Origin of the sequence: Flavobacterium profundi (genome assembly GCF_006491645.1) — a bacterium.
Taxonomy (GTDB): Bacteria; Bacteroidota; Bacteroidia; order Flavobacteriales; family Flavobacteriaceae; genus Flavobacterium; species Flavobacterium profundi.
In genome coordinates this window covers 1-57,039 of the sequence record NZ_VDCZ01000014.1, presented here as the reverse complement: position 1 = coordinate 57,039, position 57,039 = coordinate 1, and the positions used below count along the sequence as shown (strand labels likewise).

At 30.3% G+C, this 57,039-nt stretch carries 61 protein-coding genes (1 of these 61 only partly in view); 22 read left to right on the top strand and 39 right to left on the bottom strand.

All coding sequences use genetic code 11. From position 1 onward, the window contains the following. The 4 genes in view from coaD to FHG05_RS15980 are tightly spaced (at most 20 nt apart) and all read right to left on the bottom strand, a layout consistent with a single transcriptional unit that may run on beyond the window. Positions 1-367 carry the 5' portion of a pantetheine-phosphate adenylyltransferase gene (coaD, locus tag FHG05_RS15995; RefSeq protein ID WP_130736234.1) on the bottom strand. Its footprint begins 92 nt before the window's first position, so only the first 367 of its 459 coding nucleotides appear in the window; its start codon is at positions 365-367; its stop codon lies beyond the left edge, outside the window. Continuing rightward, positions 364-834, bottom strand: a complete 471-nt coding sequence (locus tag FHG05_RS15990; RefSeq protein ID WP_140999117.1) for a hypothetical protein — start codon at positions 832-834, stop codon at positions 364-366. Before FHG05_RS15990 ends, coaD begins: the two co-directional genes overlap by 4 nt. A gap of 7 nt (positions 835-841) precedes the next feature. Further along, positions 842-1,450: a zinc ribbon domain-containing protein gene (locus tag FHG05_RS15985; protein ID WP_140999116.1), complete on the bottom strand. Its 609-nt coding sequence runs from the start codon at positions 1,448-1,450 to the stop codon at positions 842-844. Between the two features lie 20 nt (positions 1,451-1,470). Then, positions 1,471-2,442: a D-alanine--D-alanine ligase gene (locus FHG05_RS15980; RefSeq protein ID WP_140999115.1), complete on the bottom strand. Its 972-nt coding sequence runs from the start codon at positions 2,440-2,442 to the stop codon at positions 1,471-1,473. An 89-nt stretch (positions 2,443-2,531) separates the two neighbouring features. On the opposite strand from FHG05_RS15980, the gene FHG05_RS15975 reads away from it, so the two are divergent. The 3 genes from FHG05_RS15975 to FHG05_RS15965 are packed head-to-tail and all read left to right on the top strand — an operon-like array spanning position 2,532 to position 4,966. Continuing rightward, positions 2,532-3,155 carry a PASTA domain-containing protein gene (locus FHG05_RS15975; RefSeq protein WP_140999114.1) on the top strand — a complete coding sequence of 208 codons (624 nt, stop codon included), beginning with the start codon at positions 2,532-2,534 and terminating at the stop codon, positions 3,153-3,155. After that, positions 3,156-4,199: an RluA family pseudouridine synthase gene (locus tag FHG05_RS15970; protein WP_140999113.1), complete on the top strand. Its 1,044-nt coding sequence runs from the start codon at positions 3,156-3,158 to the stop codon at positions 4,197-4,199. Positions 4,200-4,228: 29 nt separating this feature from the next. Further along, a complete protein-coding gene (locus FHG05_RS15965; protein ID WP_140999112.1) occupies positions 4,229-4,966 on the top strand; it encodes a hypothetical protein in 738 nt (245 codons plus the stop codon). Here FHG05_RS15965 and FHG05_RS15960 read toward each other — a convergent pair. Continuing rightward, entirely contained in the window at positions 4,963-5,403 is a 441-nt protein-coding gene (locus FHG05_RS15960; protein ID WP_140999111.1) for a type II secretion system protein GspG, read from the bottom strand. The two genes, FHG05_RS15965 and FHG05_RS15960, sit on opposite strands and share 4 nt — an antisense overlap. Before the next feature lie 131 nt (positions 5,404-5,534). On the opposite strand from FHG05_RS15960, the gene yaaA reads away from it, so the two are divergent. Continuing rightward, positions 5,535-6,293 (top strand): peroxide stress protein YaaA, encoded by a 759-nt coding sequence (gene yaaA, locus FHG05_RS15955; RefSeq protein WP_140999110.1) that lies wholly within the window; start codon positions 5,535-5,537, stop codon positions 6,291-6,293. Here the strand turns inward: yaaA and FHG05_RS15950 are convergent. The 17 genes from FHG05_RS15950 to FHG05_RS15870 all read right to left on the bottom strand — a co-directional run bounded on the left by FHG05_RS15950 (position 6,276) and on the right by FHG05_RS15870 (position 21,962). After that, positions 6,276-6,653 (bottom strand): ribosomal maturation YjgA family protein, encoded by a 378-nt coding sequence (locus tag FHG05_RS15950; RefSeq protein ID WP_140999109.1) that lies wholly within the window; start codon positions 6,651-6,653, stop codon positions 6,276-6,278. The two genes, yaaA and FHG05_RS15950, sit on opposite strands and share 18 nt — an antisense overlap. A gap of 97 nt (positions 6,654-6,750) precedes the next feature. Continuing rightward, entirely contained in the window at positions 6,751-8,346 is a 1,596-nt protein-coding gene (locus FHG05_RS15945; protein WP_140999108.1) for an MDR family MFS transporter, read from the bottom strand. A gap of 2 nt (positions 8,347-8,348) precedes the next feature. Next, a complete protein-coding gene (locus tag FHG05_RS15940) occupies positions 8,349-9,428 on the bottom strand; it encodes an HlyD family secretion protein (protein ID WP_140999107.1) in 1,080 nt (359 codons plus the stop codon). Between the two features lie 9 nt (positions 9,429-9,437). Continuing rightward, a complete protein-coding gene (locus FHG05_RS15935; RefSeq protein ID WP_140999106.1) occupies positions 9,438-10,739 on the bottom strand; it encodes a TolC family protein in 1,302 nt (433 codons plus the stop codon). A 2-nt stretch (positions 10,740-10,741) separates the two neighbouring features. Further along, complete coding sequence (locus FHG05_RS15930) at positions 10,742-11,359, bottom strand: TetR/AcrR family transcriptional regulator (RefSeq protein ID WP_140999105.1); 618 nt, start codon at positions 11,357-11,359, stop codon at positions 10,742-10,744. A 268-nt stretch (positions 11,360-11,627) separates the two neighbouring features. Further along, positions 11,628-12,293, bottom strand: a complete 666-nt coding sequence (locus tag FHG05_RS15925) for a hypothetical protein (protein WP_140999104.1) — start codon at positions 12,291-12,293, stop codon at positions 11,628-11,630. Positions 12,294-12,343: 50 nt separating this feature from the next. Further along, on the bottom strand, positions 12,344-13,159 hold the full coding sequence (locus FHG05_RS15920) for a hypothetical protein (RefSeq protein ID WP_140999103.1): 816 nt from the start codon (positions 13,157-13,159) through the stop codon (positions 12,344-12,346). 217 nt (positions 13,160-13,376) lie between these two features. Further along, positions 13,377-14,141 carry a tryptophan synthase subunit alpha gene (gene trpA / locus FHG05_RS15915; protein ID WP_140999102.1) on the bottom strand — a complete coding sequence of 255 codons (765 nt, stop codon included), beginning with the start codon at positions 14,139-14,141 and terminating at the stop codon, positions 13,377-13,379. Between the two features lie 55 nt (positions 14,142-14,196). Then, positions 14,197-15,390, bottom strand: a complete 1,194-nt coding sequence (gene trpB / locus FHG05_RS15910) for a tryptophan synthase subunit beta (protein WP_140999101.1) — start codon at positions 15,388-15,390, stop codon at positions 14,197-14,199. After that, on the bottom strand, positions 15,374-15,985 hold the full coding sequence (locus FHG05_RS15905) for a phosphoribosylanthranilate isomerase (protein WP_232338105.1): 612 nt from the start codon (positions 15,983-15,985) through the stop codon (positions 15,374-15,376). Before FHG05_RS15905 ends, trpB begins: the two co-directional genes overlap by 17 nt. 16 nt (positions 15,986-16,001) lie before the next feature. Further along, on the bottom strand, positions 16,002-16,796 hold the full coding sequence (gene trpC / locus FHG05_RS15900) for an indole-3-glycerol phosphate synthase TrpC (RefSeq protein WP_140999100.1): 795 nt from the start codon (positions 16,794-16,796) through the stop codon (positions 16,002-16,004). Between the two features lie 4 nt (positions 16,797-16,800). Continuing rightward, a complete protein-coding gene (gene trpD, locus FHG05_RS15895) occupies positions 16,801-17,793 on the bottom strand; it encodes an anthranilate phosphoribosyltransferase (RefSeq protein WP_140999099.1) in 993 nt (330 codons plus the stop codon). A gap of 48 nt (positions 17,794-17,841) precedes the next feature. Beyond that, positions 17,842-18,405, bottom strand: a complete 564-nt coding sequence (locus FHG05_RS15890; protein WP_140999098.1) for an anthranilate synthase component II — start codon at positions 18,403-18,405, stop codon at positions 17,842-17,844. A 92-nt stretch (positions 18,406-18,497) separates the two neighbouring features. After that, positions 18,498-19,898, bottom strand: a complete 1,401-nt coding sequence (locus FHG05_RS15885; RefSeq protein WP_140999097.1) for an anthranilate synthase component I family protein — start codon at positions 19,896-19,898, stop codon at positions 18,498-18,500. Positions 19,899-20,280: 382 nt separating this feature from the next. Then, positions 20,281-20,847: a YceI family protein gene (locus tag FHG05_RS15880; protein ID WP_140999096.1), complete on the bottom strand. Its 567-nt coding sequence runs from the start codon at positions 20,845-20,847 to the stop codon at positions 20,281-20,283. Between the two features lie 25 nt (positions 20,848-20,872). Continuing rightward, positions 20,873-21,505: an NAD(P)H-dependent oxidoreductase gene (locus FHG05_RS15875; RefSeq protein WP_140999095.1), complete on the bottom strand. Its 633-nt coding sequence runs from the start codon at positions 21,503-21,505 to the stop codon at positions 20,873-20,875. Position 21,506: 1 nt separating this feature from the next. Beyond that, on the bottom strand, positions 21,507-21,962 hold the full coding sequence (locus FHG05_RS15870) for a MarR family winged helix-turn-helix transcriptional regulator (RefSeq protein WP_140999094.1): 456 nt from the start codon (positions 21,960-21,962) through the stop codon (positions 21,507-21,509). Between the two features lie 122 nt (positions 21,963-22,084). On the opposite strand from FHG05_RS15870, the gene FHG05_RS15865 reads away from it, so the two are divergent. From FHG05_RS15865 to FHG05_RS15855, 3 genes are read left to right on the top strand one after another with little or no spacing between them, the layout of a single operon-like run. Continuing rightward, the gene (locus tag FHG05_RS15865) at positions 22,085-22,603 is read left to right on the top strand and encodes a TlpA family protein disulfide reductase (RefSeq protein WP_140999093.1); all 519 of its coding nucleotides are present in this window, start codon (positions 22,085-22,087) and stop codon (positions 22,601-22,603) included. A 2-nt stretch (positions 22,604-22,605) separates the two neighbouring features. Beyond that, positions 22,606-23,220 carry a thioredoxin family protein gene (locus tag FHG05_RS15860; protein WP_140999092.1) on the top strand — a complete coding sequence of 205 codons (615 nt, stop codon included), beginning with the start codon at positions 22,606-22,608 and terminating at the stop codon, positions 23,218-23,220. Between the two features lie 24 nt (positions 23,221-23,244). After that, positions 23,245-23,556: a rhodanese-like domain-containing protein gene (locus FHG05_RS15855; protein WP_140999091.1), complete on the top strand. Its 312-nt coding sequence runs from the start codon at positions 23,245-23,247 to the stop codon at positions 23,554-23,556. Between the two features lie 55 nt (positions 23,557-23,611). Here FHG05_RS15855 and FHG05_RS15850 read toward each other — a convergent pair whose 3' ends face one another. After that, on the bottom strand, positions 23,612-24,730 hold the full coding sequence (locus FHG05_RS15850) for a GTP cyclohydrolase (protein WP_140999090.1): 1,119 nt from the start codon (positions 24,728-24,730) through the stop codon (positions 23,612-23,614). A gap of 1 nt (position 24,731) precedes the next feature. Further along, complete coding sequence (locus tag FHG05_RS15845; protein WP_140999089.1) at positions 24,732-25,700, bottom strand: transporter; 969 nt, start codon at positions 25,698-25,700, stop codon at positions 24,732-24,734. Positions 25,701-25,806: 106 nt separating this feature from the next. Here FHG05_RS15845 and FHG05_RS15840 point away from each other — a divergent pair, with 106 nt between their 5' ends. From FHG05_RS15840 to FHG05_RS15825, 4 genes are all read left to right on the top strand, one after another. Further along, a complete protein-coding gene (locus FHG05_RS15840; RefSeq protein WP_140999088.1) occupies positions 25,807-26,085 on the top strand; it encodes a DUF4834 family protein in 279 nt (92 codons plus the stop codon). A gap of 95 nt (positions 26,086-26,180) precedes the next feature. Next, positions 26,181-28,655, top strand: coding sequence for a YfhO family protein (locus tag FHG05_RS15835; RefSeq protein ID WP_140999087.1), 2,475 nt, complete (start codon positions 26,181-26,183; stop codon positions 28,653-28,655). Continuing rightward, a complete protein-coding gene (locus FHG05_RS15830) occupies positions 28,636-29,952 on the top strand; it encodes a glycosyltransferase family 4 protein (protein ID WP_157504286.1) in 1,317 nt (438 codons plus the stop codon). Before FHG05_RS15835 ends, FHG05_RS15830 begins: the two co-directional genes overlap by 20 nt. Before the next feature lie 8 nt (positions 29,953-29,960). Further along, positions 29,961-31,427: a lipopolysaccharide biosynthesis protein gene (locus tag FHG05_RS15825; protein WP_140999086.1), complete on the top strand. Its 1,467-nt coding sequence runs from the start codon at positions 29,961-29,963 to the stop codon at positions 31,425-31,427. 78 nt (positions 31,428-31,505) lie between these two features. Here the strand turns inward: FHG05_RS15825 and FHG05_RS15820 are convergent, their stop codons facing one another. The 3 genes from FHG05_RS15820 to FHG05_RS15810 form a co-directional block, all read right to left on the bottom strand. Beyond that, on the bottom strand, positions 31,506-32,198 hold the full coding sequence (locus FHG05_RS15820) for a hypothetical protein (protein WP_140999085.1): 693 nt from the start codon (positions 32,196-32,198) through the stop codon (positions 31,506-31,508). 195 nt (positions 32,199-32,393) lie between these two features. Then, complete coding sequence (locus tag FHG05_RS15815; RefSeq protein ID WP_140999084.1) at positions 32,394-32,720, bottom strand: CCC motif membrane protein; 327 nt, start codon at positions 32,718-32,720, stop codon at positions 32,394-32,396. Between the two features lie 37 nt (positions 32,721-32,757). Beyond that, on the bottom strand, positions 32,758-33,033 hold the full coding sequence (locus tag FHG05_RS15810) for a DUF2752 domain-containing protein (protein WP_157504284.1): 276 nt from the start codon (positions 33,031-33,033) through the stop codon (positions 32,758-32,760). Between the two features lie 93 nt (positions 33,034-33,126). On the opposite strand from FHG05_RS15810, the gene FHG05_RS15805 reads away from it, so the two are divergent. Next, positions 33,127-33,315: a hypothetical protein gene (locus FHG05_RS15805; protein WP_140999082.1), complete on the top strand. Its 189-nt coding sequence runs from the start codon at positions 33,127-33,129 to the stop codon at positions 33,313-33,315. Beyond that, complete coding sequence (locus tag FHG05_RS15800; protein ID WP_140999081.1) at positions 33,305-33,862, top strand: Smr/MutS family protein; 558 nt, start codon at positions 33,305-33,307, stop codon at positions 33,860-33,862. The genes FHG05_RS15805 and FHG05_RS15800 overlap by 11 nt, the downstream gene beginning before the upstream one ends. Here FHG05_RS15800 and FHG05_RS15795 read toward each other — a convergent pair. Continuing rightward, on the bottom strand, positions 33,859-34,374 hold the full coding sequence (locus FHG05_RS15795; protein WP_140999080.1) for a hypothetical protein: 516 nt from the start codon (positions 34,372-34,374) through the stop codon (positions 33,859-33,861). The genes FHG05_RS15800 and FHG05_RS15795 overlap by 4 nt on opposite strands. Before the next feature lie 393 nt (positions 34,375-34,767). On the opposite strand from FHG05_RS15795, the gene FHG05_RS15790 reads away from it, so the two are divergent. Beyond that, positions 34,768-36,207 (top strand): MFS transporter, encoded by a 1,440-nt coding sequence (locus FHG05_RS15790; RefSeq protein WP_140999079.1) that lies wholly within the window; start codon positions 34,768-34,770, stop codon positions 36,205-36,207. Between the two features lie 61 nt (positions 36,208-36,268). Here FHG05_RS15790 and FHG05_RS15785 read toward each other — a convergent pair whose 3' ends face one another. From FHG05_RS15785 to truA, 4 genes are all read right to left on the bottom strand, one after another. Beyond that, the gene (locus tag FHG05_RS15785; RefSeq protein ID WP_140999078.1) at positions 36,269-36,934 is read right to left on the bottom strand and encodes a hypothetical protein; all 666 of its coding nucleotides are present in this window, start codon (positions 36,932-36,934) and stop codon (positions 36,269-36,271) included. Between the two features lie 62 nt (positions 36,935-36,996). Next, entirely contained in the window at positions 36,997-38,385 is a 1,389-nt protein-coding gene (lpdA, locus tag FHG05_RS15780; protein ID WP_140999077.1) for a dihydrolipoyl dehydrogenase, read from the bottom strand. A gap of 125 nt (positions 38,386-38,510) precedes the next feature. Continuing rightward, complete coding sequence (locus tag FHG05_RS15775) at positions 38,511-40,259, bottom strand: ABC transporter ATP-binding protein (RefSeq protein WP_140999076.1); 1,749 nt, start codon at positions 40,257-40,259, stop codon at positions 38,511-38,513. Positions 40,260-40,284: 25 nt separating this feature from the next. Next, entirely contained in the window at positions 40,285-41,037 is a 753-nt protein-coding gene (gene truA, locus FHG05_RS15770; protein ID WP_140999075.1) for a tRNA pseudouridine(38-40) synthase TruA, read from the bottom strand. Between the two features lie 131 nt (positions 41,038-41,168). Between truA and FHG05_RS15765 the strand changes: the two genes are divergently transcribed. Both FHG05_RS15765 and FHG05_RS15760 read left to right on the top strand, forming a co-directional pair. Next, positions 41,169-41,663, top strand: a complete 495-nt coding sequence (locus tag FHG05_RS15765) for a metallophosphoesterase family protein (protein ID WP_140999074.1) — start codon at positions 41,169-41,171, stop codon at positions 41,661-41,663. 121 nt (positions 41,664-41,784) lie between these two features. Beyond that, positions 41,785-42,249 (top strand): PepSY-like domain-containing protein, encoded by a 465-nt coding sequence (locus FHG05_RS15760; protein ID WP_140999073.1) that lies wholly within the window; start codon positions 41,785-41,787, stop codon positions 42,247-42,249. A gap of 80 nt (positions 42,250-42,329) precedes the next feature. On the opposite strand, the gene FHG05_RS15755 is transcribed toward FHG05_RS15760, so the two are convergent. Further along, the gene (locus tag FHG05_RS15755; RefSeq protein ID WP_140999072.1) at positions 42,330-42,743 is read right to left on the bottom strand and encodes a DUF4293 domain-containing protein; all 414 of its coding nucleotides are present in this window, start codon (positions 42,741-42,743) and stop codon (positions 42,330-42,332) included. A gap of 186 nt (positions 42,744-42,929) precedes the next feature. On the opposite strand from FHG05_RS15755, the gene rho reads away from it, so the two are divergent. Then, the gene (rho, locus tag FHG05_RS15750) at positions 42,930-44,660 is read left to right on the top strand and encodes a transcription termination factor Rho (protein ID WP_140999071.1); all 1,731 of its coding nucleotides are present in this window, start codon (positions 42,930-42,932) and stop codon (positions 44,658-44,660) included. A gap of 91 nt (positions 44,661-44,751) precedes the next feature. Here rho and FHG05_RS15745 read toward each other — a convergent pair whose 3' ends face one another. After that, positions 44,752-46,107 carry a hypothetical protein gene (locus tag FHG05_RS15745; protein ID WP_140999070.1) on the bottom strand — a complete coding sequence of 452 codons (1,356 nt, stop codon included), beginning with the start codon at positions 46,105-46,107 and terminating at the stop codon, positions 44,752-44,754. A gap of 4 nt (positions 46,108-46,111) precedes the next feature. Beyond that, entirely contained in the window at positions 46,112-46,600 is a 489-nt protein-coding gene (locus FHG05_RS15740) for a T9SS type A sorting domain-containing protein (protein WP_140999069.1), read from the bottom strand. Between the two features lie 366 nt (positions 46,601-46,966). Between FHG05_RS15740 and FHG05_RS15735 the strand changes: the two genes are divergently transcribed. Continuing rightward, the gene (locus tag FHG05_RS15735) at positions 46,967-47,521 is read left to right on the top strand and encodes a biliverdin-producing heme oxygenase (RefSeq protein WP_181369187.1); all 555 of its coding nucleotides are present in this window, start codon (positions 46,967-46,969) and stop codon (positions 47,519-47,521) included. Here the strand turns inward: FHG05_RS15735 and FHG05_RS15730 are convergent. The 3 genes from FHG05_RS15730 to FHG05_RS15720 all read right to left on the bottom strand — a co-directional run bounded on the left by FHG05_RS15730 (position 47,518) and on the right by FHG05_RS15720 (position 50,919). After that, positions 47,518-49,776 carry an ATP-binding protein gene (locus FHG05_RS15730; RefSeq protein WP_140999067.1) on the bottom strand — a complete coding sequence of 753 codons (2,259 nt, stop codon included), beginning with the start codon at positions 49,774-49,776 and terminating at the stop codon, positions 47,518-47,520. The genes FHG05_RS15735 and FHG05_RS15730 overlap by 4 nt on opposite strands. 25 nt (positions 49,777-49,801) lie before the next feature. Continuing rightward, complete coding sequence (locus FHG05_RS15725; protein ID WP_140999066.1) at positions 49,802-50,254, bottom strand: response regulator; 453 nt, start codon at positions 50,252-50,254, stop codon at positions 49,802-49,804. An 83-nt stretch (positions 50,255-50,337) separates the two neighbouring features. Then, positions 50,338-50,919, bottom strand: coding sequence for a helix-turn-helix domain-containing protein (locus FHG05_RS15720; protein ID WP_140999065.1), 582 nt, complete (start codon positions 50,917-50,919; stop codon positions 50,338-50,340). A gap of 213 nt (positions 50,920-51,132) precedes the next feature. On the opposite strand from FHG05_RS15720, the gene FHG05_RS15715 reads away from it, so the two are divergent. Continuing rightward, positions 51,133-51,447 (top strand): HPF/RaiA family ribosome-associated protein, encoded by a 315-nt coding sequence (locus tag FHG05_RS15715; RefSeq protein ID WP_140999064.1) that lies wholly within the window; start codon positions 51,133-51,135, stop codon positions 51,445-51,447. Positions 51,448-51,590: 143 nt separating this feature from the next. Here FHG05_RS15715 and clpB read toward each other — a convergent pair whose 3' ends face one another. Next, positions 51,591-54,179 (bottom strand): ATP-dependent chaperone ClpB, encoded by a 2,589-nt coding sequence (gene clpB, locus FHG05_RS15710; protein WP_140999063.1) that lies wholly within the window; start codon positions 54,177-54,179, stop codon positions 51,591-51,593. A 170-nt stretch (positions 54,180-54,349) separates the two neighbouring features. On the opposite strand from clpB, the gene FHG05_RS15705 reads away from it, so the two are divergent. The 3 genes from FHG05_RS15705 to FHG05_RS15695 all read left to right on the top strand — a co-directional run bounded on the left by FHG05_RS15705 (position 54,350) and on the right by FHG05_RS15695 (position 56,896). Continuing rightward, positions 54,350-55,273 (top strand): archaemetzincin, encoded by a 924-nt coding sequence (locus FHG05_RS15705; protein WP_140999062.1) that lies wholly within the window; start codon positions 54,350-54,352, stop codon positions 55,271-55,273. Between the two features lie 70 nt (positions 55,274-55,343). Beyond that, entirely contained in the window at positions 55,344-55,742 is a 399-nt protein-coding gene (gene ytxJ / locus FHG05_RS15700; protein ID WP_140999061.1) for a bacillithiol system redox-active protein YtxJ, read from the top strand. Further along, a complete protein-coding gene (locus FHG05_RS15695) occupies positions 55,739-56,896 on the top strand; it encodes a lactonase family protein (RefSeq protein WP_140999060.1) in 1,158 nt (385 codons plus the stop codon). The genes ytxJ and FHG05_RS15695 overlap by 4 nt, the downstream gene beginning before the upstream one ends. Positions 56,897-57,039: the final 143 nt, after the last annotated feature.

Below are 57,039 nucleotides of genomic sequence, written 5' to 3'. Positions count from 1 at the left end.
AAGTACGTGCAGCAGTTAATAAGAATACGGTTTCAATTCTGGACAAACTTCTATTGGTATGTGCAATTGCCTTTTCAAATTCGAAATCGGCTGGATTGCGAAGTCCTCTCAAAATGAAATCGGCTTTTTCTTTTTTACATAAATCGATAGTCAATCCTTGATAGGTAATTACTTTTACTTTAGGCTCGTCTTTGAAGGTTTCTTCAATAAATTTTTTACGTTCTTCTAGAGTGAACATGTATTTTTTTTCAGCATTTACACCAATGGCAACAATCACTTCATCAAATAAAGAAACACCTCTTTTAATAATGTCATAATGACCATTAGTTATAGGATCAAATGATCCTGGGAAAATAGCTCTTTTCATTCTTTTATTTTTAATGCTTCCGTAATATTGATAATATCTTTACTGGAATAATCACCAATGATGTATTTATAAGCTCCTTGACTATTAATAATGAGTAAGCCAATACAATTGCCTTTTTTATCAAAAAAGTTTTTTAAAAAATAATGCCCTACATCATCATAATGCGTTGTAAAATCAAGGATAGGTTTTGCGGCTAATTTATCTTCGTAAACGTAAATATTTCTGATGTTTGAAAGATCAATTTTACCATATACTTTATCAGTTAGCCAAGCATAGGTTTTATCCAATTCTTCGTAATTTTCGTATGGACAATAGTCTTGTGGATACCGATAATTAATAATTAGAAACGTTTCGTCTTTCCAATTGTATTCATAACGAATGGAATTCATTTGGTCTTTTGGAATGATGGCGTCTTGAGCAAAACCGAGGTGCACAAAAAACATCAGAAATACTACTATTTTTTTCATGATTTATTTATTTTCTTTCGATATCGAAAATTTCTTTTTCATCAAACATTCTTTGAATGTCTTGTTTTGTAAAACCATACACATCAATATAATTTTCTTCTTTATCTATATTATCTAAATCCGATTTTTTGTTGGTTTGTAATTGGTTTACAAAAACATAAATACTGTCTTGGGTTACTTTTTCAATTTTAAGAGTAGAATAGTAGCCTGCATCTCCATTTACATGATACACATCACCTTTAGTTGGATTGACAATAAACTCGGCATTGTCTGTGTCATTTTGGTAGGAAAAATACATTCCCATTAGAGTTAAAGCAGCAATTATAAAAACACCACTAAAGAACCAAACCGGAGTTTTTACACCTGCTTTTTCTTTTTCATTTTCATATTTGTTTTGAATCGCTTCTGGTAATTCTTTCACCTCAAAGGTGCGTTTACAAGTATTGCATTCTGCTACGCCAATTTTACGAATTGGAAAGAAAGGAATCCAATACACATGAGCATATTTACCAAATACGCTGTAAGTCATGGAAGTTTCGTTTTCACAGTTAGGACATTTTACATTTTTGATTTGTCCGTTGTGGATGTTTTTGGCTCTGGTTCCGTAAAAAATCATATAAAATAATTAAGTTGGTTCTATTGTACTACTTCTTCAATGGCATTCTCAAAAAGTTCTGCAAGCGATATTCCTGCTTCACGAGCTTGTTGAGGTAAAATACTTTCATTGGTTAAACCCGGCACCGTATTCATTTCTAACATATGAGGTTCTCCATTAACTAAGATAAATTCGCTACGAGAAAAACCTTTCATTTTTAATACTTCATATGCTTTTTTTGCAACTGCTTCAACTTTTTCTTGTACTTCTTTGGATAATCGGGCTGGCGTAATTTCTTGAGATTTACCTAAATATTTGGCTTCGTAATCAAAAAAGTCATTTTCAGAAACAATTTCGGTAATGGGTAATACTTTTGTTTCTCCTTTATAACTAATCACACCTACAGAAACTTCAATTCCGTCTAAGAAACTTTCAATAATCACTTCATTGTCTTCTTTAAAAGCTGTTTCTATAGCGGGTAAAAAATCCGTTTTAGCATGTACTTTGGTAATACCAAAACTAGATCCCGATTTATTTGGTTTTACAAAACAAGGCAAACCTACTTTTTCTAAAATGGTATCTACTGGAATATCATCCCCTAAATTTAGATAATGAGAAGTAGCTGTTTTAATACCATAAGGTTTTAAAACGGATAGTGTGTCTCTTTTGTTAAAAGTTAATGCTGCTTGATAATAATCACAAGATGTTTGTGGAAGCTGTAATAATTCAAAATAGGCTTGTAATAAACCATCTTCTCCAGGTGTACCATGAATGGCATTGAATACCACATCAAAAATCACTTTGGAACCTTTAACTGTAACCGAAAAATCACTTTTGTCTATTGGATATTCACTTGCATCATCAGCAACATACACCCATTTATCCTTTAAAATATGAACGCGATATCCTTTATATTTTGATGGATTTAAATTTTGGTAAACGACATTACCGCTAGTAAGAGAGATTTTATATTCGCTTGAATAACCGCCCATGATGATGGCAACATTTTTCATATAATTCCGTTAATAAGTAAACAAAATTACATTATTTATTTATAACTCTAAATCTTTTCTATTTTATATCTTTGTCAAAATTCAAATTTATGAGCATTAAAAAATTCTTAACCAGTAAAACATTTTTTATTCAGTTAGCGATTGCCTTTGGTATTATTATCGTTTTAGGTTTTGCATTACTTACATTTTTAGATTTTAAAACCAATCATGGAGAGGAAATACCTGTACCAGATTTATCTAAAATGCAAGTGACTATTGCAGATGAGAAATTAAAAGAAATGGGTTTAGAATTGTTATTATTAGACACGGTTGATTTTAGAAAAGATATGCCTCCTTTCTCGATTGTAGAACAAAGCCCGAAAGCAGGAACTACAGTAAAAGATGGTAGAAAAATTTATGTTAAATTGAATTCAGGAGGTTTTACCGATATTAAATTACCCGATTTTTATGAGAAAACCTACCGTCAAATTAGTGCTAATTTAAAATCATTAGGATTAAAAGAAGGAAAAAATACCTACAAGAAAAACATGGCTAAGGATGTGGTTTTAGGATTAACTCAAAATGGTAAAACACTAAAAGTAGGAGATAAAGTAAAGAAAAATTCTGTTGTAGATTTTATTTTAGGAGATGGGAAAGAGGTTTTTGATGCTTCCGATATCATTTTAGAATCAGAAGAAAATCAGTTACCAGAAGAATTTAAAGAAGGAGAATAAATGACAGATTATACCGTTTCAAACGATGATTTGGAAGACGATTTACACGAGCATCATCGGTTCGTAATTGCTAAAGGGCAACAAGCCTTACGTATTGATAAGTTCTTAATGAATGCACTTGAAAATACGACAAGAAGCAAAATCCAAAAAGCAGCCGATTCGGGTGCTATTTTTGTGAATGATAGTCCCGTTAAATCCAATTATAAAGTAAAACCAGATGATGTAGTGCGTGTGATGCTTGAACATCCACCTTACGAACACCTTTTAAAAGGTGAAAATATTCCTTTAGATATAGTTTATGAAGACGATCAGTTGATTGTAATCAACAAACCTGCTGGAATGGTGGTGCATCCTGGTCATGGCAATTATTCCGGAACGTTAGTGAATGCTTTGGCCTATCATTTTGATAATTTGCCCATGAACAGTTCAGAACGTCCTGGTTTGGTACACCGAATTGATAAAGATACTTCGGGCTTATTAGTGGTTGCCAAAACCGAATTGGCTATGGATTATTTAACCAAACAATTTGCGGCCAAAACATCAGAAAGAGAATATGTAGCCTTAGTTTGGGGAGACATTCAAGAGGAAGAAGGTACTATTGAAGGAAATATCGATAGACACGTTTCCAATAGAATGCAAATGGCAGTATATCCTGATGGAGAAAGAGGAAAACCAGCCGTAACGCACTTTAAAGTTTTGGAACGTTTTGGTTATGTCACTTTAATTTCATGCCGATTAGAAACAGGAAGAACGCACCAAATAAGAGTGCACATGAAACACATTGGACACACCTTATTTAACGACGAACGTTATGGAGGTGATGTGATTTTAAAAGGAACTACATTTACAAAATACAAACAATTTGTAGACAATTGTTTTAAAGTATTACCAAGACAAGCTTTACATGCTAAAACCTTAGGCTTTGAACATCCTATTACGAAAGATTTTTTACGTTTTAATACAGCTATTCCGCAAGATATGGTAGATTGTATTGAAAAATGGAGAGTGTATAGTAAAGCACAAAGTTATACGGAAGAAGAGTAAGGTTATATAAATAAAAGTTCTTCAATTGTATGAAAGTACTTCAACTAATTTTCATTTTGATTTTAGGTGTCTCATGTAGAGAAAATTTACGTGATAATTTGAATGTCAAGAAAGAATCAAATGACACTATTTCTTTAGTTAAAAAGAAAAGTGAAGATTCAATTAATCAAAAGATTGCGTTAGATTTTAATAAGCATAAAGACTTATTGGATATTATTTTATTATTGCCAGATTCTTCTTTTTCAAGTTGGGAATGGAAATTGGAAGATAGAAAAAAATGGTATAATGAAATTAAAAGCAATAATTTTTATATTGATAATGATCCTCTATATTTTAATCAAAAATTTTTTGAATCTACTAAGGCAGGTTTTTCAATTGTAGATGGGTTTTGGACCATAACTTTATTCAAGGCTGATGATGATTCGTATGTAGTTGTACTAAATGACAAAGTAGGAGATGGAAATAACGTAACCTTCTATGAAGTTAAAAATAATGCAATAGAAGAAAGTATTTCAAATAAAGCTATTTTTACAAACTTTACTGATGCGTTCAAAAGTACAAAAAAGGGCAATGGTAACTGTATAGATTTATTTGAAGAAATGAATTACCCAGTTTATGATTTTACTATTGGAGAAACAATTCAAATTATCATTTTAGATTCATTTATTGAAGAATATGGTAAGGATTGTTTACTTGGAAATACCCAAATTTATTATTTTAATTCTAGTACGAAGCAATTTGAATTACAAAAAATAGATTGGAACTAAAAAGTAATATGAATATCATCATCCGTATTTAGAAGACCGTCTTTCCCTTTAGATAGGAGTTGGTAAGAAGTAGCATTATTGGAAGTTTGATAAAAATACTCATTTCCCCAATAATCTAAAGTGATATCTTTTTTCAAAGGATTATTTCGGATAATTGCATTTAAATTTTCAGGATATTTACCAAAACTTTCTTTTTCTTTATTTAATGCGATTTCAACACCATGCATTTTTTCCAAAGCCTCTTTTTTTGAACCAATAATCATTTGATAAATAAAATAACCTGTTATAAAAAATAGCGCAATGCTTATTGTTGCGATATAAATTTTTGTGCTTGGTAGTACTGGAAGCCCTGCCTTTTTTTTCTTTTTAAATTCTCTTAAAAATTTAATATCTAAAAAGAGAAGTATACAGTCTATAATTAGTTCTAATAAAAACATAAAGTTGAGTATTATTCAAATATAGTAAAGACTTTATCCATAAAACTAATATAATTATAATTATTTTTGATAGCAATTGTAAACCAAAGCTTACTCTTTTTCGTACATTTGAAAAACAATAAAAACGTACTATGAAAATTGTTATTTCACCTGCAAAATCATTAGATTTTGAAACCCAATTACCTACCAATCAATTTACACAATCTGATTTTTTATCCAAATCGGAAACCATTCATAAAACCTTAAAAAAGAAAAAACCTAAACAATTGATGGATTTAATGTCTATCTCTGAAAAGTTAGCTGAATTAAATTGGCAACGCAATCAAGATTGGCAAACTCCTTTTACAGCTGAAAATGCACGCCCAGCAGTGTATGCTTTTAACGGTGACGTATATGTAGGTTTGGATGCCTATACCATTCCAGTAGATCAATTAGAGGTTTTACAAGATAAATTGCGTATTCTTTCTGGATTATATGGTGTTTTAAAACCCTTGGATTTAATACAACCGTATCGTTTAGAAATGGGGACTTCTTTACCAATTGGAAGCAAGAAAAATCTGTACGAATTTTGGAAAAAAACAATTACAGATGCTTTAAATAAAGAATTGAGTAAAGGTGAATTGTTTTTAAATTTAGCCAGCAATGAATATTTTAATGCTGTGGATACCAAAGCCTTAAAGGTGCCTGTAATTACTCCTGAATTTAAGGATTACAAAGATGGTAAATTAAAAATGATTAGTTTTTTTGCTAAAAAAGCGAGAGGTTTAATGGTGCGTTATATTATTGATGACAAAGCAGAAACCATTGATGATTTGAAAAAATTTAATTATGAGGGTTATGCTTTTGATGCCAATTTAAGCAAAGGAAATAAATTAGTTTTTACGAGATAACTTTCTTTTTTCAATTAATACTATAAAGATAACACCTATAGTATAACAAAGTAAATCAATCCAAGAGAAAGAAGTTCCCAAAACCGTTCGTGCTATTGCATACTTTTGTAGGCCTAATTTCTCAACTATGTGGATATACTGGAAGAATTCTACAGTAAAAGAAAACAATAATACAACTACAGCTGTTGCTTTTACAGAGAATGTAAAAAAGGATTGAATGCAACAATAAAGTAATAGTACTACGAGTACATCTCCCATATAAGGACGAATGAAGTCATCGTGTATATAAAGCGCAATACCAACTTCAATTAAAAAGAGTAGGATAGTTGCTATAAAGTAGTGTTTTTTAAACTGAAACATACTAGCGATTGGAAAATACAATCAAAGATACAGAATACAAACCGTTAGAAATAAAAAAGTCCAAGAAACACTTGGACTTTTTTAAATTTAAAAGTGATTAATGTAGGGCTTCACTAATATCTACTTTATTTTTATTGTTTTTAATTAAAAGAATAATGGGTACGCAAATTAAGAATAGTATACCTAAATATAGGAAGATATCCATATACGATAAAACGGTACTTTGCTTCATCACACTCATATTTAAAACCTGATGTGCTTTAGCCAAAGCTTCGTTACTACTAAAACCTTTCGACATAAATCCCATTTGTAATTGATGAATTCGATCTTGTACCTGAACTTTAGTAACATCTATATTAGAAATTAAATTTACTCTATGTTCCTGACTAAAACGGGCAATAAATGTAGTTATAATGGCAATACCAAATGAACCTCCTAATTGGCGAAGCATTCCAGTAAATGCGGCTCCTTCACCAATACTTTTTCCTTTAAGAGTGGATAATGATAGTGTAGTAATAGGAACAAAGAGTAATCCTAAACCTAAACCTCTCACAATTAAAGGCCAATACATATAATTTTCAGCTGTGTCTGGTGTCATGATGGTATACATCCAAAAAGTAAACACAAAGAACATTAGAAAGCCCAAAGCGACTAAATATTTTTGAGGAACCCCTTTTTGTAATAATTGGCCAATAATCGGCATCATAAAAGCAGTCATCAAGGAGCTAGGAATTAAAAGTAATCCTGCATCTGTAGCAGTCCAACCTAATATGGATTGCGTATATATAGGTATAATAAAGGTAGAACCATATAAACCAAATCCCATGATAAAGCTAAGAATGGTACCAACTTTTAAATTGGTGTCCTTTAAAACTTTCAGGTTAACAATAGGATATTCATAGGTTAGTTCGCGCCAAATAAAGAAAAATAAACTTAAGAAACTAACTAAACTTAAAGTAATTATAGTAGTGTTATTAAACCAATCATCTTGCTGTCCATGTTCTAAAACATATTGCAACGAGCCTATAAAACCAGCTAATGTGAGTATGCCATACCAATCCACCTGTTTGCTACTTAATTTTTCACCATATTTAGGACTCTTCACATAGGTCAAAGTTAATAAGGTAGCTATAATCCCTATTGGAATATTAATATAGAAAATATAAGGCCAAGAATAAGTGTCAACCAAGTAACCTCCTAAAGGCGGTCCTAAAGTAGGTCCAACAATTACACCCATTCCATAAATAGCCTGAGCCATTCCTCTTTTAGCAACCGGATAACTTTCTGTAATAATAGTTTGAGAAGTTACTAGTAATGCACCACCACCAAGACCTTGTATAAATCGGAAAGCAATTAATTCCCAAATTCCTGTGGCATTTCCACATAAAAAGGAAGCTGTGGTAAAAATAATAATAGAAGCAGCAAAATAGTTTCTACGTCCAAATTGTTGTGACAACCAGCTCGTCATTGGAATTACAATAACATTGGCAATTGCATAAGCAGTAATTACCCATGCTACGTCTGTTAATGTAGCTCCTAAACTTCCACGCATGTCATTTAAGGCTACGTTTACAATAGTAGTATCTACAATTTCTAAAAGTGCACATAATACTGCTGTTATGGTAATAATCACACGATTAAAACCATATTCAACGAGACTATCTTCGTGTGTATTTGTTGTGCTTGTACTCATGATTATTTAAGATGTACATCAACTTCTACATTCATGCCAGAACGAAGTGATTTTACTTTCTCTTTATTATTAGCTTCAGTTAATGATATTTTTACGGGTAATCTTTGTACCGTTTTTACGAAATTTCCTGTCGCATTATCAGGAGGTAATAATGAAAAACGAGATCCTGTTGCAGGAGAAAACGAAGTTACGGTCCCTTCAAATTCTTCATTTGGATAAGCATCCACTTTAATACCTACTTTTTGTCCTAAAGCCATTTTATTGAGTTGAGTTTCTTTAAAATTGGCTACTACCCAAACATCTTCTGTATTAATAATATAGAATAAAGATTGTCCAGGTTGCACTAATTGACCGTTTTGAATGCTAACGGAAGAAAGTTGTCCGTCGATAGGTGCAATTACATAACAGTATGAAAGGTTCAATTGAGCAGCTTCATAAACCGCTTTGGCTTTCATAATATTAGCAGCAGCTACTTCCACTTGTTTGTTAGACACATTAGAACGAGAGATAGCCGCATTTTTTAAATAATTGCTTGCATTTCTTTGCTCTTGAGCCACTTTTAAATTTGTTTCAGCTTCTTGTTTTGCAGCTAAAGCTTGTTCGTATTGTTGTTTGGTAATCGATTTGTTGTTATATAAATTTTCATAACGCTCAAAATCACTAGTTGCTCTCCATAATCTGGTTTTGGCAGCTTCGATTGCATTTTCAGTAGATTTTGAATTGGCACTAGAAACCGAAACATTAGCTAAAGCACCACCTGTATCTGCCTTGGAAACTTCAAGACTGTTTTGCGCTATAAGTAAAGCGGCTTGAGCTTCTTTCTCTTTTACTAAATAATCTTGAGTATCAATGACAAAAAGGGTATCTCCTTTTTTTACAAATTGGTTATCCGTAACATTTACTTTTTTAATATAACCTGAAACTCTTGGAATTACCGGATTCATATTTTGTTGAATTTGGGCATCATCTGTCGTTTCGTGTGCTAAGGAATGGATGTATTTGTAACCACCATAGCTAAGACCTAATATCACAATTACAATTAATATTAGGGTGAATTTCTTATTTGTCTTCTTTTTTTCCATCAGTATCTCTTAGTTTACGTTGAATGATTGGGTTAATTTTCCTTGTTGGTATAATAATTCATAATATTTTTCTTGAATATCCGAAGTAGCAATAGCATAATTTATTTTAGCTTGAATTTGATCTACATCGGCTTCTAATAAATCATTAGTGGTAGATAAGCCATTATCATATTTATCTTTTACAATACGATAATTTTCTGTTGCTTGCTCTTGTGCTTTTAAATACACCTCTTTTTGTTGGAGCGCTAATTCATAATTAGCATTAGCTTCTTGAACTTCTTCCTTAATTTTATCGGAAAGAATGGCAATTTGTTGGGTAGCTTCTAGGGTCTTACTTTTTGCTTTTTCAACTTCCTTTTTATTTTTAAATAGAGAAGAGAAATCATAGGAAATACCCGCTCCAAAATTCATTGCATTGGTAATTGTAAAAGCATTTTTAACATCAAGTGCAATATAACCTCCAATCAAGTTGATAGATGGTAAATAATTGCCTTTTGCAATTTTAATATTACTTTTTAAGGCTTCTTCTTGATATTGCAAGGCTTCTAAATCTTTTCTTTCTGTTGCAGTTTCGGTAACGATTTCAGTTGTTTTTTCAACACTGTTTTCAGGAATTTCGATAACAGTTCCTTCAGGTAATTGTAGAAGATTAGCCAATTGATAGTTTAAAACTGAATAATTTTTTTTGGCTGTAGCCAATGACAATTGAATATTTGATTCTTGTAATTGTGCTTTTAATAAATCATTATGAGCCAGTAAGCCATTGTCTTCCATTGCTTGAAAATCAAGTACACGTTGGTGTGCCGTTTTTAAAAAATCTTCGGTTAATTGAATCATTTGATTGGTTTTGTACAAACCAAAATACAATTGGGTAACCGCTAAAGCCACTTGTTCTTTTGTATGTTGGGCATGACTAATTTCTGCTTTGTTGATGCTTTTTGCAGCTTTAATACCATTTTGAATTTTAAAGCCATTAAAGACAGGTATAGTAGCTGTAGCTTGACCAATCATCAATTGGTTGATATCTAAACCATTCCCACCCGATTCGGGTGCTAAATTGCCTTTAATTTTAGCTTGTGTTAATCTGAAATATTGTCCAGAAACAGATAAATTCGGCAATTGATTGTTTTTTACGGTTTTCAATTCCCATTCCGAAGTTTTTACTTTAGTATCTGCCAAAATAGCTTGGTTACTTTGGGAAACACCAATATGGATAGCTTCTTCTAAGGAAAGTGATTTCGCATTTTGTGCTTGTAGAAAAGAGGTCAATAAGAGCACAAAATAGAGTATAAGTACATTTTTATTATTCATATTTATTGAATTAACATTCCTAAAATTACGTTTGATATATCATTGGTAAACTCATTTAAGATATAATTCTCAAAGGAAATTTCATCTTGTAAACCAATTAATTCTTGATAAAACTTTTTATTATTATAAATCTGAAAGAAAGCACCTATTGCAATTGGTGGAATTAAAACCGATTTACAATTTTGCTTGAAAACACCTTCCTTTTGTCCTTCTTGAATAATCTCTTCTAAAAGTTTTAAATTGTTTTTTTTGATTTCTGAAAAAGCAGGAAAGTTGCTCGTTCTGTTTTGATTTACAATTTCGTAATGCAGTATTTGATAAATATCTCTATTTTCATAAATACGCTTAATGTAAATAGCTACAAACTTGCTCACCTTTTCTTTTGCGGTTATGTTTTCAGCTTGTAAGTTTTCCAGCATTAATCGAAAGGAGGAAAGACGATATAAAATAATAGCATCCAATAATTTTTCTTTAGAACCAAAATAATAAGAAACCATTGCCACATTAATATCAGCAGCTTTGGCAATTTCTCTTATAGAAGTACCATCAAATCCTTTTTCAGCAAATAACTTTTCAGTGATGGAAATGATTTCTATTTGCTTTGGATTGTATTCTGTCATTGTATAAAGTTTTAAATCCGATACAAAATTAAACAATTGTTTAAATTAAACGTTTGTTTAATTTTTTTTAACATATTTTTAACTTTTATGAAACTGTTTTTAAAACTTATACAATCTAGTGTAGTTACTAAAAATATATTCTAATAGTGAATATCTATTAGTATATATATTAAAATGATTTTAAAAAGATATAGTGCTATAAATCAGATTACCTATTTTTATATTTAATGCTACTAAAAAAAAAAAATTTTGAATTTACAGTATAGATTTAATGTGATTGAGATTCTGATTTTGCAAAAAGTTTGGCGTACTCATTTAAAACAAATTCATATTCCGTTTTATATTGTATTGCTTTGTTTTTATCGGTAATTACAAATCTTAAATAGGTAAAGATTAACATTAATTCTTCGGGGGTTTTAAAGCTTTTTAAGGCAATCGATTTAATATCCTCAGAATTAAACTTTTCTTCAATCAGTTTTTTTAAATTTTCTTCTTGTTGATTTTTAACAGCAACGGGTAACCATTCTGGTAAGGCATTTAAACCCGTTATAGCACCTATTGCTTTTCTTTGAATAATTTCTTCTAAACTAGGTTCGGTATTTTTAAATCGAGACCATATATAAATAGCTCCAAATAGCGTTCCATATAAAGCAGGAGAATACATTATAGAATGGCTTATTTCATGTCTACCAAATAAAGAAAAGCCAAAAAGGCCTATTGTTGCGATGAAGGTAAAAAATCGAATATAACCATGTAAAACACTTTTTCCATTCATAGCGATAGAAAAACCTTGACGTCTATTAAACTCAGAGTTTGTAACAAACATAGTTTCTAATGGAATTAAAGGTGCCATTATCATTAAATAGCTTGTCTCGATCCATTGATTATCAACTTTATGGACTTTTCCACCAAATATTTTACCGAATATTATCATTTATATATTTTTTAGTAGGTTTCTAATGTAATTAAGTTTCAAACAGAAAATTATTGATTTTCAGCATCGTATAAGCTTACTATTGCTTTTGTACCATTTGTTTTTAAATTTCGCTCTAAAATACTATTGGTTAAACCACTGTTATTGCCAAAAGTGAATGTAGGAATATTTTCACTGTTTTCGGCATATACATAGCTGTCATGAAGTTTGTCTCCTGATTCTAAATCATATATTTCATAATAAATAGCAATAATCCCACTCTCAAAGTTTTTACTACTGATTACTTTGGGTTTATATACAATAGCCTCTTTTGCAATTACAATATACTGGATTGATTGACACTTGGTTAATGATTCTTTTAAGAAATTAGAATTTAAATCAGTTTGAGAATTTAACTTGTTTTTAAATTCATAATTACCATTTAAGGCTCCTTCAAAATTATTTAAAAGATTAAATTTCTCGTCTACTTCAATTTCATCTTTAAAAACAACAAGTGTATTTTTTTTAGTTAGTTTATTTAAAATGAAATTATCTTTATCATTTACTGCCTCTGTAGAATCTAAGCTTTTAGCAATTATAACTTCTAAAAAATAATTGGATAAACTATCGATATCTTTATTTTCAAAAGTTTTTAGTTCTATTTTTTTAAATTGATCCAAATATGAATTTACTTTTGAATCGATATTTTCTATTTTTTTTGTATTTGCTTGGAGTAAATTATTAATTTCATTTTTTTTATCATTTTCTTCTTTTAAATAATTTTCATGCGCTTCTATAGAATTAGCAATCATAGTTCTTTCTCTTGCAAAAAGTAAAGAACCAATTATAAATAAAATTATAAATGCTATTTTGTAATCTTTGTTCATATTTTAAGTATTAGTAGGATGTATTTTGTTGAATTATACTAGGGCTTTTTAAGATTTTATTGAAATCTTTTTTGCCAAATATAAAATAAATTCTGTACCCTATTTATTTTGAATTAAAAAAAGAGACAATCTCTAGTTAAAAAAACAATAAGCATATTTATGTTTAAAATTCTAGATGACTTTAAACCCTACTAAAAAGATATAATACTACTACTATTTAATTTCTTATTTTTTCAATAAATTCACGTATGTGGCTTATTGGATTTTGAGCCAAAAATTTTATAAACGCACTACCTATAATAGCTCCTTTTTGATGCGCAGTTGCTTGTGTAAAAGAAGCATTATCTTTTATACCAAAACCAACAATTTGGGGGTTATTTAACTGCAAACTTTCAATATGTTTAAAATAATGGATTTGTTCTTCTCCAAATCCACTTTGACTTCCAGTTACCGAAGCAGAACTAACCATATAAATGAAACTATCGGAAATAGTGTCAATTTGAGTAATTCGTTCCTTTGAAGTTTGTGGCGTTATTAAAAAGATATTTTTTAGGTTGTATTTTTCGAATAAACTTTTATACTCATTTTCATATACATATAAAGGTAAATCTGGAATAATGAAACCATCGATTCCTATTTCGTGACATTTTTGACAAAATTTTTCCATGCCAAATTGCATCATAGGATTAAAATAACCCATGATAATTAATGGAATTTGGACCGTTTTACGAATGTCTTTTAATTGTTCAAAAAGTAGGGAAGTGGTCATTCCATTTGCAATGGCCTGTGTAGAACTTTCTTGAATGGTTGGTCCGTCAGCTAATGGATCGGAAAATGGTAAACCAATTTCGATCATATCAACACCATTTTGTTCTAATTCTTGAATAATGGAAACGGTATCATTTATATTGGGATAACCAGCTGTAAAATAGATAGAAAGCAATTTTTTATTTTGTTCTAAACTTTGGTTTATTCTGTTCATCTTATTTTGGGTTTAAAATTGTAAGGTTTAATTGTTTAAAAGGTTTAGCCAACAATTAATCACTTAAATTAAAATAATCGATATAGGTATTCAAATCTTTGTCTCCTCTTCCAGAAAGGTTAATTACCACAATGTCATTAGGTTGAAAGGTTTTTTTATCTAATACAGCAAAAGCATGCGCCGATTCAATGGCAGGAATAATGCCTTCTGTTTTTGATAAATCCAATCCCGCTTGCATGGCATCAGCATCAGTTATGGCTATAAACTCTGCTCTGTTAGAGTCATGTAAATGCGCATGTAACGGACCAACACCTGGGTAATCTAATCCAGCTGAAATAGAATAAGGCTCGGTGATTTGACCATCTTCTGTTTGCATTAAAAGTGTTTTACTTCCATGAATAATCCCAATTTTTCCTAATACAGAAGTAGCTGCACTTTCTCCAGAATCAACTCCATGTCCAGCCGCTTCAACAGCTATTAATTGTACGGATTCATTCTCTAAGAATTCAAAAAAAGCTCCGGCAGCATTACTACCACCACCTACACAGGCAATCACATAATCTGGATTTTCTTTGCCCTCTTGAACTTGAAGTTGGTTTTGAATTTCTTTTGAAATCACACTTTGAAAACGAGCCACCATATCTGGGTAAGGATGCGGACCAACTACAGATCCAATAATGTAAAATGTATCTACAGGGTTGTTAATCCAGTCTCTAATCGCTTCATTAGTTGCGTCTTTTAATGTTTTTGATCCAGATGTTGCTGGTCGAACTGTAGCACCTAACATTTTCATACGGGCTACATTGGGAGCTTGTCTTTGAATATCAATTTCTCCCATGTAAACGATACATTCCAATCCCATAAGTGCACATACTGTTGCAGTAGCCACTCCATGTTGGCCAGCACCTGTTTCAGCAATAATTCTTTTCTTACCTAATCTTTTGGCCATTAAGATTTGACCAATGGTATTGTTTACTTTATGAGCACCAGTATGGCATAAATCTTCTCTTTTTAAGTAAATTTTTGTTTGGTATTTTTCAGAGAGTCTTTTTGCAAAATAAAGTGGAGTAGGTCTTCCTACATATTGTTGTAACAAATGGTTGAATTCTTCTTGAAAAGAAGGTTCTGCCATTATTTTTAAATAGTTTTCTTTCAGTTCTTCCACGTTTGGATACAACATTTCAGGAATAAATGCACCGCCAAATTTTCCATAAAAGCCCAATTCATCTACATTATATTTCGTTTTCATATAATCTTCTTTTTAATCGTTTTAGTTTTGAATAATTTTTAAATCCTTTCTTTTTTTCGAAGCGACTGTTTACATCTATTCCATGACAATATTTTGCATTTTCTGTGCTTAGAAAAGATTTTATAGCATCGACGCTGGTTAGGCCAATTCCACCACTTAGAAAAAAAGGTTTTTCTAAGGTATATTGCGAAAGTAAATCCCAATCAAATGAAATACCATTGCCACCTGGAAGTTTTCCTTTGGTATCAAAAAGAAAGTAATCTACATAAGGTTCGTAAGCAGTAAGTTGTCCAAAATCAAAATTTTCATCAATTGAAAAAGACTTGATCACTTCAACTGAAAAAGATTGAATTATTTCACAGTATTCCGGAGTTTCCGAACCATGCAATTGAACTACATCAAAATTGAATTGATCAATAATATATTTAATTTTTTCGGGCTCTTCATCTACAAATACAGCTACTTTTTTAATGGAGCTAGGAACTTCTAAAATTTCATTGGTATCAAATTTTCGTTGGGATTTTTCCCAAAAAATAAAACCTAAATAGTCTGGGTTTAAAGTACTAATATCTTGAATGTTCTCAGGATATTTCATGCCACATATTTTTAATTTAATGTCTACCATTTGTAATTGTATTTATAAATTCTTTTGCTGTTGCTCCAGGATTGTTGGTTTTCATAAAATGTTCACCCATTAAAAAGCCTTGATAACCATATTTTTGTAACTCTTTAACAGCTTCAATAGTACTAATGCCACTTTCTGAAACTTTTACAAAATTATCTGGAATTAAGGTAGCCAATTCTTTACTGTAGTCTAAACTAACTTCAAATGTTTTTAAGTTTCGATTATTTACACCTATCATATCTAAACTAGGCATAATTGCTTTTTCTAATTCTTCACGATTGTGTACTTCTAGTAATACTTCTAAGGCTAAACTTTGTGCCAATTCCGATAATTGCTTTATTTCTTCTCTTGTTAAAACGGCAGCAATTAATAAAATGGTATCAGCTCCATGTGCTTTTGCTTCAATGATTTGATATTCGTCGACAATAAATTCCTTTCGTAATAAAGGAATTGTTACGGAAGATTTTGCTAATAACAAATCATCTAAACTTCCACCAAAATACTTACCATCAGTTAAGACAGAAATTCCACAAGCACCAGCATTTTGATATCCAACAACAACTTCTTCAACTGTATGAGCATTATTAATTTCTAGTTTTGATGGAGAACGACGCTTGTGTTCTGATATTATTCCTGACAGACTGTTTTTAAGTAATTTGGACATCGAATAGGTACGTTCGTTAAACAGAACAGATGTTTCCAATTGAGTTGTAGGAATGATGCTTTTTTTCAGTGCAACTTCTCTTTTTTTATCTAGGATTATTTTATCTAGCATGTTCATGGTTTTATCTACTTATTTCAATTAGTCTTTTTAATTTTTCAAATGCTTTACCACTATCTAAACTTTCTTGCGCTTGCGAAAATGCTTCAGCAAAACTATTTTTGTTAACCGTTTGTATGGCAATTGCTGCATTTACGCAAACGACATTATTTTGTTCTTCTGAACCTTTTCCAGAAATTACGTTATAAAATATTTGTGCTGCTTCATCTGTAGTATTTCCTCCTTTTATTTTTTCTAATTCAATGGTAGACAATTGAAAATCTTTTGGTTTTAAAATATTTTCTGAAGTATTGGTTATAATCTTAACTTCATCCGTTAAAGAAACTTCATCAAAACCACTTAATCCATGAAGAATGCTATAATTAGTAGTGGTGTTTTGGTACAAATAAGCATACATTCGAGCTAATTCTAAACTAAAAACGCCTACCATTTGATTTTTTGGAAAGGATGGGTTTACCATTGGCCCCAACATGTTAAAGAAGGTTTTTACTCCCAATTCTTTACGAATAGGTCCTACATTTTTCATGGCTGGATGAAATAAAGGGGCGTGAAGTATAGCGATGTTGGTTTCTTCAATAGATTGGGTTAAAAAAGCAATATCATTTGTAAATTTTACACCCATTTTTTCCATAACGTTACTTGAACCAGAAATAGAAGAAACACCATAGTTTCCGTGTTTGGCAACCTTAATTCCTGCACCCGCAACAATAAAAGAGGCTAAAGTTGAAATATTGAACGTATCTTTACCATCACCACCTGTTCCACATAAGTCAATCGTGTTGTAAGCAGAAAAATCAACAGGAATACACAATTCCAATAAAGCTTCTCTAAACCCTGATAATTCTTCAATAGTAATGCTACGCATCATGTAGACAGTTAAAAAGGAAGCAATTTGACTGCCATTATAATTACCAGCAGATATGTTAACTAATACTTCTTTTGCTTCTGCTTTTGAAAGTATTTCATGATTGATTAATCGATTTAATATTGTTTTCATAGTTGGTTTTGTGAGAGATACTTGAATAAATTTTATAATAGTGTATTTTTAATTCTTCAACCAATTTTCAAGAATTTTTTTACCATTTGGAGTTAATACGCTTTCAGGATGATATTGAACACCTCTTACATCATACGTTTTATGTTTCATAGACATAATTTGCCCGTTTTCATCTATGGAAGTGATAATCAACTCTTCGGGTAAATTTTCATTGGCCACAACCCAAGAATGATAACGACCTACTTCAGTAATTTTGGGTAAATCTTGAAATATAAAATCTTCTTCTATTTGTGTAACTTGAGTAGCTACACCATGATATACTTTGTCTAAATTAATCAGTTTGCCTCCGAAGACTTCACCAATCGCTTGTAAACCTAAGCAAACACCAAAAATACTTTTCGTTGGCGCGTATTTTTTAATGACTGCTTTTAAAAGTCCGGCTTCTTCTGGAATACCAGGACCTGGAGACAATACAATTTTATCGAATGCTTCGAGTTCATCTAATTCAAATTCATCGTTTCTAAATACGGTAACTTCCGCATCTAAGTCTTCCAAATAATGTACTAAATTATAAGTGAAGCTATCATAATTGTCGATTACTACTATTTTCATTTTTTTCAATTTCAAAGCCAAATTCAATTTCAAAAATTAAGTTTTGACTAGTTATTTTATTTCTTATTTTATTTTTTTTGCCATTACCATTGTTAAATATTTTCGGCTACGTCTAATGCTTTTTGTAAGGCATTTAATTTATTATAGACTTCTTGAGTTTCATTTTCTTCCGAAGAATCGGAAACAATGCCAGCACCGGCTTGAAAATAAAGTGAATGGTTTTTACTTAAGAAGCTTCGTATCATAATAGCATGATTGAAATTGCCTTTAAAATCCATGAAGCCAATGGCTCCTCCATAAAAACTTCTGTTTGTTTTTTCTATAGATTCAATTAATTCCATTGCTTTGTATTTTGGGGCGCCACTTAAAGTTCCTGCTGGAAATGTTTTTGCCACTAGTTCCATAAATGGATGATTGGGTTTTAGTTTTCCAGTTACTTTGGAAACCAAATGAATCACGTGCGAAAAGAATTGTACTTCTTTGTATTTTTCTACGGTAACTTCTTCACAACTTCTACTCAAATCATTACGAGCTAAGTCTACTAACATCACATGTTCGCTATTTTCTTTAGTATCTTCAGTTAGTTTTTTGGCTAATTGCGCATCTTTTTCATCATCTCCAGTACGTTTAAATGTACCTGCAATAGGATGAATTTCAGCTAAATCATTTTTAATAACCAATTGTGCTTCAGGTGAGGATCCGAAAATTTTAAAATTTCCATAATCGAAATAGAAGAGGTAAGGAGATGGGTTAATACTTCTCAAAGCGCGATACACATTAAATTCGTCTCCTTTGAATGCCTGTGAGAATCTTCTGGATAAAACCAATTGAAATACATCACCTCGTTGACAATGTTTTTTTGCTTTAGCTACATATTCTTTAAAATCAGTATCGGTTAAATTTGAGATTACGTTTCCAGATTTAGTAAAGGAAAAAGATGCAAAATTTTTAGCTTGTAACAACTGTTCGATTTCAGCAATGTTACTAACATCATTATAAGAATGACAAAATAGATACGCTTCATTTTTAAAATGATTAATTGCAATGATATTTTGGTAAACCGCGTAATAAATTTCTGGAATTTTGTTTTCTAAAGATTTACTTTTGATTTTGATACTTTCAAAATAAGGAATGGCATCGTAAGCAATATACCCAAATAAACCTTGAGTGATGAATTTAAAATTGGTTTCTTCAGTAATAAATCGTTTCGAAAATTGTTCTATTTCATCAGCCACTTTTACAGAATCGTCTATAGGAATAATTTCAGAATAGCCATCAGGGAATTGAGTTTCAATTTTTTGATTTTCTACTTTTATAGAAGCTATTGGATTAAAACATATATAGGAAAAACTATTGTCATTTCCATGATAATCACTACTTTCAAGTAAGATGCTATTTGGAAATTTATCTCTTATTTTCAAATACACACTTACTGGTGTTATGGTGTCTGCCAGAATTTGTTTAAAATGTGTTTTAAGTGGGTACGTTTTCATGGTTTATATTCGTTTAAAATGTGATAATAAAAAAAGGCTTGTCGTGATTGACAAGCCTTTTCTATGTATTTTGGTTTAAATTATACTATAGGAGGATTCTCTCACGACGTCTGACGTAAGTTGTTCCACCACCAAGTATTATTTAAAATTGTTTGCATTTTTTTATTGATTGGTACAAATGTATTAAAATATTTTTTTTAAAACCAAATAATATTTTAGAAATTATATTTTTTAGACCGTTTTTTTTATTATTAATAAATGCAAGCCTATGAATAATAAGAGTTTATAAAATGTTTTATAAGATGAAGTATTCCTGTTTAAAGTTTTAAAAAGAAAAAGCCCAAAACTAATTTTGGGCTTTTTCTTTTTCATAGTTTGTGAATTAGAAACTTAAAGTTACATTTAATTCAAACTCGTCATAAATGGTTTTGTCACCTAAATTGTCAAAGAATGAACCTGAACCATATTTGATATCATATTTTGCTCTATCTACGATTAATTTAGCTGAAGCAGTATCTTTATTAACTGTCATATCAAAAACAATAGGATTTGTTTTTCCTTTGATTTCTAAATCTGCAGTAACGGTGTATACATTGTCTCCTTTATCAGCGATAGTTTTGAAAACCAAAGTAGATGTTGGGTGACTTTCAACACCAAAGAAATCTTCAGATTTTAAATGTCCGTCTAATTTACCTTTCATTCCACCTTCTAAATCGGTTGTATTGATAGAAGTCATGTCTACTGTGAAATTACCACCCGCTAATTTTTTTCCTTTAAATACTAAAGCACCATCTTTTAAGTTAATTGTACCATTGTGTTGACCTGTTACTTTTTTACCAATCCACTCAATCTTACTTTTCTCTACATTAACTTTTTTTGTAGTTTGTGCATTCACAGCAAATGAAACTAAAGTTAGGAATGCAACTGCAATTGTTTTTAAATTTTTCATTGTTTTTTTTAATTTAATTTAATAATTATAGTGTAATAAATAATTCTTCATTTGGTTTACGCACTTTTGCATAATGTTGTGTAGCGTCTTCTTCATGACGATACCCTAAAGTAGCTACTAAAGAAGCGTTCAGTCCCAAAGTATTTAAACCTAAAATTTCATTGTATTTTTCTGGTTCAAATCCTTCCATTGGAGTGACATCAATTTTCAATTCAGCAGCTGCATTAAGAAGATTACCAAGCGCTAAATAGGTTTGTTTTGAAGTCCAAATGGCTTTAGCTTCTTTTGGTAAATTAACTAATTTTGATTTCATGAAATCACTGTAAGGTTTTAAATCTTCAATTTGTAAACCTCTAGTATTTGCCATATTAGCCATATAATTATCGATTTCATTTTCAGTAACATCTACACTATTTGCAAATACTAATAGGTGAGAAGCGTCAACAATTTGCGTTTGCCCCCAAGAAGCAGGTTGTAGTTTTGCTCTTAGTTCAGGATTTTCAATAATTAAAACCTTATAGGGTTGTAATCCATAAGAAGAAGTGCTCAATTGAATGGCTTCTTTTAGTGTTTCTAAATCTTTAGTTGCGATTTTTTTGGTAGCATCAAATTTTTTTGTTGCATATCTCCATTTTTGATTTTCTATAAATGTACTCATATTAATTTTCTCTTATTTTCTCTAATAAATTATTTAATTGTTCTAGTTCGGTATTTGTGAGATTACTCGTTATTCCATTTTCATGATTTTCAATTAAAGGGTCTAGCTCTGCTAAGGTGTTTAATCCAATTTGAGTAATCAGTATTTCTATTTTTCTTCTGTTTTCTGGGCAAACATTTCGTTCTACCATTTTTTTTAATAATAATTTATCAATCAATCGTGTGGTATTACTATTTTTAGTAACCATACGATCTTGAATGTCTTGCATGTTTATAGGTTTTCCTTTCTGTCCTCTTAAAATTCGTAACACATTATATTGTTCTCCAGAAATTTCAAAAGGTTTCAAAATTTCATTAAATTTATCACCTACATAATTTTTGGTAAAGGCTAAATTTAAGATTACTTTTTTTGCAATACTTAATGCAACTGTACTTTTTATTTCGTCTTCTATTTTCATTTGTAATTACAAAATTTGTAGGTACAAATGTATATATTTTTATTATTTGTATATACAAATGTGTGTTAAATTTTTATTAAATTTATTTTACCATCTACTTTAATGATTACTTTTAACTAGTTATGAAGAAATTAATGTATTTAGCAAGTTGTTTTTGTGGTGTATTCTTATTTGGACAAACTCCAAGCGAACCTATTACAATTTACAATCAGGAGGATATTAAGGTAGCGTCTTACAATTATGAAGGATTGGAAGCTTTTTTGAAAAAGAAAAATGATACCATTTATGTGATTAATTTTTGGGCAACTTGGTGTGCTCCATGTATTAAGGAGTTACCTCATTTTGAAAATATTGGAAAGCAATATGCTAACAATAAAGTAAAAGTCATCTTAGTCAGTTTAGATTTCCCTAAAAAAGTGGAGTCTAATTTAATTCCTTACATTAAAAGAAAGCAATTACAATCTGAAGTCATACATTTAGATGATCCAGATGCAAATTCGTGGATTGAGAAGGTGAATGAAAAATGGAGTGGAGCTATCCCAGCAACGATTATCTATAAAAACGATTCGTATAGTTTTTATGAACAATCCTTTACCTTTGAAGAACTCGAAAAAGAAGTGTTAATTAAAATAAATGAATAAATATGAAAGTTTTTAAAATTGTTTTGGGTGTTTCCCTATTTGTACTAATTAGTGCATTTACCCTTACTAAAAGTGAAATGTCTGGATATGAAATAGGTGATAAAGCAACAGATTTTAAGTTGAAAAACGTAGATGATAAAATGGTATCTTTAAGTGATTACAAAGATGTAAAAGGCTATATTGTAATTTTTACGTGCAATCATTGTCCGTATGCAGTAGCTTATGAAGATAGGATTATTGCGTTAGACAAAAAATATAAAAAATTAGGTTATCCAGTACTAGCGATTAATCCTAACAATCCTGAAGTTCAAGAGAAAGATAGTTTTGAATTAATGAAGGTTAGAGCTAAAGAAAAAGGGTTTACTTTTCCCTATTTGTTTGATGAAGGACAAAAAATATATCCTCAATATGGAGCAACAAAAACGCCTCATGTATATGTTTTACAAAAAACTAAGGAAGGAAATATTGTAAAATATATTGGAGCAATTGATGATAATCATGCTGATGAAGAGGCTGTTAAAGTAAAATATGTTGAAAATGCGGTTGATGCCTTATTAAAAAACAAAGAAGTTTCAGTAAAAGTTACCAAAGCTATTGGATGTTCTATAAAAGCATAGTATTTTTGGAACAAATTATGATATATGAATTTAGAGCAACAACAGTGGTGGAGTCAGTTTTTAACTGATGAAAAAGGAATCATTCTCGATGTTAGAACAGAAGATGAGTTTAACAGAGGAAAAATTGCAAATGCAATTAATATTGATATTTTCAAAGGTCAAGGTTTTATTTATGCTTTAGAAGAATTGGATAAAACTAAAAACTATTATGTGTATTGTGCTGCTGGATCAAGAAGTGCCAATGCTTGTAATATAATGAGAGAGTTGGGTTTTGCTAATGCTTACAATTTAGTTGGAGGTATAACTGAGTGGGAAGGCCCAATAGATACTGAATAATTTCAATATAACCTTAAACAAAAAGAGTTATCTATTTAGATAACTCTTTTTGTTTTTATAATTTTTTACTGTATGTTCTTCTTCGTTTCGTTATTTTAGAATTGAAATGTTTCCAAAGATTGTGTATGGCATTATTTTCTTCTAATTCGGGTGTTCTTACACAAGTGTTAATATCTTTGGCTTTGAAAATTTTATAATATTCTTCAAAAATAATCGCTGTAATTCCTTTGCTCTGATACTCTGGTGTAACTCCAATTAAATAAAAAACAGCTTCTTTAGAATGTTTTCTTGCTTGAAGTAAATGATAAAAACCAAAAGGGAATAATTTTCCTTTGGCTTTTTTTAGTGCATCGCTAAAACCAGGCATAACAATAGCAAATGCCACCATTTTATCGTCTTTATCCAATATAAATTTTATATATTCAGGATTAATAAAACTAATATATTTTTTCTTGAAATATTCTTTTTGAACTTGATTTATAGCAACAAAGGATTGTAACTTAGCATAAGTTTCATTAAACAAATCAAACATTTCATCCACATAAGGCATGATGTCTTTTGTTTTAGTAAAATTAATCGCTCTTAATTGGTATCTTTCTTGTATTAATTTACTGATTTTCATGAATGGAGCAGGATCAATATTGGTAAAGGAAAAACTGCTTTCTACATATTCCTTTTCTTTAACTAAACCTAATTGTTCAAAATGATCTTTATAATAAGGCATACTATACCAAGTAACCATATTTCCCATTTCTTCAAAACCTTCCACTAATACACCCACTTTATCTAAATTGGAAAAACCAATTGGGCCTTCCACCATTTCTAAATGATGCTGTCTTCCTAATTCATATACTTTTTCTAGTAAAGCTTTGGTAACTTCAATGTCGTCTATTACATCAAACCACCCAAAACGAACCTTACTCTTTTTTAAGATTTTTACTTCATCCCAATTAATTATTGCGGCAAGTTTACCAACAATTTTACCCTCTTTATAAGCCAAATAAAAATGAGCTTCAGCTGAATGGAATGCTGGATTTTTTGTTTTATCAAAAGTTTCTAATTCTTCAGCTATAATAGGAGGTATCCAATTGGGATTGTCTTTAAATAACTCAAAAGAAAATAAAACATATTCTTTTAGTTCTTTTTTTGAACTTACTTTTTTTACTGTAATCATTTTATTCTATTTCTACCTCGTCTTTACGTTTTTTCTTCTCTTTTTCTGCTTTCTTCTTCATTTTCTGATCCATTTTACTGCCTTTGTCTTTTTCAATTTTTACTTCTTCATAATTGGCATCAAATCGCCAAGAAAAACCAACACCCGCATTAAATAAAGACGGACTATCTTTTATGTTTTTACCTACAGATGCATCCACTTGCATTCTATTGTTAATTAAATAAGCAGCACCTAATCGGAATACGCCATCTGAATAATAATCTCCATTATAACCTTGATTTTCAATAAAACCTGACCATTTTTCGTTAAAACCTCTTGTCAATGTAATCACATAGTTAATAGAAGCAAATTTGGATGCAATTTTATCATACATAATATTAGTTACAAAAACCCAACGTGAACCAAAATGGTTTTGAGCAATTAACATCACTTTTGGACTAATTGTATTTTCGGTTACATAGGATGGAGCATAATTAAATGGATTGTCTGAAAAATTAATGTTTACACCCGCATAAGCAGCAACAGCAGGTACAAATTGTCTCCAGTTGAATTTATGATTGGCTTTCCAACTATACAAATTTGGTTTGACTTCGTAATTTTTAAAAGGATCATAAATTAAATATTTCGCTCCCACCAAGGTTTTCTTTAAAGCAGATCTATTTTTGCTTTCAAAAAGTGACGTGTATTTGTCATTTTGATATTGTAGTTCTGCTACGAATTCTAATTCTTCAAAAAATAAGCCCCATCTAAAATCTAATTCGGCTATAAAACCATTCGCATCGTATTTTAAACCTGCATGATCCTCATTTTGATAATTTAATCCGGTTTCTACTTGAATAATAGATTTTCCAACTGAAAATGCCATCATGGATTTTCCAGGACGGTTGGAATTAATCTCATCGGTAAATTGGGCATAATGAACTTGAAAAACAAAGAAAAAGAATACGAATAGTCCTTTAGTATATTTCATGGTGCTAATATTTAGGTCAAAAATAGTATTTTATAATAATTTTAAGAAACATTCCTATGCTTTTATCTACTAATAAACGTAAATTTGAATTTTAAATTGAATTAAAATGGAAACAGCATCTTTCACAGGTTTTATAAAAACGTTAGCTTACATAGTTTTATTTTGGTACTTGTTTAAATTTTTGTTTCGCATATTTGCGCCTATATTGATGCGTACCGCAGTGAGTAAATTGCAACAAAAAATGCAAGATCAAATGAATCAACAGTTTGGACAACAAGGTTCTTACTCGAATCAAAATACATCTTCTCAAAAAACAGATACGAAGCAAATGCCAAGAGAAAAAAAGAAAGTAGGTGAGTATGTCGATTTTGAAGAAATAGATTAAAAAGAAATTAAAAGCAAATGAGTTGCTAGAAAGGATATTGTTGCAATATCCTTTTTTTATTTACCTTAGCGTTTTATTTAGATATAATTTTACCAATGAAAAAACTACAACCTTTCATTCCTCATTTTTTAGCCTTAGTTGGTTTTATTTTAGTAGCTGTAATCTATTTTTATCCTGTTTTAGAAGGTAAAAAAATATACCAGTCTGATATTGTTCAATATACAGGTATGGCCAAAGAGCAAAATGATTTTAGAAAGGAAAACAATGAAGAACCGTATTGGACGAATAGTGCTTTTGGCGGTATGCCTACCTATCAGTTAGGGGCCAATTATCCTCATAATTATATTAAAAAACTAGATTCAGTTTTACGATTTTTACCTCGTCCAGCTGATTATTTATTCTTGTATTTTATTGGGTTTTATATATTGCTATCCGTTTTAAAAATTGATCCTTTAAAAGCTTTTTTTGGTGCTTTAGCTTTTGGTTTTTCAACCTATTTGATTATAATCCTTGGTGTAGGACATAATGCAAAAGCACATGCGATTGCGTATATGCCACTAGTTTTAGCTGGTGTACTATTGGTATACCAAAAAAAATATATTGTTGGTGGTTTATTAACACTATTTGCTGCAGCTTTGGAGATTCAAGCGAATCACTTTCAGATGACCTATTATTTATTGTTACTTCTTTTAGTGGTAAGTATTTTTTATGTGTACCATTTTATAAAAGACAAAGCTTTTAAAGAATTAGGAAAAGTATTTGGCGTTTTTGTTATCGCTGGATTATTGGCTGTGGGTGCAAATGCTAGTAATCTTTTAGCAACATCTGAATTTACTGACTATAGCATAAGAGGTAAAAGTGAGTTATCTTTTAATGATGATGGTTCTATAAATGAGACTAATTCATCTATGAAATACGACTATATAACTGAATATAGCTATGGAATTGGAGAAAGTTTAAATTTAGTTGCACCGAGATTATTTGGTGGTGGAAATAGTGAAACTTTAGATGAAAAATCTTCTCTATATCGATTTTTAATAAATTATGGTGCTTCAAATGAAGAAGCAATTCAAACAGTTAAATATTATGGCAAAACATATTGGGGTGAACAACCAATAGTTGCAGCTCCTGCTTATATTGGAGCTATTATTTTCTTTTTAGCTGTTTTAGCATTATTTAATGACAAACGAAAGATAAAATATGTTTTTTTAACAGGAGCTATACTCTCTTTGTTGCTATCTTGGGGTAAAAATTTTGATTTTTTAACTCGTTTTTTTGTGGATTATGTGCCGTTGTATGATAAGTTTAGAGCAGTTTCATCTATTCAGGTTATTTTGGAATTATGTTTACCTGTTTTAGCCTTAATGGGGTTGCAATCATTTTTTACAACAGAAAATAAAGAACAATTACAAAATTTATTAAAATCTGTTGGTGTAAGTTTAGGATTGTTAATTATATTGTTGCTATTTAAAGGAATTTTATTCGATTTTTCAGGATCAATTGATGGACAATTATTACAAATGTTTTCTGAAGGACAAGACCCATCTTTCGGTAACGGGTTTATTGATGCTTTAAGAGAAGATAGAAAATCAATGTATGTAAATGATATTTTGCGTTCTGGAGGATTTATTTTAGCCGCGACAATTGCTTTATGGATGTTTATAAAAGATAAAATATCAATAATTACAACTGTTATAATTGTTGGTGGGTTAATGGTTTTAGATTTGTTTGTAATTGATAAAAATTATGTTAATAGTAAAGATTTTGTAAGTGCAAGAGAGGTTGATTATCCATTTGAAGCTAATGAAATTGATAATCAAATTCTAAAAGATACATCCGTTTATAGAGTTTATGATATTCAAGGACGCTTGCAAGCCAAAACTTCTTATTTTCATAAATCTGTTGGCGGTTATAGTGCAGTTCGTCCAAGAAGAATGGATGAATTGTTTACTTATAAAGTCGAAAAAGATTTAAACAGAATTGGAGGGTCTATAGATAGTACATTGTATATTACTAAAAACAATCCGATATTGGATATGTTAAATATAAAATATCTTGTTGTACCAACAGGTAGAGGAGAAATAGCTGTTACTAATCCTTTTGTGAATGGAAATGCTTGGTTTGTCAATAAGATTAATTATGTAAATAATGCGGATGAAGAAATTAATGCATTAGATAGTTTAGATACTAAGAATGTAGTAGTAATGAACTCTTTGGAAAATAGTTTCAAAGGAAATATTGAAAAAGATTCAACTGCTACAATTAAGTTGAACATTTATCAACCTAATTATTTAAAATATACTTCCAATAACTCAAAAAATGGTTTCGGAGTATTTTCTGAAATGTATTATAAAAACGGTTGGAAAGCAACTATTGATGGTAAAGAAACTGAAATATATAATGTAGATTATGTATTAAGAGGTTTGGCCATTCCTGCGGGTAAACACACCATTGAATTTAAGTTTGAACCACAAGTTGTACAAACGGGAAGTAGAATAGCTTTAACAAGTTCGATCCTTATCTTTTTATTGTTCTTAGGAGGCATTTATTTTGAAACAAAGAAAAAATAATATTACACCCATTAAAAAAATACTCATTGTTTCTTATTATTGGCCTCCAGCAGGTGGACCAGGAGTGCAACGTTGGTTAAAATTTGTCAAGTATTTGCCAGATTTTGGAATTGAACCTCACGTTTATATTCCAGAAAACCCAACCTATCCTTTGCTGGATGATAAACTATTAAGTGAAGTTTCAGAAGAGACGATTATCATAAAAAAAAGTATTTTTGAACCTTATGGATTGGCTTCTGTTTTTTCTAAAAAGAAAGCAAAAAAAATTAGTTCTGGAATCATTTCCAATCAGAAAAAGCAGTCAATGCTAGAAAAAATCATGCTTTGGGTTAGAGGTAATTTATTTATTCCTGATGCACGAGTTTTTTGGGTAAAACCATCCGTTCGCTATTTGAAAGAGTATCTGTCAAAACATCAAATCGATACGGTTATTACTACTGGACCACCGCATAGTTTGCATCTTATTGGTTTACAATTAAAGAAAGAAATAAATATCAATTGGATTACCGATTTTCGTGATCCTTGGACCACTATTGGTTACCACAAACAATTAAAGTTAAGTTCTTGGGCTGCTAAAAAGCACAAATCTTTGGAAAAGGAGGTTTTAAATGTTTGCGATGCTATTATTGTAACTTCAGAAACCACAAAAAAAGAATTTGAACAACTAACCAATAGCCCTATTGAAGTGATTACCAATGGTTATGATGTGGAACAAATAAATAAAAAGCCTTTAGATGCAAAATTTACTTTGGCACACATAGGTTCTTTTCTTTCTGAACGAAATCCTCACATATTATGGCAAGTACTATCAGAATTAACACAAGAAAATGAAAGTTTTGCCACACATTTCGAACTAAAATTAATAGGTGCTGTTAGTAATGAAGTTTTAGAAAGTATTGAGAAATATCAGTTGGCTTCATTTGTAAATAATTTAGGTTACGTTTCTCATGAGGAAGCTTTGCAAGAACAACGTTGTTCCCAAGTTTTATTACTGATTGAAATTGATTCTGAAGAAACCAAATGCATTATACCAGGAAAACTATTTGAATATATGGTATCGGAACGTCCTATTGTAGCTATAGGTCCAACAGAAACCGATGTTGAGAAAATTATTAAGGCAACCAATACAGGCACATTTTTTAATTACCAAGATAAAGAAGCTTTAAAAAATCAAATTCTAACTTATTTTAGGATGTATGTAGCGCATAATTTAAAATCTCATCCAGTTGGTTTGCAAAAGTATAGTAGAAAAAGTTTGACTGAAAGACTTTCCAAGCTTCTAATTTCTAATTTCTAAAGTAAAAAATGGGAATAGTTATCAATCAATCCATTAAGAATACGGTAATTACCTATATAGGTTTTGCAATAGGAGCAATCAATACCTTATATATGTATGTTCAGTTTTTAGGTGACACATACTATGGATTGGTAGGTTATATTTTATCATCCGCAAATATTTTAATGCCTTTAATGGCTTTTGGAGTGCACAATACATTAGTCAAATATTTTAATGAGTATAAAACAGAAGAAGAAAAGTCGAAATTTTTAACCTTTGTCTTATTTCTACCTTTATTATTAGTTATTCCATTTTCCTTAATAGCTTATTTTGGTTACCATCAAATAGCTTTAATTTTATCCAAAGAGAATGCAATTGTTTACGATTATGTTTGGCAGATTCCAGTGATAGGTTTGTCTATGGGATATTTTGAAATTTTTTATGCTTGGGTAAAAGTTCATTTGCAATCGGTTTTAGGGAACTTTATCAAAGAAGTTGTATTGCGAATTTTAGTGAGTATGACTTTGTTTGCGGTGTATCTCAATTGGATTACACCAGAAGCCTTTGTATATGCCTTAATGGGAATTTATTTATTTGCTATGTTATTCATGAAATGGTTCGCATTTAAAGTGCGTTTTCCATTGTTTTCTTTAAGTATTCCAACAAATGCAAAAGCCATAGTGGTTTATAGTTTGTTCATTATTTTAACTGGAGGAATTGCCAATTTATTTTTGGAAATCGATAAATTCATGTTGAATAATTATGTAAAGATTGAAAATATTGCCTATTATTCAGTTGCCATATTTATAGCCACAGTAATTGCCGTTCCAAGTAGAGCGATGCATCAAATAACTTACCCAATTACCGCTAAATTAATGAGTGAAAATAAGTATGATGCACTTAATGATTTATACAAAAAAACATCTATTACGCTACAAATCATAGGTGGTTTAATTTTTATTGGAATTTTATGCAATATTAATCAGTTGTATGTGTTGTTGCCTCAGGAATATTCAGATGGAATTTTTGTGGTTTTTACCATTGGTTTATCTAAATATTTTGACCTCACTTTAGGAAATAATAATGCCATTATTTTCAATTCACAATATTACAAAACGGTTCTTTTTCTTGGGGTTTTATTACTACTGGTGACCATTGGATTGAATATGATTTTTATTCCTTTGTATGGATTAAAAGGAACCGCATTTGCAACGTTATTGTCTATTACATTGTACAGCTTATCTAAATTATTTTTTGTGGTACTTAAGATGAAGTTATTTCCTTTTTCAATAAATACACTAAAATCATTTGGAATTTTAATAGCAACTTTTGCGGTGTTTTATTTTTGGGATTTTGGTTTTCATCCAATTCTCAATATCTTTTTAAAATCAGTTTTGATTACCTTGTTCTATCTTGGCTTTTCGTATTACTTTTCACTATCATCTGATATCAATAGTGTTTTAGGAAAACTATTTCAAAAAATAGTTAAAAAATAAAAATCCTGCTTCACATTACTGTTCGGCAGGACTTTTTAACAAACAAACTAAACCAATCAAAACTATATTACGAAATTTTTATTTCTTTTTATCTACTGCTTTTATATCATCTGCAGCCATTTTTGCTTTTGTACCATCTTGGCGGTAGTAGTAGTAATCTTCTTCATCATCATCGTTACTGTAACCTGAACCAGATTGGTACTCATAATGGTTGTCAGCTTGATAGTGATTGTTGTTAGTAGTATAGGTATAATGTCCGCTATAACTGTTAACTACACCAATGATATTTACTATTCTACCTCTTCTATCATAAATGATTCGTAAACCACCTACTTGAGTCAATGCAAAACTGTTATAATTCATGTATACAGAACCAACTCTTTTTACTCTTCCTTTGGCATCATAGTTAATGAAAACGTTACCAACTCTTCTAACTCTTCCCATATAATCGTGTTCAATTTTTGTGCCAGAAGTACCATAGTAGGTATTTGAATAACCTCTTGTACTTGGTGCACCATATGTTCTATTTACACTATTGGATCTTCTATTTGGTGCTGTGGTTTGAACCGTATTAAAATCAAATTCACCATTTGGGAAAATATAAAATTCGATTCCTCTTTCCATGAATACTATCGGATCTGCAAATCGATAATCTACAGGTGGATAGGCTCTATCAATTGCATCATCAAAAACCTTTTTATCCGATGCTTTTGCAGTATGTAAACCTAAAGTTAAAACTGCGATAACTAATACTTGAGTAATTTTTTTCATAACACATCAATTTAAGGTTAAACTTTCAACTTAGTTTTTATTTTAAAAACGTGTTGCTTGATTAAGTATAACCAATTTGCGTGCCAAAAAATAAAAGACTATGAAAAGTTTTTTTAATTGATTGACTGTTAGTACAATAAGTATAATAAAAAAATCCAGCTGAAAGCTGGATTTTGAAAGTATATAAAGAAAAAATTACATTCCACGTGATTTTTCTAATGCTTCATTATAAATATTAATAATTTCCTGAAATTGACCAGTAGCAATTATATAAATTAAACGGATAATAAATATTGCACTTAAAACTAATGCAATTATATTAACTATTTTCCAAGTTTTAAGAGAACCTAAATCATATTCAGCTGGGTTTTCGTTATAAATTTTTTCAGATTTATTGGCTAATGACAAACCAATACCAGATAGAACTGCTCCAAGAATACCAGCTGTACAACAACACCCTATGTACGATAGAATTCCTAAAATCATTATCGTTTGTTCATTAGGTAATTTCTTTTTTTCCATAATTTAATTTATTTGTTAGTTTGATTTATAATAATAATTAATAAAAATGTTTGAAATAATAAGCTATAACCATTACACAAGCATTTATAATAGCAAAAGCGATGATTGTTTTGGTATAATTCCTTGATTTATCTACAAAGTGAAGAAAAAGGAATATGAAGAAAAGAAGTGTGGTATATATTGCAGGATACATTTTAAATGCTCCTATAAAATCTCCTTGAAAAAGTAAAACTAAAGCTCTTTGGGTACCACAACCAAGACATTCCACCCCAAAAAGAGTTTTGCTGAGACAAGGTAGCATGTATTCTTCCATAGTGATAAATCTTTTTTACAAGTTTACAAAAATTATATTGTAAAAAAAACAGCCTGTCTGTTTTAGTTTTTTATATTTGAAAAAAGATTTAGAATGAAAAGTTTTATTTATACAATCTTACTTTTTGGGTTAGGAATTTATGCGATTTATGAACAATCGAAGCCAGAGCCTAATAAATGGATAATGTTTATTGCATTTGCACTTTTCTTTATAGGATTGTTTCGAATTATGAAAAAAATTCCTAGTAAAAATGATACTGAAAATAACGAAGATGAATCATAATTTTGAAATAGGAGATAAAGTATCTGTACTAGATGATGCTATTGATGGTGTTGTTACCAAAGTGAATGCTACGGAAATTACTGTAATTACAAATGATGATTTTGTAATGCAATTTAAACCAGATGAATTGGTTAAAATAAACAAAGAATCTTTGAAAGGCTTATTTTCTTCAAAAAGTGTAAGTCAAGTATTATCAGAAAAAAAAGAACCTCAAAAACGCTCTTTTGTAAAAGAAAAAAAATCTCGAAAAGAAGATTTCGTTTTGGAAGTAGATTTACATATTGAAAAGTTAGTTCCTTCTACTAAGGGGCTTTCTAATTACGAAATATTAAATATTCAAATGGATACTGCCAAAGGCCAACTGGATTTTGCTATTCGAAACCGAATGCAAAAATTAGTATTTATCCATGGAGTAGGAGAAGGGGTCTTAAAGTCGGAACTCGAGTTTATGTTAAACCGTTACGAACAAGTAAGTTTTCAAGAAGCTAGTTTCCAAAAGTATGGTTTTGGTGCTACTGAAGTGTATATTAAACAGAATGTACGTTAATTTACATTAATTTCGTGATTTCCAAAAATATAGCTTTCAAAACTAAAAGAATTATCCACGCTAGCAAAATTTACATTTTGAAAAGTGATATTGTGAGAATACTTTACTAATACATCATTGGTATCAAACACTTCGTTGGTTTCTACCAAAATTTTACCACCAGTTGCAATCCATTCTTTGGTAACTGTAGGTGAGGAAACAGGTACTAATGAGCATACAGTTGCACTTGTTAGATTTCCAGAATATTTTCTATATAAAATTTCATTAGTTCCACCAATGCTGGCTTCTCTAGGCGTACCATTTGTAGGAGAAGAAGCAAAAAGTGTCGTGTAAACTTCTACGGGTACATTTAGAAGTAACAATTCATCATTTTTAGTTTTAAACAATAAATAGTTATCAGTACATTTTTGAATGGTTTGATTTTCAAAATTAAAAGATTCTAAAGTTAATTCTCCATCATCACAGGAAGAAAACAAAAAGAAGCTAAAAACAAGAAGCAATATTTTTTTCATAAGAGATAGCTTAATAAACGCTGCATATATTTCAAACAAAAGTAAGTTTAATATTTTATTTTGGACCACTTATTTAACTAATTTTTAAATTCTTTGTTATTTATAATTATTTTCGAGTTTTGCAGTTATGATTTCAAAATTATGCTTTATTAATTTTAAATATTCAAAGTTATTAACAATCGAAATCGTTGTAATTTTTTAATAAATTGATAAAAATGAGTTTAAGAAATCGTTTTCGTTAATAACTAATTATAGGAAATGAATGAACGAAAATCATATAAATGTATATTTATGAAAAATTTCACTACAATTTTATCATTTTAACAATTATTTGAAAAGATGAAGCGTTTATGATTAAAATGTAGTATTGATCAATCTAACCAACATTTAATTATGAGTACAAACCAAACAAAAACAAATTGGGCACAATTCATTCCTTTAGCTTCCGTCTTCTTTTTCTGGGGATTTGTAGCAGCAAGTAATGATATTTTAATTCCTGTATTTAAAAAAGCTTTTGATTTAACCCAAGTTCAAAGTCAATTAGTATCTTTTGCATTTTACATTGCTTATACAGTTGGATCATTAATTTATTTATTGATCTCTTACCTTACTAAAGGAGATTTAATTAATAGACTAGGGTATAAAAATTCATTGGCATTAGGTTTGTTTATTTCAGCTTTAGGAACTTTGTTGTTTTATCCAGCAGCAAATTTAGGCTCATTTCCTTTAATGCTTTCAGGATTATTTATTGTAGCATTAGGTTTTTCATTACAACAAACGGTGGCTAACCCATTAGCGATTGCATTGGGACCCATATCTACAGGTTCTCAACGTTTAACTTTGGCTGGTGGGATTAATAATTTTGGTACAACTATAGGACCATTAATTGTAAGTTTTGCCATTTTTGGATCAGCAATTAATGGTAGTGAAACGGATATGAGCATTGAAAGTGTTAAAATCCCTTATTTAGTTTTAGGAGCTGCTTTTTTATTAGTTGCTATATTTTTAAAGTTTTCTTCCTTACCAGATAAGCCAGAAATTGTTGTTGAAACGGATGATTCAATTTCAAAAGATCGTAGCAGTGCTTTAAAGTATCCTCAATTAGTTTTAGGAATGATTGGTATTTTTGTGTATGTTGGGGTAGAAGTTTCAACAGCAAGTAATTTACCCGCATATATGGAAAAAGATTTAGGTTTCTTAACTAACGAAATCGCTCCTTACATTTCTCTTTATTGGGCAAGTTTAATGATTGGTAGATGGACCGGTGCGGTAGAAGCATTTACCGATAAAATGGATTTGCAAAAAATATTAAGATTTATTGCACCCTATTTAGCTTTTGGTGTCTTTTTATTAGTAAATGCCATTGCAAAACATGATTTGACTCCTTTTTATATTTATGCACTAATCATCTTAGTTTTAATACTTGCAGATATGGCTAGTAAAGGAAATCCAGCGCGTATGTTATTGATTTTTTCGGGACTTGGAATTCTAGCTTTACTGATAGGAATGTCTACTACAGGAATGGTAAGTGTATATGCATTTACTAGTGTAGGCTTATTTTGTAGTACGTTATGGCCATGTATCTTTACATTAGCTGTGAGTGGATTAGGTAAAAATACCAGTCAAGGAAGTAGTTTCTTAATTATGATGATTATGGGTGGTGGATTTATTAGTTTATTGCAAGGATATGTTGCAGATGTTACTACGATACATTCTAGTTATATTGTAGGGGTACTTTGTTTTGCCTATTTAGCTTTCTATGCATGGAAAGTAAAAGGTATTTTAAGCGAGCAAGGAATTAATTTTGATAAAAAAATTAGTGGAGGACATTAATTAGCTAAACATGAATAATAAAAAAAGAGCTTACATTGTAAGCTCTTTTTTTATTCACTTTTTAAAATGTAACGGATCCTACTTTTTCATCTTTATAATATAAATCATATTCTGAAGTAAGAAATAATTCTGGAATTCTAAATTCTAAGCCACCATAAGCACGTTTCTGAGTTAAAGAACCTAAATAAGTTATTGTTTTTTTAGGATTCTTTTTGCTGCCATAATCCATAGTGAATTCTAAGTCTGTAAAGCTTTCAATTTTATATTGTGAGAAATAATCTATTTCTGATGGGTCTAAATCTGGTATATCAAGGCGAGTAATTATTTCAGAACCATTTTTGGTATATAGTTTCTCTTTTCTGAATTTAGTAAAATAACCTTTTGAGAGATGAAATGTAACTGCAGAAGGATTAGTATTCATTGAGGGAGCTGCACTGTTTTGTGTAAAATCATCTGCTCGATATCGTAACTTGTTTTTAGTATCTACTAAAGAGAATGCACTCATTGGTAAAGGACTTTTAAAAGTATTTTTTATTTTTATTATAATTCCTACTTTTTTAAGCGTCACTCCATCAACTTTTAGATTTTTGTTATTGCCTAGGATATTTTTTGTAACACTATAGGTGTTCCGTATTTCAATTTTTAGAGAATCATTTTGAAGGGAAATTTCCTGACTAAATAGGGGTAATGAAATACTAAATAATAAAAAAAGTATAGTTTGTTTCATTTTTTATAATTAAAAAATCCGTTTATAAGTAAACGGATTTTGGTATTTAAATAAATTTTATTTTACAAATGAATTACTTCACCATAAGCGTCAGCTACAGCTTCCATAACCGCTTCACTCATGGTTGGGTGAGGGTGAACCGCTTTTAAGATTTCATGCCCTGTCGTTTCTAATTTTCTTGCAACTACTGCTTCTGCTATCATATCGGTAACTCCAGCTCCAATCATATGACAACCTAACCATTCCCCATATTTAGCATCAAAGATAACTTTCACAAAACCATCTGGTGTTCCAGCCGCTTTTGCTTTTCCAGATGCAGAAAATGGGAATTTACCAACTTTAATTTCGTATCCTTTTTCTTTAGCAGCTTTTTCGGTTAAACCAACAGATGCAATTTCTGGAGTAGCATACGTACATCCTGGAATATTTCCATAATCTAACGCTTCCACATGCATACCCGCAATTTTCTCAACACATAAAATCCCTTCAGCTGAAGCTACGTGTGCTAATGCTTGTCCTGGAGTAACATCTCCAATAGCATAATAACCTGGTACATTTGTTTGGTAGAAATCATTTACTAAAATTTTATCTCTATCAGTTGCAATACCAACTTCTTCTAGACCAATGTTTTCAATATTGGTTTTAATACCAACAGCTGAAAGTAAAATATCCGCTTCTAAAACTTCTTCTCCTTTTGCAGTTTTTACAAATGCTTTAACACCATTTCCAGCAGTATCAATTCTTTCAACTGACGAATTTGTCATGATTTTGATACCCGCTTTTTTCATGGAACGCTCAAATTGTTTTGAGATATCTTCATCTTCAACAGGAACTACATTTGGCATGAACTCTACGATAGTTACATCAGTTCCCATTGCATTGTAAAAATGTGCAAATTCCACGCCTATAGCTCCAGAACCTACAACAATCATTTTTTGTGGTTGTTCTGGTAAGGTCATGGCTTGTCTGTAACCAATTACTTTTTTACCATCTTGTGGTAAGTTTGGTAATTCTCTTGAACGCGCTCCAGTAGCAATAATGATATGATCAGCGGTATATTCAGTTATTTTATTGTCTTTATCTGTAACTTCTACTTTTTTTCCAGGTTTTACTTTACCAAAACCATCAATAACATCAATTTTATTTTTTTTCATTAAGAATTGAACTCCTTTGCTCATTCCTTCTGCTACATCTCTTGAACGCTTTACAACGGCATTGAAATCTTTATCAAATTCTTTTACGGTTAATCCGTAATCAGATGCATGTTTAAGGTAATCAAAAACTTGTGCCGATTTTAATAAGGCTTTTGTTGGTATACAACCCCAATTTAAACAAATTCCACCTAAGTTTTCTTTTTCTACAATGGCTACTTTAAAACCTAATTGTGAAGCTCTAATTGCGGTTACATATCCACCAGGGCCACTTCCTAAAACAATGATGTCGTATTTCATTTTTGTGCTTTTATTTATTATTGTTAAAATACAGTCGCAAATGCTCGTGTCATTTTTTGATTTTTATAGTAAAAAAGTAATTCTAATAATTATCGTTTGCGAATTTAAGGAATTATTTTAAAAGATTATACCTGAATTGAAAATTGAGATTCGTATAAATTTTTATAATATCCTTTTTCTAAAGCAAGTAGTTCGGCATGTGTGCCCGATTCAACTATTTCACCTTTATCCATTACAATAATTCGATCGGCTTTCATGATAGTTGCTAATCGATGCGCAATGATAATAGAGGTTCTTCCTTTTGTTATTTTTTCAGTTGCATTTTGTATTAATTCTTCTGAATAGCTATCAATTGAAGAAGTAGCTTCATCTAAAATTAAGATACTTGGATTACTCACATACGCTCTTAAAAAAGCAATTAATTGTCGTTGTCCTGAAGATAACATTACACCGCGTTCTTTTACATTGTAATCGTATCCGTTAGGTAAACTCATGATAAAATCATGTACACCAATTTTTTGTGCTGCCACGATAACATCCTCTCGTTGAATAGAATCATTATACAAGGTAATATTGTTGTAAATTGTATCCGCAAAAAGGAAGACATCCTGTAAAACTACTGCAATTTGTTTGCGTAAACTTTCAATAGTATAGTCATCAATATTAGTTTGGTCGATTAGAATTTTTCCAGAATCAATTTCATAAAATCGATTCAATAGATTAATAATGGTCGATTTTCCGGCTCCAGTACTTCCTACAATGGCTACAGTTGCTCCAGCTGGAATTTCTAAGTTAATACCTTTTAAAACTTCTTCACCTTTAAGATAACTAAATCGAACTTGTTGAAAGGAAATGATGCCCTCAAAACGGTTGGCAATAACTTCCCCTTTATCTTGAATTTGGCTATCCGTTTCTAGTATTTCAAATACGCGATCTGCTGCGACAATTCCCATTTGCATAACATTGAATTTATCTGCAATTTGGCGTAATGGGTTGAAAAGCATGTTAATTAGCATTGTATAGGTAAATAGATCACCAAAAGTAGTACTGGTATCTCCATCTAAAATTTGGGAACCACCATACCAAACAATAGCACCTAAAGCGAGAGAAGAGACAAAATCTGCGATAGGGAAGAAGATAGAGTTATATAAAATATTTTTTAACCAAGCTTTATTGTGTTTTTGGTTAATTTCTTTAAATTTTTCATATTCAATTTTTTCACGATTGAAAAGTTGTACAATTTTCATTCCAGTCAATCGTTCCTGTACAAATGTATTTAAATTAGAAATCTCATTTCGTACTTCATTAAAGGCAACTTTCATTTTCTTTTGGAAAACATTGGTTGCATATATTAATATTGGCATTGCCAAAAGAACAATAATAGTAAGTTCCCAATTCATGTAAATCATGATTCCTAAAATGACTATCATTTTTAAAATATCACTTACAATCATAAACAATCCTTGGCTAAAAATACTGGCAATGGATTCGATATCTGAAACGGTTCTTGTAACTAATTTACCAACAGGTTCATTGTCAAAGTATTTCATTTTAAAGGAAGTTATGTGTTGGAACAACTTGTCTCTAATATCTTTGATAATGTCTTGACCTAACCAATTGGCCCAATAGGTAAAGAAAAATTGAGAGAGTACCTCTAAAAGTAAAACTACTCCCATAATAATAACATATAGTAAAAGGCCTTCTTTATTGTGATTTTTTAAATAATCATCAACGGTTTGCTTCAGTAAGTAAGGACGTGCTGCAGCAAAAATAGATAATAAAATAGCCCAAACAATTACCCAATTGAACCTACTTTGATAAGGTTTTGCATATTGGATTACTTTTTTTAAAGATTTTGGCTTAATAGCACTCATTTATTTTTTAATTATATTATAAATATCAATTACTTGTATGGCTTTCCAAATAGGGATAGGCTATTTTTACTAGATACAATCCGTGAGCGGGAACTGAAAAACCGGCTTTACTTCTGTTTTTACTTAAAATAATAGTATTAAATTCTTCCAAGCTTATTTTACCTAATCCAATATTAATCATGGTACCAACTATTGCACGAACCATATTTCGTAAAAAACGATCCGCTGTAATGGTAAAAATAAATTCAGTATCCTTTTGAATCCAATAGGCTTCAGTAATTTTACAATTAAAAGTGTGAACATCTGTATTTACTTTTGAAAAACATTCAAAATCAGTATGTTGAAATAATAATTCACACGCTTTGTTCATGGCTTGTACATCTAATTTTTTAGAAAAATACCAACTTCCCTCTTGATTGAAAACATCTTTAAAAGTATGGATGTAATATTCATATGTTCTGCTTGTAGCGTCAAAACGAGCGTGAGCGTCTTCTTTGACTTGTATTAAATCAAAAATTACAATATCTTTCGGTAAATAGGAGTTTAATTTTTTGATCCAATGTTTGGCATCCAATTCATTTTGGCAATCGAAATGAGCAAACATTTCTTTTGCATGCACACCGCTATCAGTTCTACCTGCACCAACAATCTCAATTTTTTCTTTTAAAAGTAAACTAAGTGCTTTGTCTAGTGTTTCTTGTACAGAAACGGCATCGGGTTGAATTTGGAAACCAAAATAATTTTTTCCGTTATAAGCAAATTTGATAAAATATCTCAATTCTAGTTTATTTTTACAAAGTGGCAAAGTTACAAAATTCCCTTCCTAATTTAAGTTTTCTTAATCCCAAAGTTTGTTAACAACTTTTAAAATTATTAATCAGTAGCAACTATTTGTATTATTTTTGTGCTATGACAAAGATTTTATTACTTTCCGATACCCATAGCTATATTGACGATCAAATAATGAAATACGTAAGACAAGCTGATGAAGTTTGGCATGCGGGTGATATAGGTGATTTAGTGGTTACAGATACCATTAAAAAAGAAAAGCCATTACGAGCTGTTTTTGGAAATATTGATAATCAGGATGCAAGAAAAGAATTTCCGTTACACAATCGTTTTTTTTGTGAAAAAGTAGCTGTTTGGATTACTCATATAGGTGGTTATCCAGGAAAATATAATTTAGATATAAGAGAAGAGATAGCGAAAAATCCTCCAAAAATTTTTATTTGCGGTCATTCCCACATATTAAAAGTAATGCCAGATAAGAAATTAGGATTGTTACATATGAATCCTGGTGCAGTAGGTAAACATGGTTTTCATCAAGTACGAACCATGCTTCGTTTCGAAATTGAAGGAGAGTCAATTCAAAACTTAGAAGTGATTGAGTTGGGTAAAAAATAAATAGATAGAGTGCTGTAAAATAGATAATTAATATTAATTTTAGTGTTAAATTTTTTTTAACTGCACCTGTTTTTAGAGTTAAGAATCGTAACTTTATAGTGTAATTTAAAAAAAGATAATCATGAGAAAAATAGTTTTAATTTTTGTCTTGTGTATGTCTTTTATGACATTTGCACAAGAACAAATCAACGCGCCAAAAATTTTAGAATTAAAATTCGAACAAGAGTTTAAAGGAGCAACAGATGTGAGTTGGTCATTATTTTATAGAGGTAAGTTTAGAGATCAATTGCGATATGAAGTAGAGTTTTTAAAGGGAAATACGAAGTATTTAGTGAGTTATGATAAAGAAGGAAATATTAGAGCAATTGAAAAAAGTATTGCTATAAATTCATTAAACGAAACTATATTGGCTTATTTGAAGAGAAAATATCCTACTTTTAATATTAATGAGGCTTCTATTATAAAGAAAGATGACGGTGAGGAATTTTATAATATAGGTGTTTCAGATTCTAAAGAATTTTTTGTTTTAGTGTTTACTAAAGCGGGTGATTTTTTGTATCTAACATCGCTTGGTGAAAAGTATTAACATACAAGATATTAAAATAAAAAAAATCCGAATCATTACGATTCGGATTTTTAACGCACTAATAAACTAAGATGTTAGGTTTATCGCAATCGATCCACAGATTTTACGAGATCTTCGTCCTTTTTAATTGCTCTATTAGCTAGAACAAGAAAAACGATAGAAATGGCAGGAAGAATCATCCCAATACCCTTCTCAGAAACTTCCGTTTCTCCGGATAAGCTTAGTGTTCGATACACAAAAAATCCTAGTAAAATAAAGTTAAATATGATTGACAATCTGTTTAACACAAATTGTGTCTGTCTTTTTTTAAAACTAAAGATGCTAATTAAAGTTACTAAAGAAATTAGTCCAAATAGTATCATATATATGGTTGAGCTTGTAAAATAAACTGGAGTTGAATTTCCTACTTCTTTCCATAAGAAAAAAACAAAGGGAAGAGCTGCAGTTAATACACAGCTAATAAGCATATATAAAGTTTGAATTCTTTGTAACATTAAAATTAGTCTTAGCACCGCAAAAATAGATTTTCTTTTTTAAAAAAACTATTGTTTTATTCAATTTTATTCGTAATATTGCAGGGTACAATCGTAAGTACTTCATTCTACGATTTGTAAATCTCAAAAAAAAATCTCATATTTTTTGTTGACCTAAATCTTAAATAATTTATTCATAATATATCCATGTTTGATATTGAAGTATTAAAAGAGATGAAACTCTCTGAATTACAGGAAATTGCTAAAATTGCCAAAGTCAAAAAATACAGAACATTAAAAAAAGACGAATTAATTTATCAAATTTTAGATGTTCAAGCTGCTAATCCTGAAACAATTAAAGTAGAGGAAACGAATGTAGCTAAAGCTGAAGAAAATACTGTAAAAGCAAAGAGAGCTAGAGTTGTTTCTTCTAAAATTGAAAAAAAAGTACCAGTTACTAATCCTTTCAAAGAAAAAACAGTTTCTGAAAAAGAAGATGTTGTAGCAGAAGAACCAAAACCAAAAGTTGTTGCTTCTGCATCAAAAGTTTCTAAACCTATAAAAGGAAAAAAAGCAAATTCAAATGAAACCAAGCCAGTTTCATTAGAAGAAAAAAAAGAAAATAAAGAAATTCCTACTGAAGAAGCTGCTGTAAAGTCTTCTACTCCAATTAAAAATACAAACCCTAATCCAAATCACAAAGCCAATCAGAATAATCCTAACCATCCTGCTTATAAAAAAGCAAATGGTAATCCGAACCCAAATCAAGGACAAAATCAAAATCAAAATACTAAAAATAATTTTAGAGAACCAGATTTTGAATTTGATGGAATTATTGAAAGTGAAGGTGTATTAGAAATGATGCCTGATGGCTATGGTTTTTTACGTTCTTCTGATTATAATTATTTGGCTTCACCTGATGATATTTATTTATCAACTTCACAAATTCGATTATTTGGATTAAAAACGGGTGATACAGTAAAAGGAGTGGTGCGTCCACCAAAAGAAGGGGAAAAATACTTTCCACTAGTACGTGTTTTAAAAATTAATGGACATGATCCGCAGGTTGTTAGAGATAGAGTTTCTTTTGAGCATTTAACTCCGGTATTCCCAAAAGAGAAATTTAAGTTGGCTGAAAAAGCAAGTACGATTTCTACACGCATTATTGATTTGTTTTCTCCTATTGGTAAAGGACAAAGAGGTATGATTGTGGCACAACCTAAAACAGGTAAAACGATGTTGTTAAAGGATGTAGCTAATGCTATTGCAGCAAATCATCCTGAGGTTTACATGATAGTATTGCTTATTGATGAGCGTCCTGAGGAGGTTACAGATATGCAAAGAAGTGTAAAAGGGGAGGTGGTTGCTTCTACTTTTGATAGAGAGCCGCAAGAACATGTGAAAATTGCGAACATTGTTTTGGAAAAAGCAAAAAGGTTAGTAGAATGTGGACATGATGTTGTGATATTATTGGATTCAATTACACGTTTAGCAAGAGCTTATAATACTGTTCAACCAGCTTCTGGTAAGGTATTGAGTGGAGGAGTTGATGCGAATGCACTTCAAAAGCCAAAGCGTTTCTTTGGAGCGGCCCGTAATGTTGAAAATGGTGGTTCTTTAAGTATTATTGCTACTGCTTTAACTGAAACAGGTTCAAAAATGGATGAAGTAATCTTTGAAGAATTTAAAGGTACTGGTAATATGGAGCTTCAGTTAGATCGAAGAATTTCGAATAAACGAATTTTCCCTGCTATAGATTTAGTGTCTTCAAGTACAAGAAGGGATGATTTATTATTAGATGAAACAACGATACATAGAATGTGGATTTTAAGAAAGTATTTAGCAGATATGAATCCTATTGAAGCGATGGAATTTTTAGAAAAGAGAATAAAGACAACTAAAAATAATGAAGAATTTTTGATTTCTATGAATGAATAAAATTTTTATAAATAAAAAGGCTTTCTATTTAGAAAGCCTTTTTTGTAAGCAAAGCATCTAATTTACTTAGATGCTTTGTTTTTTATTTATATTATTGTCCGTCTGAATTTTTAACAGCTTTAGATTCAGCTTCTAAAGTTTGTAATGCTTTTTGGTTTCTTGCATAGGTTTCAGATTCTTCTACACTAGCGCCATACAACTCAGGATGTAGATAAGTCCCTTTGAATTCTTTTTCTTTTTCTGGAACAATTCTGTTTTCATTTGCAAATTTATCAGATCGTACAGCTGTTATTTGCCAACTCACTTCCACATTTGGAGTGCTTGTTTGAATTACAAATTTATTTCCTGCTACTTTTTCTTTAATGATAGCTTGAGCAAATGTACCAATAGTGGTTAATTGGTATCTAAAGTCTTTGTTTGCAGCTTCAAAATATGCAGGTAAGGTAACTGTTACAAATCCGTTAGTATCTGTAGTTGCATTTCCTGAATAAATATTCATCATATCTGGTGATTCAACGAAACTGTGAATTAAATATTGGTTTTTAGGATTTAAAGGGTGGTCAATTTTAAAAGTTCCTCCTCCTTTAGCGATATTGCCAGTTACAGTTAGGTTTCCGGTTATGGTTACGTTTCCTGTAAAATCTGATTCTCCTTCAACAGTTAATTGATTGGTTGTGTTTGCATTATAATTGGTACTTAAACGTAATCTTTTCATATTAGAAAACCCATCTCTATTGAAACGAGCAATAGTATCAGGAGTTGGACATCCACCAATTAAATATAAATTATTTAAATTTCCATTATGTTGGAATTTGATACCACATTCTGAACCTGAATAATTTGTGTCTTCTGCAAAATGCAATTCTCCAGAATTTACATTGTTGAAATTGTTCATGTTACCAATAGCCATTTTTGGAGAACCTGTGTTGGTTACATAGAAGTTTAAGTTAGAATTGGTTACGTTTGGTCCAACTACTACGCTTCCTGTATTGGTGTTATTGATATTATTGCCATTTACAGCCCAGTCGGCAGAATTTGCAACTCCTCCAGAACTTTTTGCAAATAAAGCATAAGGAACACTTAGAAGTTGGCTAGTGCCGCTAATAGAATATGAAGTTCCTCCAGCTGGATCCACATCAGTTTTAATATAGTAGGAATTGCTTGACCAATCAATCGTATTGAAAGTACCGGAAACTACACTACCAGAACCCACTTCAATGCTAACTAAGCCGTTTGCATTGGTTGTTGGAGTTTGGGTTTCAACGTAGACAGCAGTACCTGCTGCTGAACCTTGTAAAATACTAATTTGCATTCCAACAGTTGTAGAAACTACTAGTGCGTCAGACGCGTCTCTTACAATGGCTTGGTAGCTCATTTTTTCTGGTGCTTGTGCAAAAATACTTGCTGTTACTAATAAAGTAGCTAATAAAGTGTATAATTTTTTCATAAGTTTATTTTTTGATTATTTTGTAAGTTTTAATCTCTTGATTTTGATTTTTGATTTTTAAGAAATAGATAGCTGCTGGAAATGAGGATACATCGATATTGGTCTCATTTTCCATACCTTTTCCAGCTTTAAAAAGCTTACCATTACTATCGATAATTTCATAATCTAATGAATTTGTACCTTGGCTAGTTAGATTAATGGTTAAATTTTCTGTAGTTGGATTTGGAAAAACTTTTAAGTCTTTCACTAAATCTGAAAAATTGTCTGCGGTTAATACTTCTGTAATTTCAAAGGGCTGTTGTACACCTTGAGCAATTGATCCCGTTGCACCGGTATTTGTGGTGTAAACTGTTTGTCCAACAGAATAGGAGACAGAACCGCTTGCTCCTGATAAATTGCCTCCCGAACTATGAACGGAGCTCTGTGCAAAGCAATCAGAAATGCCTAAAGTCCCTACGAGAATAAGAAATGTGAGTAATTTGTTTTTTTTCATAAGAAGATTTTTAATAGTTAGTAAAAGTAAATATTATGTTAAATTAACATAAATTATTAATATAATCAAATTATTTTAATAAAATTATTAAATAAAAATGAATAATACAGCGAAAATTATGGTTAAATACAGTGCTGTTAATGCAATTTCTAATCGGTACTTTTCAATGAATTTCATAAACATTTGTTAATTATTTTCAAAACTAGTTTATTTGTATAAGATATTTACAGGTAGAAATACCTGTTTTTAAAAGGGAAAAAATCCCTTTTTTAAAAATGCAAGAAGGAAAGCTTTTCAATTCTTTCTTTTATGAGGATTTTGCTATTTTTTTAAGTACTTTTGAACTTTATTTTTAGAAATTATATCTTGTTAGTACAATTAAAAGAAGAAACCAAGTTGTTTCATAGCAGTGTTGAAAAAGTTTTAATAGCGGAGCTTAAAGAAATAGCAACTAAAAATGCCTATGGTAACTTACTATTAAAGTTGCATAACTTTTATGAGTCAATTGAAAGTAAATTACAACTAGAAATTACAGAAGCTATTATTCCAGATATAAAAAGTAGAAATCATGTGAAACATTTAAAAAATGATTTATATGCAATTGGACATGAGATTAAGGATATTGAAAATAATTTTGCATCAAAAATTACAAACCTTTCTTATGCATTAGGTGTTCTTTATGTGATTGAAGGTTCTACTTTAGGAGGAAAAATCATTACGAATCTTTTAAAAAGGCAATTAAATCTAACAGATTTATCTGAAATTTCTTATTTTAATTCCTATGGAGAAGCTACTGATGAAATGTGGCATGATTTCAAACAGCATATTACTACCTCTGAAGAATTTATAGATAAAAACGAAATGATTTTAGGTGCAAAAGATACTTTTGAAGCTTTACGAATTTGGTTGTTACAAAATTAATTTTTGGGAAAATAAATCTTAATAATTGTACCTTTATCAGGTTGTCCTTCAGCAGCAATTAATCCATTGTGTTTGGTCATAATTTTTTTGCATAAAGCTAAACCAATTCCTGAACCTAAATATTCATTTTTATCATTCAATCGTGAGAATATTTTGAAGATTTTTTGACTGTATTCATTATCAAATCCAATTCCATTATCTTCAATCTCAATTTTATAATAATTTCCAGATTTTTGATACTTATCTTTTGAAGTCTTGTTTTCTCGAATACTAATGATAGGTTTTCTTGCTTCAGATTTGAATTTCAACGAGTTGTAAATAATATTGGTAAACAATTGTTTTAGTAAAAAACCAACGCCTTGGATAGTTGGTAACTCACTAATTAATAATTGTCCTTCATTGTCTTCTAAAGAATCTGAAACTTCCTCTTTTATTTCTTGTAATAATATATTCAAATCGATAATTTCTAAATCTGAATGTTGAGCTGTAGTTTTAGTATATTTTAGAATATCGCTGATTAGTATTTGCATACGTTCAGCTGAGTTTTGCATTTTTATAATTTTTAACTGAACATCCTTTGGTAATTCTTTGATGTCGTCACCTACAAGCATAGAGGCCATCATTCTTATTTTTCTCAGTGGCTCTTGAAGATCATGCGTACTTATCCAATTTATATTTTCAAGCTCTGCATTGGTTTCTTTCAATATTTCACTTAATTTCTTTTGATTTTCTTTTTCTTCATTTAATAAAATGGAACGTAAATGAATTTGGAAGAAATTGAAAAAATTTTGACTTGCTGTTAGTTCAGATTTTAACCAAGGTTTGCTGCTATCTTTAACGCTTTCCGTGAATTTTTCAAATGATTTTCTTGGGGATAATCCGTTTTTATCTTTTTCTATAGATTTTTTTGGGTCTCCAGCCCAATAAATATCTGTTATGGTTTGTTTTCTATACCAAACAATACAATCGTAGTCGTTTCCGATAAAATGATAATTGATACCAGGAAATTCATCAGAAATAAATGATAAATCTTTAGTAATTCTCGAAAGAGCATTAGTTGAAAAATGATTTTCTTCTGTATAATGACTTAAAAAAATACTTAACCTTTTAATATCTTGATGATTGGGTGTGTTTCCATAGGTGTATATTTCATCACCAATTAAAGCTGAAATTCCAGTGCTGTTACATAACTCAATAATCGATGTATCTTGAAAAAGTTGAGTAATTGAACTTCTGTCAAAATCCAATTGTTTAGAAATTAAATTTTCAACAGCTTGGTTTGTTTTTCTGGCAATTTCATATTCTTCATTCAACAAACGAACATCAATTTGTGAGGTGATAAAATGACCGTGTAATTTAACTGTATTTCGTATTTCTTGGCTTAAATATTTGGGTGAATAATGATGGCATGTTATTAAGCCCCACAATTTGTCTTTGTGTAACAAAGAAATAGTTAATGTGCCACCAACACCCATATTGTGTAAATATTGAATATGAATAGGAGAGACGCTTCGTAATACCGAATAACTCATGTCTAGAGTATCCAAATGACTTTCAGCATACGTATAAAGTGGAACAGGTTTGTAATTTACATCTCCAATTATTCGCAAATGATTTTTAATATATAATTCTCTAGCCTGAACAGGTATGTCTGTATGAGGATAGTGCAGACCTAGAAAAGATTCTAAATGCTCTTCTTTACTTTCAGCGATAACTTCGCCATTGTAATCTGCATCAAAACGATACACCATCACACGATCATAATTGGTAATTTTCTTAATAGCAACAGCTACAGCATTAGTTAATTCTTTTAGAGTAAAACTATCTTCGATGTAGCTTAATAATTGCTTAGAAGAGTTGTATAGGCTATTACTATTTGTAAATTGATTCTCCGTAAGTTCTGCTTCAATAATAATTTCTTTACCTACAGAAGCGTGCATACTAATGGAGAAAAGTTGTTTGTCTATAGTGAAATTAAAGACTTTCGTTTGATTTGTATTTTCAGATTGATATTGGTTTAATTCAATTAAAAAAGCCTCATTAAATAATTCTTCAATCTTTTTACCCAACACTTGTTCGTAAGAAATACTAAGAAATTGATTGATGTTTTCACTACAAACAGTAATTTTATGTGTTGTACTATCAACTGCTATTAAAAAGCCATGAGGTTGAATTAGTCCAGGAATATGTATAGGTTCGTCTTCACAATTCTGTAAATTAACGATATCTCTATTGACAATGTCTTTAAAAATCATTTATAAAATATTGAAAGCAAAAAAATTAATTGACTATTTTATTAAAGAGAAAATTTTCAAAATCAGCTTGATGATTTTGCCAATTAATTAGCGCTACATTTGAAATCATTTTCATTAAATCTTGAAAATTATAAGGTTTTACAGCATAAAAGTTGGCACCTAAATTATGGCTTAAGGAAATATTATCATCATCTGCACTAGTAGAATAAATAATGACAGGAATTGTTTTTAAATCTGGTTCATTTCTAATTTCTTCTAGAAATTGAAACCCTGATTTTCTTGGCATGTTTAAATCTAAAAAAACAACATTGTTGTTCTGCTTGTTTTTTTTGATACTTTCTAGAAGTAATTCGCCATTTTTGTGAATATAAAGATTGATTAACTTTTCAGCTTTATTTGACAATGCAGAAACTGCATCATTAAAAAACATTAAATCATCATCATCATCATCAGCGTAAAAAATATTAATTTCACTCATTTGTTTATTTAAAATTTGTTTTTTTATAAGCAAATATAAAGATATTTACAGAAATAAATTTTTTAATATTAGTCAGAAATTTATTAATTTTTATGTTTTAAATCTTTAGTAAGATTTTGAATGGCTTTTCTTCTTTTTTCTTTTAATTTTTTGAAGTAGGATGGGGTAAAACCAGTAATTTTTTTAAATAGTGCTGAAAAAGTGGATAAATTACTAAAGTTGAGTTTTGTAGCAATTTCTGTAAAATTATGTTCTTCAAATAAAATCATTTCTTTCGCTTTTTCCATTTTTAGTAGATTAACATACATAATGATAGTCGTTGAAGTTACTTCAGAAAAAGCATTGGATAAATAATTATAGTCTTTGTCTAATTTTTTTTGTAAATATTCCGATATGTTTGAATTTATCTTTTCAGCATTGTTTACATATTCTTGGCAATAATGTTTGATTTTTTCAATTAAAATGCCACCTTTACTTTCCACAATTTCAAGACCTACTTTTTGAATCATTTGATTCAGCTTTTCTTTTGTTTTAGCATCTAAGTCTTCTTTTGTTTCCGCCATGCCAAGTTCTACCTTTTCTGGATGAAGATTGAGTTCTTCCAGTGCCTCTTTGACAACCACTTTACAGCTTTCACAAGCCATATTTCTTATAAATATCTTCATCGGTTTAGTCCCTTGATAAAAGGATTGTTTTGTTTAGCTAATGTAATTAAAATTAAAATAAAATTAATAAATATTTTCAAAATAAAAACTAAAAATTTACTTACAAAAATTTAAATTAAAATTCTTGTAAGTTTTTTATTAAACTTTTATTAAAATACTTTGAAACTCTCTTAAAGTATAGTAATTTTAGGGAAACAAATAAATTATTATATTATGCAAGTACAAATTAATACCGACAAAAATATTGATGGAAACGAAAGATTAGTTTCATTCTATACAAGTGAAATCGAAAGAGAATTAGCTCATTTTGATGATAAAATTACGAGAGTTGAAGTTCATTTTAAAGATGAAAATAGTGATAAAATTAGTAAAAATGATAAAACTTGTGTGTTTGAGGTGCGTATTGCTAAAAAAGAACCTCTAGTGGTAACAGAACAAGCGGATACTGTTGAAAAAGCATTTTCTGGTGCAGTTGGAAAAATGAAGCGTCTTTTGAAAAGTACTTATGAAAAAATGCAACAATATTAATTAAAATGTATTTTTAAAATTAAATCCCAATTATTTTTTAATAATTTAGATTTTTTGTAAAAAAAGCACCTTACATTTTATTTCGTAAGGTGCTTTTCACTAACTAACCAATCTAACTAAAAACTATTCTTTATTTCTTTTTCTTATTGATTTCTAAAAACTAATTTTCCATCAAAACTGTCTAATAAAATAATACTATCGTTTGTTACATTACCGGATAATATTTCTTTAGATAATTGATTTAAAACTTCTCTTTGGATGACTCTTTTAACAGGTCTTGCTCCAAATTCTGCATCATAACCTTTAGTCGCTAAATAATCAATAGCTTCTGGAGTTGCATCTAAAGTTATGTTTTGATGTGCCAACATTTTGGTTAAACTTTTTAACTGTAAGCTTACAATTTCCTTAATATTGTTTTCTGATAAAGGTGTAAACATTACAATTTCATCAATTCTATTAATAAATTCTGGTCGAACAGTTTGTTTTAATAAACCTAAAACTTCAACTTTTGCGGCTGCTGTAGCTGCTTCAATATTGCCTTTTAGATTGTCAAACTTTTCTTGTATAATATGGCTTCCCATGTTTGAAGTCATAATTATAATGGTATTTTTAAAATCGGCCAAACGTCCCTTATTATCTGTTAGACGCCCTTCATCTAAAACTTGTAATAAGATATTAAAGGTATCGGGATGTGCTTTTTCAATTTCATCTAATAGAACTACTGAATAAGGTTTTCTTCTAACAGCTTCTGTTAATTGTCCACCTTCATCATAACCAACATATCCTGGAGGTGCGCCTACTAAACGACTCACGCTGTGACGCTCTTGGTATTCGCTCATGTCGATACGCGTAATCGCATTTTCGTCATTAAATAAATATTCGGCTAATGCTTTGGCTAACTCTGTTTTTCCTACTCCTGTTGTACCAAGAAATAAGAAGGAACCTAATGGTTTTTTAGTATCTTGTAAACCAGCACGGCTTCTTCTCACAGCATCGCTAATCGCTTCAATAGCTTCTTCTTGACCTACGACGCGTTTGTGCAATTCATCTTCTAAGTGTAGCAGTTTTTCTCTGTCGCTTTGCAACATTTTGGTAACAGGTATTCCAGTCCATTTCGCTACTACTTCAGCAATATCCTCATGGGTGACCTCTTCTTTTATTAAAGAAGTTCCAGATTGGTTTTCTTGCAATTGAATTTGCAGTGCATCTAACTTTTCCTGTGCATCTTTAATTTTTCCATAACGAATTTCAGCGACTTTTCCATAATCACCTTCTCTTTCAGCACGTTCTGCTTCACCTTTATAATCTTCAATTTCTTGTTTGATAGATTGTATAGCATCTACTACATCTTTTTCAGATTTCCATTTCGCAAAAATTTCATTTCTTTCTTCTTTTAAATTGGCTAATTCTAAACCTAAAGATTTTAACTTGTTATCATCATTCTCTCTTTTAATCGCTTCAATTTCAATCTCTAATTGCATGATTTTACGATCTAAAACATCTAATTCTTCTGGTTTGGAATTAATTTCCATTCGTAATTTAGAAGCCGCTTCATCCATTAGATCGATGGCTTTATCTGGTAAGAATCGGTTCGTAATATAACGTTGTGATAATTCTACAGCAGCTATAATGGCATCATCTTTTATACGCACTTTATGATGTGTTTCGTATTTTTCTTTAATACCTCTTAAAATGGAGATGGCACTTTCTGTATCTGGCTCGTCAACATTTACTTTTTGAAAACGACGTTCCAAAGCTTTGTCTTTTTCGAAATATTTTTGATATTCATCTAAAGTTGTTGCTCCAATAGCTCTTAATTCACCACGCGCTAAGGCAGGTTTTAAAATATTAGCTGCATCCATAGCACCTTCACCACCACCTGCACCTACTAGAGTATGAATTTCATCTATAAAAAGAACAATATCTCCTTCCGCAGAGGTTACTTCTTTAACTACAGATTTTAAACGTTCTTCAAATTCACCCTTGTATTTGGCTCCAGCGATTAAAGCTCCCATGTCTAAAGAATAGATAATTTTATCTTTCAAGTTTTCAGGTACATCACCATCTACAATTCGATGCGCCAAACCTTCAGCAATGGCTGTTTTACCCACACCTGGTTCACCAATTAACATCGGATTATTTTTGGTTCTACGTGTTAAAATTTGTAATACACGTCTGATTTCTTCATCTCTACCAATAACAGGGTCTAGTTTACCATTTTTAGCTAATTCACATAAGTTTTTAGCGTATTTATTTAATGCATTATATGTTTCTTCAGCAGAAGCTGAAGTTACTCGTTCTCCTTTTCTTAATTCTGCAATAGCACTTTCTAAGCCTTTTTCAGTTACTCCTTGATCTTTTAAAATTTGGGCAACCTTACTTTTGGATTTAAAAATGGCTAAAATTAAATGTTCAATAGAAACAAATTCATCATTCATTTTCTTAGCAATGATGGAAGCTTCGTTGAGTGTGTTTCCTGCATCTCTTGAAAGCATAATTTCTCCACCTGAAACTTTAGCAAAACTTTGAATGGTACTATCTAATACTTTTTTAAAAAGTTCAACGTTTATATGTAACTTTTTAAGTAAAAAAGGAGTAACATTTTCATCTACTTCTAAAATTCCTTTAAAAAGATGTTCGTTTTCTATTTGTTGATGCCCAAAACTTTGCGCAATTTGTTGCGCTTGTTGTATGGCTTCTTGTGATTTGATTGTATAATTATTAAAATTCATTTTTTTATTTTTATTTGTGTTATTTCGTTTCTTGAATTTAGTCAATTTATATTCCAATGTTGAATTTATGTCAAAATGACTTATTTGTTGGTTTTTTTTAGTAAAATGAAAGCTAAAACAAGTCAAAATGTCTATTTTTAAGTTGTTTTGTCAGAAAATATTTAGAAAGTATGAAGTTATTTCTCAGTGTAATACTATTGTTATTCTTGTTTTCTTGTAGTAAAAAAGAAGAATCATCTACTACAAAAAAAAGTAAAGCTATCAGTAATAAAATAGATTTTAAATTACCAAACTATGAAGAATTGGTTCTTTTAAACGAGCCTTTGCCCGAACCTCAATCGGGTGATTGGTTAAGCGTTCATGATGAAAACGGACAAACTTTTCAACAATATATTGCTAATAAGAATTTAATTATATCGACTAGTAAGAAGAATAAGATTTATATTCAACCGATAGGAAGTTTTACAGCTTGGGAAAAGAAAATTATAGATTGGAATATAGAGTATATCCGTTTATTTTTTGGTCTAGAAACAATTCAGTTACAACCTATCTCTGAATCCGAAATTCCGTCTAAAGAACAAAGGACTCATTTTGGTAATCATCAGCTAAATGCAAGTTATATTATTAATACATTGTTGCCTTCAAAAATGCCTAAAGATGGCATTGTTGTAATGGCATTAACAGCGAAAGATTTATATCCCAATCCAAAATGGAATTTTGTTTTTGGTTTGGCTAGTTATGAAAAAAGAACAGCTGTTTCCTCTATTTCAAGATATTCTGAAGGAGGATTGGATGCATCAACTTATCCGCTTTGTTTAAGGCGAATTATAAAAACATCTAGTCATGAAATTAGTCATATGTTTACATTGGCACATTGTATTGAAGCAAAATGTTTGATGAATGGTGTTAATAATCTTGTAGAAGGTGATTCAAGACCGAATGCCTTATGTTCTGTATGTTTGACTAAGCTTTCTTGGAATTTAAAATTTCAAGATGTAGATCGTTTGGATGCTCTAATTTATTTTATGAAGAAGCACAAATTAGAGTATGATGCTGCTATTTTAGAGAAGCAAAGAGCGGTTTTAGCAAAATAAATTTGTTTAAGTTTACGTTTAACATTCGTAAGAGAATAATAGTTTAAGTACCTTTGAAAAAAGTATAATTATGAGTTTTTTAAATAAAATTTTTGGTTCATCTAACCAAGAAAATCCAGAATCGAATAGCGAGCCTAAATTTCATACCTTAACTGATATTGAAGAATTAGATACAATTGATACGGCATCTTTTGAAAAGCCAATAGTGCTTTTTAAGCATAGTACCCGATGTAGTATTAGCAGGTTTGCTTTAAAGCAATTTGATAATGCGTACCATTTTACGAATACAGAAATGGAATGGTATCTTTTAGATTTATTAAATTACAGAGAAGTTTCTAATGCGATTGCCAATCGTTACGATGTAATGCATCAATCACCTCAAATTTTAGTAATCAAAAATGGGAAAGTAATATATACGGCTTCACATGATGCTATTGATGCAACGGATTTAAAGCAATTTGTAGGATGAAAAAAAGAGTTGTATTGGCTTTGTTTTTCATAGTATGCCTAGGTTTATCTTGTCAAAAAGAGAAGAAACAAGAAGAAAAAAGAAGTAATGATTTAACTAGTGTTGCAGAGAATTACTTAATTGGAACCTATACAGATTCTTTATCACAAGGTATTAATCTGCTTTCTTTTAATCCGTTTACTCAGGAATTAAAGTTAGAAGTCGTTTTGGATAGTATACCCAATCCTTCATTTGTAGTAACGAACAAAGCTAAAACGATTATTGCAGCTGTAGGTGAAATTCAAGGTAAAGAAGGAGGGCTGTTGCACACTTTTTCTTATGATAAAGGAAAAGGAATTTTTAAAGAGTTGACTACTGTTGCAACCTTAGGAAATGATCCTTGTACACTAGCATTTAGCCCTAACGAAAATGCTTTAATTGTTGGAAATTATTCTGGTGGTAATTTAACGGCTTTTCCTGTAGCACCAACAGGAGAAATTAAAAATTACCCTCAAGTAATTCAGCATGAAGGAAATAGTATCACGAAAGAAAGACAAGAAAAAGCGCATGTGCATTGTGTTGTTTTTCATCCTACAGAAAATAAACTATTTGTAGCTGATTTAGGAAATGATACCATTGATATAATTCCTTACACTGAAGAGAATAATCAAATTTTATTGCTTCCTGAAAAAACAATTTCAACAAAGATGCCACTTGGTTCTGGTCCAAGACATTTGGTTTTTAATAATGATGGAAATAAAATTTATGTTGTTTTTGAGTTGACCAATGAAATTGCTGTATTGGATTATACAGACAATAAATTGCAACTCTTAGAAGTAAAAAGTTTGACTGACAAAAAAACAAACTTAGGTTCAGCTGCAGAAGTAAGAATAAATAAAGAAAATGATTTTTTATATGTTTCCGTTAGAGGGGAAGATAATCAATTGGTTGCTTTTAAAATCAATAAAGGAGCATCTTTAGAAAAAATTCAGTCCATTCCAACCGAATGGAGCCCAAGAAATTTTATACTTTCTAAAAATGAAGATTTTATTTTGGTAGCAAGTCAAGGTTCTAACTCTATTGTTGTATATACTAGAGATAAGGAAACTGGTTTGTTACAACATACAAAAAATAGAATAGAAATTCATAAACCGGTTTATTTCTTTGAATTTTAGGTGAAAATCAGTATTAAAAAAAAGCGCTTCATATAGACTGCACCCAAAAAGTTAGACAAATTTAAACTTAATTTTGATAATAATGAGCTCGATATTTTATCGGGCTCATTTTGTTTAGATTTGATTTAATTCTTTCGTTGTTA

Excerpts from the sequence above, each read along its gene's own strand:
- FHG05_RS15960 (WP_140999111.1), bottom strand. The coding sequence starts at position 5,403 with ATGTTTTTATTAGAACTAATTATAGACTGTATACTTCTCTTTTTAGAT.
- FHG05_RS15825 (WP_140999086.1), top strand. The coding sequence starts at position 29,961 with ATGGGAATAGTTATCAATCAATCCATTAAGAATACGGTAATTACCTAT.
- FHG05_RS15845 (WP_140999089.1), bottom strand. The coding sequence starts at position 25,700 with ATGAAATATACTAAAGGACTATTCGTATTCTTTTTCTTTGTTTTTCAA.
- FHG05_RS15715 (WP_140999064.1), top strand. The coding sequence starts at position 51,133 with ATGCAAGTACAAATTAATACCGACAAAAATATTGATGGAAACGAAAGA.
- FHG05_RS15785 (WP_140999078.1), bottom strand. The coding sequence starts at position 36,934 with ATGAAACAAACTATACTTTTTTTATTATTTAGTATTTCATTACCCCTA.
- FHG05_RS15705 (WP_140999062.1), top strand. The coding sequence starts at position 54,350 with ATGAAGTTATTTCTCAGTGTAATACTATTGTTATTCTTGTTTTCTTGT.
- FHG05_RS15775 (WP_140999076.1), bottom strand. The coding sequence starts at position 40,259 with ATGAGTGCTATTAAGCCAAAATCTTTAAAAAAAGTAATCCAATATGCA.
- FHG05_RS15835 (WP_140999087.1), top strand. The coding sequence starts at position 26,181 with ATGAAAAAACTACAACCTTTCATTCCTCATTTTTTAGCCTTAGTTGGT.
- FHG05_RS15800 (WP_140999081.1), top strand. The coding sequence starts at position 33,305 with ATGAATCATAATTTTGAAATAGGAGATAAAGTATCTGTACTAGATGAT.
- FHG05_RS15805 (WP_140999082.1), top strand. The coding sequence starts at position 33,127 with ATGAAAAGTTTTATTTATACAATCTTACTTTTTGGGTTAGGAATTTAT.
- FHG05_RS15950 (WP_140999109.1), bottom strand. The coding sequence starts at position 6,653 with ATGTTTCAGTTTAAAAAACACTACTTTATAGCAACTATCCTACTCTTT.
- FHG05_RS15885 (WP_140999097.1), bottom strand. The coding sequence starts at position 19,898 with ATGAAAACGTACCCACTTAAAACACATTTTAAACAAATTCTGGCAGAC.
- trpD (WP_140999099.1), bottom strand. The coding sequence starts at position 17,793 with ATGAAAACAATATTAAATCGATTAATCAATCATGAAATACTTTCAAAA.
- trpB (WP_140999101.1), bottom strand. The coding sequence starts at position 15,390 with ATGAAAACGAAATATAATGTAGATGAATTGGGCTTTTATGGAAAATTT.
- ytxJ (WP_140999061.1), top strand. The coding sequence starts at position 55,344 with ATGAGTTTTTTAAATAAAATTTTTGGTTCATCTAACCAAGAAAATCCA.
- FHG05_RS15815 (WP_140999084.1), bottom strand. The coding sequence starts at position 32,720 with ATGGAAAAAAAGAAATTACCTAATGAACAAACGATAATGATTTTAGGA.
- FHG05_RS15695 (WP_140999060.1), top strand. The coding sequence starts at position 55,739 with ATGAAAAAAAGAGTTGTATTGGCTTTGTTTTTCATAGTATGCCTAGGT.
- FHG05_RS15850 (WP_140999090.1), bottom strand. The coding sequence starts at position 24,730 with ATGATTACAGTAAAAAAAGTAAGTTCAAAAAAAGAACTAAAAGAATAT.
- FHG05_RS15855 (WP_140999091.1), top strand. The coding sequence starts at position 23,245 with ATGAATTTAGAGCAACAACAGTGGTGGAGTCAGTTTTTAACTGATGAA.
- FHG05_RS15740 (WP_140999069.1), bottom strand. The coding sequence starts at position 46,600 with ATGAAAAAAAACAAATTACTCACATTTCTTATTCTCGTAGGGACTTTA.
- FHG05_RS15865 (WP_140999093.1), top strand. The coding sequence starts at position 22,085 with ATGAAGAAATTAATGTATTTAGCAAGTTGTTTTTGTGGTGTATTCTTA.
- FHG05_RS15945 (WP_140999108.1), bottom strand. The coding sequence starts at position 8,346 with ATGAGTACAAGCACAACAAATACACACGAAGATAGTCTCGTTGAATAT.
- FHG05_RS15810 (WP_157504284.1), bottom strand. The coding sequence starts at position 33,033 with ATGGAAGAATACATGCTACCTTGTCTCAGCAAAACTCTTTTTGGGGTG.
- lpdA (WP_140999077.1), bottom strand. The coding sequence starts at position 38,385 with ATGAAATACGACATCATTGTTTTAGGAAGTGGCCCTGGTGGATATGTA.
- FHG05_RS15920 (WP_140999103.1), bottom strand. The coding sequence starts at position 13,159 with ATGAACAAAGATTACAAAATAGCATTTATAATTTTATTTATAATTGGT.
- FHG05_RS15840 (WP_140999088.1), top strand. The coding sequence starts at position 25,807 with ATGGAAACAGCATCTTTCACAGGTTTTATAAAAACGTTAGCTTACATA.
- FHG05_RS15880 (WP_140999096.1), bottom strand. The coding sequence starts at position 20,847 with ATGAAAAATTTAAAAACAATTGCAGTTGCATTCCTAACTTTAGTTTCA.
- FHG05_RS15760 (WP_140999073.1), top strand. The coding sequence starts at position 41,785 with ATGAGAAAAATAGTTTTAATTTTTGTCTTGTGTATGTCTTTTATGACA.
- FHG05_RS15990 (WP_140999117.1), bottom strand. The coding sequence starts at position 834 with ATGAAAAAAATAGTAGTATTTCTGATGTTTTTTGTGCACCTCGGTTTT.
- FHG05_RS15870 (WP_140999094.1), bottom strand. The coding sequence starts at position 21,962 with ATGAAAATAGAAGACGAAATAAAAAGTACAGTTGCATTAAGTATTGCA.
- FHG05_RS15975 (WP_140999114.1), top strand. The coding sequence starts at position 2,532 with ATGAGCATTAAAAAATTCTTAACCAGTAAAACATTTTTTATTCAGTTA.
- FHG05_RS15875 (WP_140999095.1), bottom strand. The coding sequence starts at position 21,505 with ATGAGTACATTTATAGAAAATCAAAAATGGAGATATGCAACAAAAAAA.
- FHG05_RS15980 (WP_140999115.1), bottom strand. The coding sequence starts at position 2,442 with ATGAAAAATGTTGCCATCATCATGGGCGGTTATTCAAGCGAATATAAA.
- FHG05_RS15905 (WP_232338105.1), bottom strand. The coding sequence starts at position 15,985 with ATGAAATATCCTGAGAACATTCAAGATATTAGTACTTTAAACCCAGAC.
- FHG05_RS15725 (WP_140999066.1), bottom strand. The coding sequence starts at position 50,254 with ATGAGTGAAATTAATATTTTTTACGCTGATGATGATGATGATGATTTA.
- trpC (WP_140999100.1), bottom strand. The coding sequence starts at position 16,796 with ATGAACATGCTAGATAAAATAATCCTAGATAAAAAAAGAGAAGTTGCA.
- rho (WP_140999071.1), top strand. The coding sequence starts at position 42,930 with ATGTTTGATATTGAAGTATTAAAAGAGATGAAACTCTCTGAATTACAG.
- FHG05_RS15860 (WP_140999092.1), top strand. The coding sequence starts at position 22,606 with ATGAAAGTTTTTAAAATTGTTTTGGGTGTTTCCCTATTTGTACTAATT.
- FHG05_RS15935 (WP_140999106.1), bottom strand. The coding sequence starts at position 10,739 with ATGAATAATAAAAATGTACTTATACTCTATTTTGTGCTCTTATTGACC.
- FHG05_RS15890 (WP_140999098.1), bottom strand. The coding sequence starts at position 18,405 with ATGAAAATAGTAGTAATCGACAATTATGATAGCTTCACTTATAATTTA.
- FHG05_RS15925 (WP_140999104.1), bottom strand. The coding sequence starts at position 12,293 with ATGATAATATTCGGTAAAATATTTGGTGGAAAAGTCCATAAAGTTGAT.
- yaaA (WP_140999110.1), top strand. The coding sequence starts at position 5,535 with ATGAAAATTGTTATTTCACCTGCAAAATCATTAGATTTTGAAACCCAA.
- FHG05_RS15730 (WP_140999067.1), bottom strand. The coding sequence starts at position 49,776 with ATGATTTTTAAAGACATTGTCAATAGAGATATCGTTAATTTACAGAAT.
- FHG05_RS15970 (WP_140999113.1), top strand. The coding sequence starts at position 3,156 with ATGACAGATTATACCGTTTCAAACGATGATTTGGAAGACGATTTACAC.
- clpB (WP_140999063.1), bottom strand. The coding sequence starts at position 54,179 with ATGAATTTTAATAATTATACAATCAAATCACAAGAAGCCATACAACAA.
- FHG05_RS15940 (WP_140999107.1), bottom strand. The coding sequence starts at position 9,428 with ATGGAAAAAAAGAAGACAAATAAGAAATTCACCCTAATATTAATTGTA.
- FHG05_RS15790 (WP_140999079.1), top strand. The coding sequence starts at position 34,768 with ATGAGTACAAACCAAACAAAAACAAATTGGGCACAATTCATTCCTTTA.
- FHG05_RS15745 (WP_140999070.1), bottom strand. The coding sequence starts at position 46,107 with ATGAAAAAATTATACACTTTATTAGCTACTTTATTAGTAACAGCAAGT.
- FHG05_RS15985 (WP_140999116.1), bottom strand. The coding sequence starts at position 1,450 with ATGATTTTTTACGGAACCAGAGCCAAAAACATCCACAACGGACAAATC.
- FHG05_RS15765 (WP_140999074.1), top strand. The coding sequence starts at position 41,169 with ATGACAAAGATTTTATTACTTTCCGATACCCATAGCTATATTGACGAT.
- FHG05_RS15930 (WP_140999105.1), bottom strand. The coding sequence starts at position 11,359 with ATGACAGAATACAATCCAAAGCAAATAGAAATCATTTCCATCACTGAA.
- FHG05_RS15720 (WP_140999065.1), bottom strand. The coding sequence starts at position 50,919 with ATGAAGATATTTATAAGAAATATGGCTTGTGAAAGCTGTAAAGTGGTT.
- FHG05_RS15965 (WP_140999112.1), top strand. The coding sequence starts at position 4,229 with ATGAAAGTACTTCAACTAATTTTCATTTTGATTTTAGGTGTCTCATGT.
- FHG05_RS15795 (WP_140999080.1), bottom strand. The coding sequence starts at position 34,374 with ATGAAAAAAATATTGCTTCTTGTTTTTAGCTTCTTTTTGTTTTCTTCC.
- FHG05_RS15820 (WP_140999085.1), bottom strand. The coding sequence starts at position 32,198 with ATGAAAAAAATTACTCAAGTATTAGTTATCGCAGTTTTAACTTTAGGT.
- trpA (WP_140999102.1), bottom strand. The coding sequence starts at position 14,141 with ATGAACAGAATAAACCAAAGTTTAGAACAAAATAAAAAATTGCTTTCT.
- FHG05_RS15755 (WP_140999072.1), bottom strand. The coding sequence starts at position 42,743 with ATGTTACAAAGAATTCAAACTTTATATATGCTTATTAGCTGTGTATTA.